This window comes from Alloyangia pacifica, assembly GCF_020524285.1.
GTDB lineage: Bacteria > Pseudomonadota > Alphaproteobacteria > Rhodobacterales > Rhodobacteraceae > Salipiger > Salipiger pacificus_B.
In genome coordinates, this window is sequence record NZ_JAIVKX010000009.1 from 1 (window position 1) to 56937 (window position 56937).

49 protein-coding genes, 1 pseudogene and 1 riboswitch (1 of these 51 only partly in view) are annotated in these 56937 nt (G+C 66.5%); of the genes and pseudogenes, 30 read left to right on the plus strand and 20 right to left on the minus strand.

The window, feature by feature from the left end; translation table 11 throughout:
* Positions 1-325: 325 nt before the first annotated feature.
* From LC039_RS13235 to LC039_RS13250, 4 genes are all read right to left on the minus strand, one after another.
* Positions 326-619: a hypothetical protein gene (locus LC039_RS13235; protein WP_226624926.1), complete on the minus strand. Its 294-nt coding sequence runs from the start codon at positions 617-619 to the stop codon at positions 326-328.
* A gap of 236 nt (positions 620-855) precedes the next feature.
* Positions 856-1437, minus strand: coding sequence for a DUF1190 domain-containing protein (locus LC039_RS13240; protein WP_226624928.1), 582 nt, complete (start codon positions 1435-1437; stop codon positions 856-858).
* A gap of 25 nt (positions 1438-1462) precedes the next feature.
* Entirely contained in the window at positions 1463-2677 is a 1215-nt protein-coding gene (locus LC039_RS13245) for a glutathionylspermidine synthase family protein (protein ID WP_226624930.1), read from the minus strand.
* 196 nt (positions 2678-2873) lie between these two features.
* The gene (locus tag LC039_RS13250) at positions 2874-3653 is read right to left on the minus strand and encodes an META domain-containing protein (protein ID WP_226624936.1); all 780 of its coding nucleotides are present in this window, start codon (positions 3651-3653) and stop codon (positions 2874-2876) included.
* A 319-nt stretch (positions 3654-3972) separates the two neighbouring features.
* Here LC039_RS13250 and LC039_RS13255 point away from each other — a divergent pair, with 319 nt between their 5' ends.
* Entirely contained in the window at positions 3973-4443 is a 471-nt protein-coding gene (locus LC039_RS13255) for a hypothetical protein (RefSeq protein ID WP_226624937.1), read from the plus strand.
* 65 nt (positions 4444-4508) lie between these two features.
* On the opposite strand, the gene LC039_RS13260 is transcribed toward LC039_RS13255, so the two are convergent.
* Positions 4509-5885, minus strand: coding sequence for a YncE family protein (locus LC039_RS13260; protein WP_226624939.1), 1377 nt, complete (start codon positions 5883-5885; stop codon positions 4509-4511).
* 283 nt (positions 5886-6168) lie between these two features.
* On the opposite strand from LC039_RS13260, the gene LC039_RS13265 reads away from it, so the two are divergent.
* The 3 genes from LC039_RS13265 to LC039_RS13275 all read left to right on the plus strand — a co-directional run bounded on the left by LC039_RS13265 (position 6169) and on the right by LC039_RS13275 (position 9023).
* Positions 6169-7188, plus strand: coding sequence for a TRAP transporter substrate-binding protein (locus LC039_RS13265; protein WP_226624940.1), 1020 nt, complete (start codon positions 6169-6171; stop codon positions 7186-7188).
* Between the two features lie 78 nt (positions 7189-7266).
* A complete protein-coding gene (gene denD / locus LC039_RS13270) occupies positions 7267-8244 on the plus strand; it encodes a D-erythronate dehydrogenase (protein WP_226624941.1) in 978 nt (325 codons plus the stop codon).
* Positions 8245-8264: 20 nt separating this feature from the next.
* On the plus strand, positions 8265-9023 hold the full coding sequence (locus tag LC039_RS13275) for a FadR/GntR family transcriptional regulator (protein ID WP_226624942.1): 759 nt from the start codon (positions 8265-8267) through the stop codon (positions 9021-9023).
* A gap of 141 nt (positions 9024-9164) precedes the next feature.
* On the opposite strand, the gene katG is transcribed toward LC039_RS13275, so the two are convergent.
* The gene (gene katG, locus LC039_RS13280) at positions 9165-11339 is read right to left on the minus strand and encodes a catalase/peroxidase HPI (protein ID WP_226624943.1); all 2175 of its coding nucleotides are present in this window, start codon (positions 11337-11339) and stop codon (positions 9165-9167) included.
* A gap of 654 nt (positions 11340-11993) precedes the next feature.
* A riboswitch (cobalamin riboswitch) is annotated at positions 11994-12197 on the plus strand.
* A gap of 94 nt (positions 12198-12291) precedes the next feature.
* Between katG and nrdH the strand changes: the two genes are divergently transcribed.
* The 4 genes from nrdH to nrdF all read left to right on the plus strand — a co-directional run bounded on the left by nrdH (position 12292) and on the right by nrdF (position 16180).
* On the plus strand, positions 12292-12513 hold the full coding sequence (gene nrdH / locus LC039_RS13285) for a glutaredoxin-like protein NrdH (RefSeq protein ID WP_226624944.1): 222 nt from the start codon (positions 12292-12294) through the stop codon (positions 12511-12513).
* 50 nt (positions 12514-12563) lie between these two features.
* A complete protein-coding gene (gene nrdI, locus LC039_RS13290; RefSeq protein WP_226624946.1) occupies positions 12564-12977 on the plus strand; it encodes a class Ib ribonucleoside-diphosphate reductase assembly flavoprotein NrdI in 414 nt (137 codons plus the stop codon).
* Entirely contained in the window at positions 12962-15085 is a 2124-nt protein-coding gene (gene nrdE, locus LC039_RS13295) for a class 1b ribonucleoside-diphosphate reductase subunit alpha (protein ID WP_226624948.1), read from the plus strand. Before nrdI ends, nrdE begins: the two co-directional genes overlap by 16 nt.
* Positions 15086-15205: 120 nt before the next feature.
* Complete coding sequence (nrdF, locus tag LC039_RS13300; RefSeq protein ID WP_226624950.1) at positions 15206-16180, plus strand: class 1b ribonucleoside-diphosphate reductase subunit beta; 975 nt, start codon at positions 15206-15208, stop codon at positions 16178-16180.
* Between the two features lie 173 nt (positions 16181-16353).
* Here the strand turns inward: nrdF and LC039_RS13305 are convergent, their stop codons facing one another.
* Positions 16354-18654, minus strand: a complete 2301-nt coding sequence (locus LC039_RS13305) for a FepA family TonB-dependent siderophore receptor (protein ID WP_226624957.1) — start codon at positions 18652-18654, stop codon at positions 16354-16356.
* Between the two features lie 305 nt (positions 18655-18959).
* Entirely contained in the window at positions 18960-20273 is a 1314-nt protein-coding gene (locus LC039_RS13310; RefSeq protein ID WP_226624958.1) for an amidase, read from the minus strand.
* A 237-nt stretch (positions 20274-20510) separates the two neighbouring features.
* Here LC039_RS13310 and LC039_RS13315 point away from each other — a divergent pair, with 237 nt between their 5' ends.
* From LC039_RS13315 to LC039_RS13330, 4 genes are all read left to right on the plus strand, one after another.
* A complete protein-coding gene (locus LC039_RS13315; RefSeq protein WP_226624960.1) occupies positions 20511-21818 on the plus strand; it encodes an ABC transporter substrate-binding protein in 1308 nt (435 codons plus the stop codon).
* A 79-nt stretch (positions 21819-21897) separates the two neighbouring features.
* A complete protein-coding gene (locus tag LC039_RS13320) occupies positions 21898-22788 on the plus strand; it encodes an ABC transporter permease (RefSeq protein ID WP_226624962.1) in 891 nt (296 codons plus the stop codon).
* A 4-nt stretch (positions 22789-22792) separates the two neighbouring features.
* Complete coding sequence (locus LC039_RS13325) at positions 22793-23626, plus strand: ABC transporter permease (RefSeq protein ID WP_226624966.1); 834 nt, start codon at positions 22793-22795, stop codon at positions 23624-23626.
* Complete coding sequence (locus tag LC039_RS13330) at positions 23623-24675, plus strand: ABC transporter ATP-binding protein (RefSeq protein ID WP_226624967.1); 1053 nt, start codon at positions 23623-23625, stop codon at positions 24673-24675. Before LC039_RS13325 ends, LC039_RS13330 begins: the two co-directional genes overlap by 4 nt.
* A gap of 185 nt (positions 24676-24860) precedes the next feature.
* Here LC039_RS13330 and LC039_RS13335 read toward each other — a convergent pair whose 3' ends face one another.
* From LC039_RS13335 to LC039_RS13345, 3 genes are all read right to left on the minus strand, one after another.
* The gene (locus LC039_RS13335; protein ID WP_226624968.1) at positions 24861-25784 is read right to left on the minus strand and encodes a LysR substrate-binding domain-containing protein; all 924 of its coding nucleotides are present in this window, start codon (positions 25782-25784) and stop codon (positions 24861-24863) included.
* A gap of 377 nt (positions 25785-26161) precedes the next feature.
* On the minus strand, positions 26162-27061 hold the full coding sequence (locus LC039_RS13340) for a nitrilase-related carbon-nitrogen hydrolase (protein ID WP_226624969.1): 900 nt from the start codon (positions 27059-27061) through the stop codon (positions 26162-26164).
* 9 nt (positions 27062-27070) lie between these two features.
* Entirely contained in the window at positions 27071-27760 is a 690-nt protein-coding gene (locus LC039_RS13345) for a cysteine hydrolase family protein (RefSeq protein ID WP_226624970.1), read from the minus strand.
* Between the two features lie 237 nt (positions 27761-27997).
* Between LC039_RS13345 and LC039_RS13350 the strand changes: the two genes are divergently transcribed.
* The 6 genes and pseudogenes from LC039_RS13350 (at position 27998) to LC039_RS13375 (ending at position 34705) form a co-directional block, all read left to right on the plus strand.
* On the plus strand, positions 27998-29530 hold the full coding sequence (locus LC039_RS13350; RefSeq protein WP_226624971.1) for an MFS transporter: 1533 nt from the start codon (positions 27998-28000) through the stop codon (positions 29528-29530).
* A gap of 75 nt (positions 29531-29605) precedes the next feature.
* Entirely contained in the window at positions 29606-30709 is a 1104-nt protein-coding gene (locus LC039_RS13355) for an LLM class flavin-dependent oxidoreductase (RefSeq protein WP_226624972.1), read from the plus strand.
* A 236-nt stretch (positions 30710-30945) separates the two neighbouring features.
* On the plus strand, positions 30946-31914 hold the full coding sequence (locus LC039_RS13360) for a TRAP transporter substrate-binding protein (protein ID WP_226624973.1): 969 nt from the start codon (positions 30946-30948) through the stop codon (positions 31912-31914).
* A 131-nt stretch (positions 31915-32045) separates the two neighbouring features.
* Positions 32046-32507: pseudogene (locus LC039_RS13365) on the plus strand (TRAP transporter small permease); the annotation flags it as partial.
* 138 nt (positions 32508-32645) lie between these two features.
* Positions 32646-33971, plus strand: a complete 1326-nt coding sequence (locus tag LC039_RS13370; RefSeq protein WP_226625546.1) for a TRAP transporter large permease — start codon at positions 32646-32648, stop codon at positions 33969-33971.
* Between the two features lie 50 nt (positions 33972-34021).
* Positions 34022-34705 carry an aspartate/glutamate racemase family protein gene (locus tag LC039_RS13375; protein WP_226624974.1) on the plus strand — a complete coding sequence of 228 codons (684 nt, stop codon included), beginning with the start codon at positions 34022-34024 and terminating at the stop codon, positions 34703-34705.
* A 3-nt stretch (positions 34706-34708) separates the two neighbouring features.
* On the opposite strand, the gene LC039_RS13380 is transcribed toward LC039_RS13375, so the two are convergent.
* Positions 34709-35398 (minus strand): TetR/AcrR family transcriptional regulator, encoded by a 690-nt coding sequence (locus LC039_RS13380; RefSeq protein ID WP_226624976.1) that lies wholly within the window; start codon positions 35396-35398, stop codon positions 34709-34711.
* 133 nt (positions 35399-35531) lie between these two features.
* Here LC039_RS13380 and LC039_RS13385 point away from each other — a divergent pair, with 133 nt between their 5' ends.
* From LC039_RS13385 to LC039_RS13405, 5 genes are all read left to right on the plus strand, one after another.
* Positions 35532-36434, plus strand: coding sequence for a shikimate dehydrogenase (locus LC039_RS13385; RefSeq protein WP_226624977.1), 903 nt, complete (start codon positions 35532-35534; stop codon positions 36432-36434).
* A gap of 11 nt (positions 36435-36445) precedes the next feature.
* The gene (locus LC039_RS13390; protein WP_226624980.1) at positions 36446-37456 is read left to right on the plus strand and encodes a DctP family TRAP transporter solute-binding subunit; all 1011 of its coding nucleotides are present in this window, start codon (positions 36446-36448) and stop codon (positions 37454-37456) included.
* 63 nt (positions 37457-37519) lie between these two features.
* Positions 37520-38050, plus strand: coding sequence for a TRAP transporter small permease (locus tag LC039_RS13395; protein ID WP_226624982.1), 531 nt, complete (start codon positions 37520-37522; stop codon positions 38048-38050).
* Between the two features lie 3 nt (positions 38051-38053).
* Positions 38054-39328 carry a TRAP transporter large permease gene (locus LC039_RS13400; protein WP_226624983.1) on the plus strand — a complete coding sequence of 425 codons (1275 nt, stop codon included), beginning with the start codon at positions 38054-38056 and terminating at the stop codon, positions 39326-39328.
* A 13-nt stretch (positions 39329-39341) separates the two neighbouring features.
* A complete protein-coding gene (locus LC039_RS13405) occupies positions 39342-41231 on the plus strand; it encodes a bifunctional sugar phosphate isomerase/epimerase/4-hydroxyphenylpyruvate dioxygenase family protein (RefSeq protein WP_226624986.1) in 1890 nt (629 codons plus the stop codon).
* An 81-nt stretch (positions 41232-41312) separates the two neighbouring features.
* Here LC039_RS13405 and LC039_RS13410 read toward each other — a convergent pair whose 3' ends face one another.
* Positions 41313-42215, minus strand: a complete 903-nt coding sequence (locus LC039_RS13410) for a nucleoside hydrolase (RefSeq protein WP_226624988.1) — start codon at positions 42213-42215, stop codon at positions 41313-41315.
* 277 nt (positions 42216-42492) lie between these two features.
* Here LC039_RS13410 and LC039_RS13415 point away from each other — a divergent pair, with 277 nt between their 5' ends.
* The 5 genes from LC039_RS13415 (at position 42493) to LC039_RS13435 (ending at position 49382) form a co-directional block, all read left to right on the plus strand.
* The gene (locus LC039_RS13415) at positions 42493-45543 is read left to right on the plus strand and encodes a trypsin-like peptidase domain-containing protein (RefSeq protein WP_226624990.1); all 3051 of its coding nucleotides are present in this window, start codon (positions 42493-42495) and stop codon (positions 45541-45543) included.
* A 767-nt stretch (positions 45544-46310) separates the two neighbouring features.
* Positions 46311-47036 carry a competence/damage-inducible protein A gene (locus tag LC039_RS13420; RefSeq protein WP_226624992.1) on the plus strand — a complete coding sequence of 242 codons (726 nt, stop codon included), beginning with the start codon at positions 46311-46313 and terminating at the stop codon, positions 47034-47036.
* A 124-nt stretch (positions 47037-47160) separates the two neighbouring features.
* Positions 47161-47886 (plus strand): GNAT family N-acetyltransferase, encoded by a 726-nt coding sequence (locus tag LC039_RS13425; protein ID WP_226624994.1) that lies wholly within the window; start codon positions 47161-47163, stop codon positions 47884-47886.
* A gap of 4 nt (positions 47887-47890) precedes the next feature.
* Positions 47891-48460, plus strand: a complete 570-nt coding sequence (locus LC039_RS13430; RefSeq protein ID WP_226624996.1) for a peroxidase-related enzyme — start codon at positions 47891-47893, stop codon at positions 48458-48460.
* Positions 48432-49382: an OmpA family protein gene (locus LC039_RS13435; RefSeq protein WP_226624998.1), complete on the plus strand. Its 951-nt coding sequence runs from the start codon at positions 48432-48434 to the stop codon at positions 49380-49382. The genes LC039_RS13430 and LC039_RS13435 overlap by 29 nt, the downstream gene beginning before the upstream one ends.
* A 44-nt stretch (positions 49383-49426) precedes the next feature.
* On the opposite strand, the gene LC039_RS13440 is transcribed toward LC039_RS13435, so the two are convergent.
* Positions 49427-50332, minus strand: a complete 906-nt coding sequence (locus LC039_RS13440) for a LysR family transcriptional regulator (RefSeq protein ID WP_226624999.1) — start codon at positions 50330-50332, stop codon at positions 49427-49429.
* A gap of 189 nt (positions 50333-50521) precedes the next feature.
* Between LC039_RS13440 and LC039_RS13445 the strand changes: the two genes are divergently transcribed.
* Positions 50522-51088: a TetR/AcrR family transcriptional regulator gene (locus tag LC039_RS13445; RefSeq protein WP_226625001.1), complete on the plus strand. Its 567-nt coding sequence runs from the start codon at positions 50522-50524 to the stop codon at positions 51086-51088.
* 109 nt (positions 51089-51197) lie between these two features.
* On the opposite strand, the gene LC039_RS13450 is transcribed toward LC039_RS13445, so the two are convergent.
* Positions 51198-52103, minus strand: a complete 906-nt coding sequence (locus LC039_RS13450) for a LysR family transcriptional regulator (protein ID WP_226625003.1) — start codon at positions 52101-52103, stop codon at positions 51198-51200.
* A 163-nt stretch (positions 52104-52266) separates the two neighbouring features.
* Here LC039_RS13450 and LC039_RS13455 point away from each other — a divergent pair, with 163 nt between their 5' ends.
* Positions 52267-52884 carry a hypothetical protein gene (locus LC039_RS13455; protein WP_226625005.1) on the plus strand — a complete coding sequence of 206 codons (618 nt, stop codon included), beginning with the start codon at positions 52267-52269 and terminating at the stop codon, positions 52882-52884.
* A gap of 62 nt (positions 52885-52946) precedes the next feature.
* Here LC039_RS13455 and LC039_RS13460 read toward each other — a convergent pair whose 3' ends face one another.
* From LC039_RS13460 to LC039_RS13480, 5 genes are all read right to left on the minus strand, one after another.
* The gene (locus tag LC039_RS13460) at positions 52947-53507 is read right to left on the minus strand and encodes a type 1 glutamine amidotransferase domain-containing protein (RefSeq protein ID WP_226625006.1); all 561 of its coding nucleotides are present in this window, start codon (positions 53505-53507) and stop codon (positions 52947-52949) included.
* A gap of 180 nt (positions 53508-53687) precedes the next feature.
* Positions 53688-54620, minus strand: coding sequence for an SMP-30/gluconolactonase/LRE family protein (locus LC039_RS13465; RefSeq protein ID WP_226625007.1), 933 nt, complete (start codon positions 54618-54620; stop codon positions 53688-53690).
* Positions 54617-55552 carry an ABC transporter permease gene (locus LC039_RS13470; protein ID WP_226625008.1) on the minus strand — a complete coding sequence of 312 codons (936 nt, stop codon included), beginning with the start codon at positions 55550-55552 and terminating at the stop codon, positions 54617-54619. The genes LC039_RS13465 and LC039_RS13470 overlap by 4 nt, the downstream gene beginning before the upstream one ends.
* 13 nt (positions 55553-55565) lie before the next feature.
* Entirely contained in the window at positions 55566-56495 is a 930-nt protein-coding gene (locus LC039_RS13475) for an ABC transporter permease (RefSeq protein ID WP_226625009.1), read from the minus strand.
* A gap of 1 nt (position 56496) precedes the next feature.
* A protein-coding gene (locus tag LC039_RS13480) for a sugar ABC transporter ATP-binding protein (protein WP_226625010.1) crosses the window boundary here: on the minus strand, positions 56497-56937 show its final stretch. Its footprint extends 990 nt past the window's final position; only the last 441 of its 1431 coding nucleotides appear in the window; the start codon falls outside the window, past its right edge; its stop codon occupies positions 56497-56499.

The following is a 56937-nucleotide window of genomic DNA, read 5'->3' on the forward strand; positions in this document are numbered from 1 at the left end:
CAGCATGTCTTCGATACTGCGCCGTTCACGAAGGTCTAACTCTGTATGCGCCATCATCCGTTCTCCTTACTTTCCAGCAAGATAGGGGAATTGTCGCAACGGAGTTTAGAATGTGCCCCAAATGCAATTCGAAATCTTATAAGCATGATTATGTTAATATGTGATTTCACTTGAGCTCTTCAAATCTATCGGAGCGCCGCACGACCCACACTCAAATCCCGCGACGCAGATTTATAGGTGGCGCCGGTGAACGTGCTGCGCCGCCTTCAGAAAGCCGCCGCGATCGAGGCCGCGAAAGCGAACGCGCAGCACCAGCCTCGCGAGTTCACACCTCTCCGCGCTTGCGGGCGGCGGCGACGGACATCCGGTCATTCTCGGCCTTGTGCTTCGACCCGAAGCAGCGGGCCGACACTCCGCGCGACGTCAGGACGTAGAGCAGCGTGAGCATCACCGCCGGCACGGCAATATATGTCAGAAGGATCCAAAGAGGATGAACGCCGGCCCGCCACAGCAGGATACCTGCCAGCACACCGATACCGCTTGTGATGCAAGCGATCGCGAAGCCGCCGCCCGGCGATACAATTCGGCCAGAAGTTTTCCGGTTCTCACCTTGGTTCATGCGCCTCCCTCCCTGCGACCATCAAAACGATAACCATCAGCAGCATGACGACCGCGAGACCCCTCACGGTCCTGAAATCTGCCTGATCGACGCTCCTCCGGTTTCCCGATCGACCAGTCAGGTCTGCTACCCTAGCACGCCATCCGTATGGTTACCTAGCGCAATTCTGGGGCAACTTGTGACGGCAACATGCGCCAGCGTTTCCAGCGGCTTGAAGAGAGACCCTAACGCCGCCGTCAGCCGCCGAAGCTGCCGCGGGCGGCGCCGGTGCGGCCAAAGCCGCCACGCGAGGCGACCGTGGCCCGGGTCATCGGCGGCTTGCCTGCGGTGGTCGGCGGCTTGGAGAACATGCTGGTGCCCAGCTTGGCACGGCCGGAGTTGCTCGAATAGGTACTGGCGCCGGTGGCGTTGGTGAAGCGCCCGTCGGGCGTGCGGTAAAGCGGCTGCGCCGCCGCCATCCCCGAGCGCCCGCCGAGCATGTTGCCGATCAGGTAGCCCGCGAGCAGCGGCATGAAGATACTGCCCGAGCCGCCCTGCGTGGCCTGCGCCTCGCTGCCGCAGGCGCCTTCGCCGTGCTGCTCCTCGCAGACTTGCAGGCTGTCGTAGCGCGGCGCGGATTCCACGCGCAGCGTTTCTGCCTCGGCAAATGCCGTCTCGCAGTCCTGTGCCGAGAACATGCCGCCGGTGAGCGCCGCGCTGCGGCAGCTCTCGAGGTCCGGGAAGGCCTGTGCATCCACCTGCTCCTCGCGGCATCCCGCGAGCGTGAAGGACGTGGCACCGACAATCGCCAGCGCGACGGTTCTGGAACGTTTACGCATCGAGTTCTCCCTCTGGCCGCGCGCGTCAGTCGCGAATGAAATGCGGTTTGAACCGCGACAGGTCCTGCGTGATCCGGGCGCGGTCCTCGCGCATGCCGATCCCGGCGCAGCTTTCGCCGACCATCCAGGCGCCGACCACCGGGTGGAAGCCCTCGAAGACCGGCAGCGGCTGGTAGGCCTGCACCACGCGCGGGTGCTCCTCGTAGCCCGCATCCGGCGCGGATTCCAGCAGCTTTCCCTGTTCGAAGATGCGCACAGAGGCGCCCTCGCGCGAGAAGATCGGCTTGCTGACGTGGCCCTTGGCGAAGGCATCCGCGGCGCGCTGGAACGCTTCGGAACCGCTCTCGCGCCCGGTGAGCGCCTCGGAGACCTCATCCTCGAAGAAGGCCGGCAGCAGGTTCGGGTGGCCTTCGAACATCCGCCAGAGCACCGGCAGCAGGCCCTTGTTGGACAGTACCGCCTTCCAGGCAGGCTCGAGCATCAGGCAACCGGCGGTGCGCAGGAGCTGCGCGTAGTCGTCGCGCAGCAGGTCTTCCCACGGGTAGAGCTTGAAGAGCGTGCCGATCACCCGGTCCTCGGCGTCGAGGAACTGGCCGTCGGTGCTGACGGCGAGCTGTTCGAGATCGCTGTAATGCGCGCCGAGTTCCGCCTCACGCGCGGCCCAGCCCATGGTCTCAACGGTGCCGTAATCCTCGGGGTTGCCCGCGGCGGCGGCGAAATGCAGGTCGGTGCCGGGCTCGAAGAGCGCGCGGAAGCGCTCGACCAGCGCCTCGTGGATGCCGTTGAACTGGTCGTCGCCCTGGCGCAGCACGCCGGCCTCGATCTGATCCTCGAGCCAGAGCCACTGGAACGAGGCGCTCTCGTAGAGCGAGGTGGGCGTGTCGGCGTTGTATTCGAGAAGTTTGGCAGGCCCCTCCCCGTCATAGGCAAAATCGAAGCGCCCGTAGATCTCGGGATCGCCGCGCTGCCAGCTCTCCGCCACCAGATCCCAATGCTCGCGCGGGATGCCGAGCCGGGTCATCAGGTCCTCGCTCTGCACGATCTCCGCCGCCGCCTCGCGGCACATGCCGTGCAGCTCGGTCGATGGATCCTCCAGGTCGTCCTCGATTTCCTTCAGCGTGAAGCGATAGGCGGAGGTCTCATCCCAATAGGGCTCGCCATGCATGTCGGCAAAGGTGAAACCGAGCTCCTCGGCCTTCTCGCGCCAGCTTGGGCGCTCGCTCAGGGTGAGTTTTTCCATGCGGGTTTTTCGCGGCCTCCTCAGGGCGGATCGGCCCGTCCCTGTCACAGCACGTCGGGGAAGGAAAGCGCCGATCGGCGGGTGCTCCTGATATAGGAAGCCGCCACGAAGGTTTGAGGCCCCGCCGCGTTTTTGACGCAACGGAGCCTCGGAATTTCGTGTCTTTCCGGCGTGGGGAGACGGCGGCGCGGGCGCCCTACTCCGGCCGTTCGCTGAGCCGCAGCACGGTGACACCCGACGCATTGGTCAGGCTCAGATTCTTGCCGTTGCGGACGTAGCCGGTGGTCTGTTCGAGCGCCGCGACCATGACCTGATCGAGTTTCATGCGCGGCTCGGGGCAGGCGCGGCGGGTGCCCGCGAGCGGCTGCACGATGCGCAGCGTGCCGTCACCGATCTCGGCCCGGCCGGAGAAGCGGTTGCAGCCGCCGTACATCGAAAAACCGCCGTCATCGGTGAAGGCCATGCTGGGCGGATCCTCTGTCACCAGCATGCGCCCGCCGATCTCGAAGGCGGCCCATTCGACGCCGGTGATGCGCGGCGCGTCGGCCACCGGCATCGGGCTTGTCTGTTCGAGCACGATCTCGGGGCGCGACGGCGCATCGCGCGTGATCGCCGGAAAGGCGGTGGTGGTGCGCAGCAGCACCGTATCGCCTTCGCGAACCTTGCCGGCGACCACATAGCTCATCCGGTCGTCGATCTGCGCGTCGTCATAGGGCAGCTTGACGATCGCCGGCAGAACCTCGATCCGGTAGCGCTGCGCCGAGAGCACCTTGGCGGGCGCATCGGCGCGCGAGACATCGAGCAATTCCACCTCGAGCAGCGCCTCGTGAGGCAGGCTCGCGCCCTCGGCCAGGCGCACCACGACGGGCAGATGGACGGTCTCGGCCATGGCAGGCATCCCTCCGAGGCTGGCAAGCAGGGCGATCACGCCCGCGGGTCTGAACATCTGGCGGACCAGGGATCGAACAATGCGCATCTCGCGTCTCCTTCCGGGCTCTGCCGCCTCGGCGGCGCGGCGCCTGCGCCGGACCTTGCAGGCGCGGCAACCATAGCGCGCATGATGGCGCAAGCCTCGAGGGCGGGCAAGCTGCGCCGGCCCGGCGTCGGCGCAGAATTGCCAAGATCTGCCAATATGATGAGACCGCGCGCCGGGGGCGACGGACGGGTTCGGCTGTGCTAGGCTCGCGGCGGATTCCAGGCCGGATGGTCCGCGCCCAAGGCGGATCCCGGCGCCGACGACTTTAGACCAGATGACGTTTGACCCAGATGACTTTTGACAAGGTGAGGATTTTGCCATGGCTCGACACCAGCGTTCCCCCAAATACGTCTCGACCCTGATGATGGCCCTGATCGGGGTGCTGCTCATCGCGGCCTTCATGGCCGAGGATGTGGTGGCGCAGGGCGATCTCGCCTGGGCGGATCTGCCCAAGGGGCTGATGCTGCGCTACCTGCTGGCGATGGCGGTGGGCGGGGCGCTCTCGGGCTGGCTACTGGCGGGGATGTTCGGGCGCGGCGGACTCGGCGGGTTCCTCCTCGGCTTTCTGGGCGCGGTGCTGGCGACGCTGGTCGCCGGGCTCTTCGGCAGCGCCGCCGGGCTGCTGCCGGACCTGCTGCGCGACGGCTGGTCGGGCGCGGACCTGGTGCCGATCCTCTACGGGCTGGCGGCGCTGCCGCTGGCCTTTGCCGGGCAGCCGCTGCTGCTGCTGGGCTGGCTGGTGCTGATGCTCTTCACCCACCTCTGGGCGCGCCGCGTACGGACCGGCTGAGGCGCCGCCAAAAGAAAACGGCAGCGGAACGCCGCTGCCGTTGAACTCCCGCGAGCGCCCTGCCCTTACGGCTTGAGCGTCACGTGGGTGATGTGATCGCCGCTGGCATCCTCGGCGCCCTTGCTCTTGTTCACCACGTAGACGCCGCCGTCCGCGGCCGCGATCAAATGGTTGGGGAAGCTGCCGATCTGCGTCTTGGCCACGACCTCGCCCTCGGGCGACACGGCCACCAGCGAATCCGAGCCGCGCACCGCGACCCAGGCCAAGCCGTTCACCGCGTCGAAGGCGATGTTCAGCGGCGCTGCGCCGACCGGCACGTCATGCAGCGTCTCGCCGGTGGCGGCGTCGACGACCAGCACGTTGTCGGTGTTCATCCCGGCGGTGAAGATGCGGTTGGTTTCGGCATCATAGCCGACGCCGATGGTGCGCTTGGACAGCGGCAGCGCGTAGACCGAGGTTTCCTCGCCCGTCGTCAGATCGACCGTCGCCACCTCGTCGGTGTCGAGGCTGACCACGTAGAGCGTGTCGCTCTGTGTGTCGATGTGCATGCTGGCGGTGCCGAAGCGTTCGCCGCGCTTGCCCGAGCTGAGCTCGATGGGCGCCAGTTCCTCGAGGGTTGCCGCGTCGAAGACGTGGATGGTCGGCTCGAAGGTGGCGCTCACGTAGACCTTTCCGTCATGGGCCAGCGCATCGCGCGGGTGCGGTACGGCCCCGGCGTCGAACTGCTTGACCAGCGACAGATCCTCCGCCGAATAGACGGCCACCGTGTTCTGGCGAGTGTTGGTCGTCCAGACCTGCCCCTGCGCATCCACGCCCACACCGTAGACCGCGAAGACCCCGCCATCGCGCCCGTCGGGCGCATCCGGCGCCTCTTGCGGAGAGGTTTCGGCAAGGATTTCCAGCGTTTGCGGATCGAGCTTCAACAGCTTGCTCTCGGTCACCGGCGGGCGGCCGACGGCCGAGGTGACGTAGAGCGCATCGCCGCTGGAGGCCACTTGGTAGAGGCCCGGCGCCAGCTTCTGCGACGCGACGTCCAGGGGGCCGCTGTCGGGCAGCACGGGCGAGACCTTGAGATCGACGGTCATCGCGTAGGCCGGATCGGCGATCTCGGCGACCACCGGGTAAAGGCCCGGCTCCGCCCCCTCGGGAATGCTGACCTCGGTGCGGAATTCGCCCTTGTCGTTTGCGGTCAGCGGGGCGCCCTCGTTGAGCACAACGCCGTTCTGTCGCAGAGTGACGCTCTGGCCGGGCAGGAAGCCCTTGCCGCGCACCTCGGCGGTGCTGCCCGCGGTGATCGGAGCCCGCTTCAGCCCCTCGGCGATCATCTGGCCCTCGAAGCCCTTGGCGAGGCCGGTGAAGGGGTCGCAGAGTGCCGCGCCGGCCATTAGGGTGGAAAGCGCGATCCCGCAGACGCCGGAACGAAGTGCCGTGGCAAGGGACATGGAGGTCCTCCTTTGCAAGCGCGGGGCCTGTGCCCGCGCGGAAACTCGATGGAATGGCTCGGACCCTTGGGTTCCGTGGCTCTGCGGCATGGCGCAGTTGGCACCTGCCTAGGATGACTGACTTTTCCAGTCAAGTATTCTTGCTGGCCGTCTGACAGGCCTGTGAACCCCGCCAAAACCGGCAGCACGCCGCCGCGGCAGGTGTGAATTGTCGGATTGTCTGGCAATCTGGCGCAACGCTTGCTACCGATATCGGCGGAGGACGATTCACAGGGAGGAAACCATGTCCAAGAAACTTGCCGCCATTCTGGCCGGCGCGACGCTGCTGGCCGGCGCCGCGAGCGCCCAGACCACGCTGCGCATCCAGACCCACCAGTCGCCGGAATCGGTCTCGGGCCAGCTCGTCCGGGAGTTCGTCGAGCAGGTCGAGACAATGTCCGGCGGTTCGCTCGACATCGAAATGTTCTACAGCTCCGCCGTCGTCGCCTCGGCCGAGACCTTCGGCGCCGCGGCCACGGGCATTCTAGACTGCGACATGACCAATGCGAGCTACCAGACCGGCCTCAACCCGGCGTTCCAGTTCGTCGCCGACACCATGGGTGGCTACGACACGCCGTTGCAGTACCTGAGCTGGATCTCGCAGGGCGGTGGCCGCGAGGCGATCAACGAGCTCTACAACGCCAATGGCATGGAGTTCGTCGGCGCCTATCTTGGCGGGCAGGAGTCGATGAACTCCACCGCGCCGATTGCAGGGATCGATGACCTGAAGGGCTGGAAGTTCCGCTCGCCCCCGGGGATGGAATCCGAGATCTTCGCCGAACTGGGCGCGACGCCGGTGGTGATGGACTTCACGGAGATCTTCACCGCACTGGAGACCGGCATCATCGACGGCGCCGATGCCTCGACGCTGGCCAACAACGTGGGCCTCGGCATCTATGACATCGCCAAGCACACCACCTTCCCCGGCTTCCACTCGATGAGCTCGGACCACCTGGCGTGCAACAAGACCGTCTGGGACGGGCTTGCTCCGGAGGAACAGGCGATCCTGAAATCGGCGATGGACACGCTCGCGATGAACCTGATGATGCGCACCATCGTGCAGAACGGCGAGGCGCTGACCGCGCTGCCCGAGAAGGGCGTGACGATCTACGACTGGTCCGCCGAAGACCGCGCCGCCTTCCGCAAGGCCGCCGTGAGCCGCTGGGACGTCTGGGCCGAGAAGACCCCGGAAGCCAAGGCCATGGTCGAGAGCCACAAGGCCTTCTTGAAGCGCATCGGCCTTGGCCAGGACAGCGATAGCTGATCCGCACCTCATGACCCGAGGCGGGCGGCTCGACCGAGCCGCCCGCTCCCACCCCAGAGATACGGAAAGACACACGGGATGAACGTTCTGATCATCGGCGGCGGCGGCTTCATCGGCCGCAAGGTCGCCCAAAGCCTCGCCGCCCGCGGCAACCTGCGCGACGAGCCCATCGACAAGCTGACGCTGGCCGACATCGCCGCGCCCGAGCACATCGAGGCCCCCTTCCCCGTCGAGACCCGCGCCTGCGACATCACCGACCGCGCCTCGGTCGATGCGCTGATCGACGGGGACACCGACGTGATCTTCCATTTCGCCGCCGTCGTCTCCTCCCATGCCGAGGCCGATTTCGAGGCGGGCATGAAGGTGAACCTCGACGGCACGCTCAACGTGCTGGAGCGTTGCCGCGCGCTCGGCACCTGCCCCGTCGTGGTCTTCACCTCCTCGCTGGCGGTCTTCGGCGGCGAGGTCCCCGACCCGATCACCGATTTCACCATCCCCAACCCGCAGACCTCCTACGGCATGCAGAAGGCGATCGGTGAGCTGCTGCTGAACGACTATTCGCGCAAGGGCTACGTCGACGGCCGCGGTTTCCGCCTGCCGACCATCTCGGTGCGCCCCGGCAAGCCGAACCGCGCCGCCTCGTCCTTCATGTCCTCGATCATCCGCGAGCCGCTCAACGGCGAGCCGGCGATCTGTCCGGTTGACGAGGCGCAGGAGCATTTCTACCTGTCGCCAAGGCGTTGCGTCGAGAACCTCATCAAGGGGGCCGAGCTGGATGCCGATGATCTTGGCATGCAGCGCTGCATGACCATGCCCGGCCAGCGCCTCTCGATCCGCCAGATGATCGACGCGCTCACCGCCGTCGCCGGCCCCGAGCCCGCGAAGCTGATCCAATGGGAAGAGCAGCCCGAGATCGCCGAGATCGTCCGCGGCTGGCGCTTTGACTATCGCTTCGACAAGGCGCTGGCGCTGGGGCTTGAAGCCGACGCGAGCTTCGAGGAGAACGTACGCTACTACATGGAAGACGACCTTCCGAAAGCGAAGACCCCCGCCTGAGGCTTTGACCGACCCATGCCATGCTGACCCCGATCGTCCAGACCCCGCGTTACCGGCTGGTGGCCGAGGAGATCGCCGCGCGCATCCGCGCCGGCGATTTCGCCCCCGGTACCAAGATGCCCGCGGACAAGGACCTGGTTGCCCAGCTCGGGGTCAGCCGCACCACGGTGCGCGAGGCGATGATCGCGCTCGAGCTGATGGGCTACGTGGTCACCCGCTACGGCGCGGGCGCCTTCGTCGCCGACCCGCTGCCCACCTCTCAGGAAGAGGCGCTGGGGCTGCCCGGTTTCTACGAGTTGGTCGAGGCGCGTTTCGTCATCGAGCCCGAGATCGCGGCCATCGCCGCCAGCACCGTCACGCCGGGGCAGATCGCCCAGCTGAAGCGCTGCATCGAAGGCATGTGTGACACCAGCCTGCCCTTCGCCCGGATCGAGGCGCATGACCGCGAGTTCCACCTGATCATCGCGCGGTCCACCGGCAATTCGCTGTTCGTGTCGATGGTCGAGGATTTCTGGCACGCCCGCCAGCGCTACCCGGAGTGGACGCGCCTCAACAACCGCCAGAGCTCGGAGGACATCGCGCGCTTCTACGGCGACGAACACGTCGCCATCGTCGAGGCGCTGTCCGCGGGCGACCCCGAGGCCGCACGTGCGGCCATGGCGCGGCACTGCCGCAACTCGGGCCAGCCGCTGCTGGAGCGTTGGCAACTGCTCGAAGGGGAAGCCGGTGTCGAGGAAGTCCTGCACCGCCTGAAGGCGCGCGTCGGCCGGGACGGGTAAGAGCAAGGGGCTCCGCCCCCTCTGCGGCGTCGCCGCATTCACCCCCGGCGGATTTGGAAAGAGAAGAAGGGCCCGCCGCCCACATGGAAAAAGGCCCGCATGCCAGAAGCATGCGGGCATTTCCTCACCTCGTGCGCGGGATCACGTCAGGTCGAAGCGGTCCGCGTTCATCACCTTGGTCCAGGCCTTGGCGAAATCGGCAACGAACTTCTCGGCGTTGTCGTCCTGGGCGTAGACCTCGGCATAGGCGCGCAGGATCGAGTTGGAGCCGAAGACAAGGTCCATCCGCGTCGCCGTCCATTTGACCTCACCGGTCTTGCGGTCGCGGATCTCGTAGAGACCGCTGCCGGTGGGCACCCAAGTGTAGGCCATGTCCACGAGGTTGACGAAGACGTCGTTGGTCAGCGCGCCCACGGTGTCGGTGAAGACCCCATGCGCGGTGCCGCCGTGGTTGGTGCCCATGGCGCGCATGCCGCCGAAGAGCACCACCATCTCGGGTGCTGTCAGCCCCATGAGCTGCGCCCGGTCGAGCATCAGCTCCTCGGCCGAGACCGCGTAGTCCTGCTTCATCCAGTTGCGGAAGCCGTCGGCCAGCGGTTCGAGCGGCTCGAAGCTCTCGGCGTCTGTCATCTCGTCCGCGGCATCGCCGCGGCCCGGCGCGAAGGGCAACTCGAGCTCGACACCCGCGGCCTTGGCCGCCTGCTCGACCCCGAGGTTGCCCGCCAGCACGATCACATCGGCAAGTGAAGCGCCGGTCTCGGCGGCGATGGGCTCGAGCGCGGCGAGAACCTTGGCCAGACGCGCGGGCTCGTTGCCCTCCCAGTCCTTCTGCGGAGCGAGACGGATGCGCGCGCCATTGGCGCCGCCGCGCATGTCCGAGCCGCGGTAGGTGCGGGCGCTGTCCCAGGCGGTGGAGATCATCTCGGCAAGGCTGAGTCCGCTGTCGGCGATCTTCGCCTTGACCGTGCCCACGTCGTAACCGGTCGGCCCCGCGGGGATGGGATCCTGCCAGATGAGATCCTCGGCGGGCACGTCCGGGCCGAGGTAGCGCGATTTCGGTCCGAGATCGCGGTGGGTCAGCTTGAACCAGGCGCGGGCGAAGGTGTCGGCGAAATACGCCGGATCTGCCATGAATTTCTGGCAGATAGCATTGTAGGCCGGGTCGACCTTCATCGCCATGTCGGCATCGGTCATGATCGGCAGGGTCTTCATCGAGGGGTCCTCGACGTCGGCGGGCATGTCCTCTTCCTTGATGTCGACGGGCATCCACTGCCAGGCGCCGGCGGGGGATTTTTTCAGCTCCCACTCGTGGCCGAAGAGCATGTCGAACCAGCCCATGTCCCATTGCGTGGGGTTGGAGGTCCAGGCGCCCTCGATGCCCGAGACAACCGTGTCACGGCCGATGCTGCGGCCCTTGGTGTTCATCCAGCCGATGCCCTGATACTCGGGGCCTGCGGCCTCGGGATCGGGGCTGAGGTTCTCCGCAAGGCCATTGCCGTGGCACTTGCCGATGGTGTGACCGCCGGCGGTGAGCGCCGCGGTTTCCTCGTCATCCATCGCCATGCGCTTGAAGGTCTCGCGGACCTGTTCGGCGGTCTTCTGCGGGTCGGGCTGGCCGTTCACCCCCTCGGGGTTCACGTAGATCAGGCCCATCTGTACCGCGGCGAGCGGGTTCTCCATGGTCGCCGGATCGGCCACGTCGTCATAGCGGCTGTCGGAGGCGGCGAGCCATTCCTTCTCGGCGCCCCAGTAGACGTCTTTCTCGGGGTGCCAGATGTCCTCGCGGCCGAAGCCGAAGCCGAAGGTCTTCAGGCCGGCGACCTCGTAGGCGATGGTGCCCGAGAGGATCATCAGATCGGCCCAGGAGATCTTGTTGCCGTATTTCTTCTTGATCGGCCAGAGCAGGCGGCGGCCCTTGTCGGTGTTGACGTTGTCGGGCCAGCTGTTCAGCGGTGCGAAACGCTGGTTGCCGGTGCCGCCGCCGCCGCGGCCATCGGCGAGGCGGTAGGAACCCGCGGCGTGCCATGCAACGCGGGCGAACATGCCGACGTAGGAGCCCCAGTCGGCGGGCCACCATTCCTGGCTGTCCTTCATCAGGGCGCGCAGGTCGTCCTTCAGCGCCTCGACGTCCAGCGACTTCAGCTCTTCGCGGTAGTCGAAGTCCGGCCCCATCGGGTTGGTCTTGAGATCATGCTGGCTCAGGATGTCGAGGTTGAGACTCTTGGGCCACCAGCTGGTCACCGAGGTGCCGCTTTCGGTCAGGCCGCCGTGCATCACCGGGCATTTGCCCCCGGTATTGACGTCGTTTCCGTCCATGTCGGTTCTCCCATAGGATGGTCATCCTTGTGCGGGACGAAGGCCGGACGGCGGGTGCGGATGCTGGCTGATCGCCTCGCAAGGGCCGCCGCCGAAATCCCTCCTGCGCGGACAGTCTAGCCAGACCGCGCGGCAGGGTCAGGTGATTCCTCCCGGTGAACGCTGCGTCCGCGGCACTCTGCCGCGCTTCGAAAGATGCACCCGCGATACAGCAAGACTCGCCGTGGCGCCTGACAAGTCCGGGGGAGCGCTGGCCTGCGAATGGGCGAGCGGATCGGTCCCCGCGCGGACGATCCGTCATGGGCTCGACAAGGGAAGTCTGGGAAGGGGGAAGGAAGTGCGCGGCGGCCCCAAGGGAGGAGGAGAAGGGCCGCCGCTGATTTCCGGGGATGAGGGAGGAGAAGAAAAACCCCGAAAAATTCCGTTGGCGCGTTGCCGCACCGACAAGCTCCTATCTAGGCAAGCGCCCCACGCCGGACAATCGACAATCCTGCAGAGCCGTCTTGACGGTTTTGCATGGCGCGATCTGTGGCGTCGCAGAGCCCTGTCCTGTAGGGCGGGCCGCGTTGCGCGCGTGCCTCAGTGCTGAGCAGCCGATTGGATTTGGCGAGGTCAAGAGCAACTGTATGTTGACGTGATCTTGGTGGGGTGGTCTAGATATAGTTGCTTTTCGGTTCATCGAGTCGGGCGACGGCCCGGCGCGGCGCTAAGAGGGAAACCGGTGAAACACCGGTGCTGCCCCCGCAACTGTAAGCGGCGAGTGAAGGCCCATTGAGCCACTGGGAGACCTCCCGGGAAGGCGCGGCCGGACCCACGACCCGCCAAGCCAGGAGACCTGCCGAAGGCCCAACGAATGACCACGAACGGAGGGTTCGGGGCGTGTAAGACCCGCGGCAGGTGCAGGACCTGTCTGGGTGCGCGTTCCTGCCCTGCAAGCTTAGGACGCAAGAGCATGATCACCGTCTACTCGAAACCCGCCTGCGTGCAGTGCACCGCCACCACCCGCGCGCTCGACGCCAAGGGGCTGGACTACAACGTGATCGACCTCACCGAGGACGACGCGGCAATGTCGATGGTCACCGAGCTCGGCTACCGCCAGGCCCCCGTGGTCACCTTCGGCGACGACCACTGGTCGGGCTTCCGCCCGGACCTGATCGCCCGCCTCGCGAACTGAGCGCGGCAACAGCACAGAGATCGCAACCGGGAACGGAACGGGGATCGGACATGTCAGGGCTCGTCTACTTCTCCTCTGCCAGCGGCAACACGGCGCGCTTCGTCGCCAGCCTCGAACGGGCGGCGCTGCGCATTCCGGTCTCGCCCAAGGATCAGGCGCCCGAACTTTGCGATCCCTTCGTGCTGATCTGCCCGACCTATGCCGATGGCGAAGGCCGGGGCGCGGTGCCGAAACAGGTGATCCGCTTTCTCAACGACCCGTCCCGCCGCGCGCTGCTGCGCGGCGTGATCGCCGGCGGCAACCGCAACTTCGGCGAGACCTTCGCCCTCGCGGGCCGCGTCATCGCGCAAAAATGCAATGTCCCCCTGCTCTATTCCTTCGAGCTGGCGGGCACGACCAAGGATTTCGCCCGCGTCAATGACGGGCTCGACGCTTTCTGGGGGACCCCATGCTTGACCGCCTGAACGAGACGCTGGACTACCACGCGCTCAATGCCATGCTGAACCTCTACGATGCGGACGGCAACATCCGCTTCGAGGCCGACCGGATGGCGGCGCGGCAATACTTCCTGCAGCACGTGAACCAGAACACCGTGTTCTTCCACTCGCTGACGGAAAAGCTCGGCTACCTCGTCGAGGAAGGCTACTACGAGGCCGAGGTGCTCGAGCAGTACCAGCCCGCCTTCCTGCAGAAGATCTGGGACGCGGCCTTTGCCAAGAAGTTCCGCTTCCCGACCTTCCTCGGCGCGTTCAAGTATTACACCTCCTACACGCTGAAGACTCGCGACGGGAAACGCTTCCTCGAGCGCTACGAGGACCGCGTGGTCATGGTGGCGCTGGCGTTGGCGCGCGGCGACGAAGGGCTGGCAATGTCCTTCATGGAAGAGATCCTTTCGGGCCGCTTCCAGCCCGCCACGCCGACCTTCCTCAATGCGGGCAAGAAGAGCCGGGGCGAGCTGATCTCCTGCTTCCTGCTGCGCATCGAAGACAACATGGAAAGCATCGGCCGCGCGATCAACTCGTCGCTGCAACTGTCGAAGCGCGGCGGCGGCGTCGCCCTGATGCTGACCAATATCCGTGAGGCCGGTGCCCCGATCAAGGGCATCGAGAACCAGTCCTCGGGCGTCATCCCGGTGATGAAGCTGCTCGAGGACAGCTTCTCTTACGCCAACCAGCTCGGCGCGCGTCAGGGCGCGGGCGCGGTCTACCTGAACGCGCACCACCCCGACATCCTGAAGTTCCTCGACACCAAGCGCGAGAACGCCGACGAGAAGATCCGCATCAAGACTCTCAGCCTTGGCGTGGTGATCCCCGACGTGACCTTCGAGCTCGCCAAGCGCAACGAGCCGATGTACCTCTTCTCGCCGCATGACGTGCAGAAGGTCTACGGCGTGCCCTTCTCGGAAATCTCGGTCACCGAGAAATACGAGGAGATGGTCGAGGACAAGCGCATCCGCAAGACCAAGATCAACGCCCGCGCCTTCTTCCAGACGCTGGCCGAGATCCAGTTCGAGAGCGGCTATCCCTACATCATGTTCGAGGACACGGTGAACGAGATGAACCCGGTGGACGGGCGCATCACCATGTCGAACCTCTGCTCGGAGATCCTGCAGGTGGCCGAGGCGTCGGAGTTCAACGACGACCTGAGCTATTCCAAGCTCGGCACCGACATTTCGTGCAACCTCGGCTCGATGAACATCGCCAAGACCATGGACGGTCCGGACTTCGGCACCTCGATCGAGACCGCGATCCGCGCGCTGACCGCCGTGTCGGAAATGTCGGCGATCGACAGCGTCCCCTCGATCCGCCGCGGCAATGACGAGAGCCGCGCGATTGGCCTCGGCCAGATGAACCTGCATGGCTACCTCGCCCGCGAGCACGTGCACTACGGATCCGACGAGGGGGTCGAGTTCACCTCGGTCTATTTCGCCGCCGTGGCCTATCATGCGCTGCGCGCCTCCTGCGCCATGGCGCGGGAAAAGGGCATGACCTTCAAGGGGTTCGAGAAGTCGAAATACGCCGACGGCAGCTTCTTCGAGAAATACGTCACCCGCGACTGGCTGCCCGAGAGCGAGACCGTCACCAAGCTCTTTGACGGCATCACCCTGCCCACCCGTTCCGACTGGGAGGCGCTGAAGGCCGACGTGATGGAGCACGGGCTTTACAACCGCAACTTGCAGGCGGTGCCGCCGACCGGCTCGATCAGCTACATCAACAACTCGACCTCCTCGATCCACCCGATCGTGTCGAAGATCGAGATCCGCAAGGAAGGCAAGATCGGCCGCGTCTACTACCCGGCCGCCTTCATGAACAACGAGAACCTCGAGTATTACCGCGACGCCTACGAGATCGGTCCGGAGAAGCTCATCGACACCTATGCCGCGGCCACCGAGCACGTCGACCAGGGCCTGTCGCTGACGCTCTTCTTCCCCGCCGAGGCGACGACGCGAGACATCAACCGCGCGCAGATCTACGCGTGGAAGAAGGGGATCAAGACGATCTACTACGTGCGCCTGCGCCAGACTGCGCTGGAAGGCACCGAGGTGCAGGGCTGCGTCTCCTGCACGCTCTGAGCCCGGCGCCGAACCGGGGGCGTTGCCCCCGGACCCCCGGCGTATTTGAGGAACAATGAAGAAGGGGCGCGCGCGCCTCGCAAGGGATGAGGGCCGCTGGCCCGATAAAGGGATGATCCGATGAAGGACACCGTCACCTCCCCCGCCGTGCCGCGGGCGATCAACTGGAACAGGCTGCAGGACGAGAAGGACCTCGAGGTCTGGAACCGGCTGACCGTCAATTTCTGGCTGCCCGAGAAGGTGCCGCTGTCGAACGACGTGCAGAGCTGGGCGACGCTGACCGACGCCGAGAAGCAGCTCACCATCCGTGTCTTCACCGGCCTCACGCTGCTCGACACGATCCAGAACTCGGTCGGCGCGCCGGCGATGATGCCCGATGCGCAGACTCCGCACGAGGAGTCGGTACTGACCAACATCGCCTTCATGGAAGCGGTGCACGCGCGCAGCTACAGCTCGATTTTCTCGACGCTCTGCTCCACCCGCGAGGTCGACGAGGCCTTCCGCTGGTCCGACGAGAACCCGCATCTGCAGGCCAAGGCCCGCGCCGTGCTGGAGACCTATGCCGCCGGCGCCGACCCGCTGAAGCGCAAGATCGCCTCGGTGTTCCTCGAGAGCTTCCTGTTCTACTCGGGCTTCTACTTGCCGATGTACTGGTCGAGCCGCGCCAAGCTGACCAACACCGCCGACCTGATCCGCCTGATCATCCGCGACGAGGCGGTGCACGGCTACTACATCGGCTACAAGTTCCAGCGCGCGCTCGAGCGCGAGAGCGAGGAACGCAAGGCCGAGCTGAAGGATTACGCCTTCTCGCTGTTGTTCGAGCTCTACGACATCGAGGCGCGTTATACCGAAGAGCTGTATGACGGCATCGGCCTGACGGAAGAGGTCAAGGCATTCCTCCACTACAACGCGAACAAAGCGCTGCAAAACCTTGGCTTCGAGGCGCTTTTCCCGCCCGAGGCTGCCGAGGTCAACCCGGCGATCATGGCGGCGCTGAGCCCGGACAGCGAGAACCACGACTTCTTCTCGGGCTCCGGCTCGAGCTATGTCATCGGCAAGGCCGTGGCCACCGAGGACGAAGACTGGGACTTCTGATCCCTCTCGGATGTTGAGACAGCCGCAGGCGGGTCCTCCGTCTGCGGCTTTTTTCATGCCCGTTGGCGGCCGAGTTTTGGGGCGGAAAAATCGCGCAGACGGCCTGCGAGCAACATGAAGCGCCGACCGCAACTTGCGGCCGGCGCTTCGTTTTTCGAAAATCAGCGCAGACCTCAGAAGGTCTTGGTCAGACCGAAGTAGTAGGCCCGGCCCGGTTCGTTGTAGGTTTCCGCACCGTCGCCCGAGCGCAGGATCTCGGTGTCGAAGAGGTTGGTCACCCCGGCCTTGAGGTCAAAGCCGTTGTCGAACTGGTAGGTCATCCCGAGATTGACCAGCGTGTAGGGGTCGCGGTCGTCGGTGTCGTCGTTGGAATAGCCGCTGGCGGCGCTGTAGTCGGTCGCCTCGGTCGGGCCGTAGTGGGTGAGCGAGGGAACAAGGCTGAACTTTTCGTTCACGTTCCAGGTCACCGCGGCGTTGATCGTGTAGTCGGGGACCAGCGACAGCGGCACCTCGACTTCGATGTCGTCATAGCTCTCGCCGTCCGAGGTGGTGCCGCCCTTGATCTTCAGCTTCTGGCTCGACTCGATCATGTAGGTGCCGTTCACCGCCAGCGAGACGCGCTCGCCGAGGGGCATGGCGAAGCTGCCTTCGAGGCCTTCGACCATCGACTCCGGCACGTTCTCCCACTGGTAGAGCCGCGCGGAGTTGCCGCTGACCAGCGTGGTGCCCACCTGCTCGGTGCCCGCCTGGATCTTGTTCCGGTAGTCGTTGTGGAAATAGGTCAGCGTCGCGTTGACGCCGTTCAGACCATTGTAGGCCACACCGATTTCCGAGTTGATCGAGGTCTCGGGATCGAGGTCGTCGTTGCCCAGCACGTAGCAGGGACCATCGCCGACATAGGGATAGGGGCAGCCGTTGCCGCGCGTCGTATAGACGTAGGTGTCCGACAGTTGGTAGAGCGTCGGCGCCTTGAACGCCCGGGCCACGCCGCCCTTGACCGTCCATTCCGAGGTCACCGCGTAGGAAGCGTTCAGACCACCCGACCAGTTGTAGCCGAAGCTGTCGGCCCAGTCGACGCGCACCGAGGGGGTCAGCGTCAGCCGGTCGGTCCACTCGATGTTGTCCTCGAGGTAGAGCCCGAGAGTGAGCTGCTCGGTGATGTCGTCGCCCGTGGTGGAGTCGATGCTGCCATCGTCCGCGGTGATCGACGAGAAGGAGCTGTAGTCGCTGAGATCGAGCTTCTCGTAGCGCACTTCCGCCCCGAGCGTCAGCGCCGAGGGGCGACCGAGGAAATCATTGTTGATATAGGCCTCGGACTTGCCCGCAATCGCCTGCAGGATCGCCGTATCCCAGTCGTCGGTGGCGTTGATCTGGCCTTCGACACCGCCGGCCGGACCTTCGGTGAGGCGGGTGTTGTCGGTGTGCTCGTACTGCAGGTAGCTCATCGTCTCACCCCAGCCGTAGCTGCCGTTGTGGGTGATCGCGAAGGTGCCCCGCTCCATCACATTGGTTTCCTCGCCGTCCTCGGCGAGATCGTCGACGATGGTGCCGCCGCTTTCGGTCAGCCCGCCGCCCAGCAGCTTGTCGCCAGCGTAGAGGTTGCCCTGCCGCGACCAGCCCAGGTCGAAGTCGAAACTGTTGCGGTCGCTCGGCGTCCAGCGCAGCAGCAGCGAGGCATCCTTGTTCACCACGCCTTCGTTGCCGGCGTCATAGCCGCATTCGGTCTCGTCGCCGGATCGGTCGTAGCAGGTCTCGCCCTCGACGGTTTCGGAGTTCAGCTCGGGATCATCGGCGTCGGTCTTGTTGTAGCTGCCGGAGAAGCGCAGCGAGAAGTCCTCGTTCAGCTTCTTCGCCCAGAGCAGATTGTAGCGCTGGGTCGCGCCTTCGAGGCTGCTTTCGGGCACGTCGAAGAAGGTGCCGATCTGCAGCAGGTCCTCGTCGGGGGCCTTGGTGATGATGTTCACCACGCCGCCCGCCGCGCCGGAGCCGTAGCGCGCCGCAGCCGGGCCGCGGATGACCTCGATGCTGTCGACCATCTCGGCGGGCACCCAGTTGGTGTCGCCGCGGGTGTCGCGCTCGCCCGAGCGGCCCATCTTCACCGAGGTGCGCGACAGCACCGGCTTGCCGTCGATCAGGATCAGCACGTTTTCCGGGCCCATGCCGCGGATGTCGACCTGGCGCTGGTTGCCACGCTGGCCCGAGGCCGAGGTGCCGCTGAGGTTGACGCCGGGCATCTTGCGGATGATCTCGGCCACGTCGTTGACGACCGGTTGCTTTTCGAGATCCTCGGCGGTGATCGTCGAGGTGCCGAGCGCCTGCTTGATCTGTTCCTCGGCGGTCAGAACGATGGTGCCGAGCTCGTAGCCGCTATCGTCGTCGAGGGTGAGGTCCTGCGCCAGCGCCGGGGTCAGCGGGGCGGCGGACAGAAGGAAAACGGCAGTGCCAGAGGCAAGCCGTGCACGTGCGGATGCCATGAGCGATCCTCTCTGCGCGTTGAGGGTTTCACGATGGGTGGAGGTTCGCTGGCGGAAGCTGGCGCTAGTCTGCTGAACCATGCCAGAGGGCGTCAGGCAATAATCCAGATAAAATCACTCGGATATATGTCGCAAATGTGCAACAAGCCATCAGCCCCACGATCGCTCACGTTAGGGCGCGCGTCTTTCGGTAATTCTGTGCGCTGGATCGCGCCGCGCCCGGAGTGTCGCCGAGACAAACGAGACACGCGCCGGGGGCACCGGCGCGTGTCATGCGTGGCAGACGCGGGTCTACGGTGCGGCAATCAGGCCAGTTCGACCCCGTCACGGGCCAGCACCGCGCCTGCCAGTTTCGCCACCGCCAGTGCCGTGCGGTCGGCGTAGCGCCGCGCGACGAAGGAGATGCCGAGCGGCATGCCGTTCGGGCCGGTCAGCCCCGGCGCCGAGACGACGGGCACCTGCAGCAGCGTCCACATGGAGTTCATCGCCGCGTCGCCGGTACGCTCCAGCCCCACCGGTGCCTCGCCGCAGGCAGAGGGTGTCATGATCGCATCGAAGCCGCTCATGACCTCGTCGAAGGCGGCGCGGCAGCGGTCGGCGAGCGTGTAGGCGTGGCGGGCGTCCTCCGGGGTGATCCCGCGCGCATTGCCGACGATGCCGGTGTATTCGTCGTGGATGCCCGGCGTGTTGCGCACCTCGTTGAGGAAAGACGCCCGCCCCTCGCGGGCGAGGATCACCGAATGCGCCTCGGCGATGCCCGCGAAGAGCGGCGGCAGTTCGACCTCGATCACCTCGGCCCCGGCGAGGCGCAGCGCGTCGGCGGCCTCCTCCAGCGCCCGGCGCATCGGCGGCTCGGTGCGGTCCCACATGGGCGTGCGGCACAGGCCGATGCGGAGGCCTTCCAGCGTTGTCGGCTGCGGCGCCGGATCGAGGTCGAAAACATCGCAGAGCAGTTCGAGGTCATCGGCGCTGCGTGCGTAGAGCCCGAGCGTGTCGCAGGTCATCGAATATTGCTTCAGCCCCTCGCGGCTGATCACGCCCCATGTGGGCTTCATCCCCCAGATGCCGTTGAACGAGGCCGGGCGGATGGTCGAGCCGCCGGTCTGCGTGCCAAGCCCGATCGCCGCCATGCCGCAGGCCACCGCCGCAGCGGAGCCCGACGACGAGCCGCCCGGCGTGCGCGTCGGGTCGATCGGGTTGCGGGTCTTGCCGCCGCGGTTGGTCGAGGCGAACTCGGTGGTCACCGTCTTGCCCATGATCAGCGCCCCGGCCGCGCGCAGCGTGTCGACGCAGGCCGCGTCGACGCCGGGACGGCTGCCCTGATATCGGGCGGTGTTGTGCTCGGTGGGCATGTCCCTGGTGGCGATCACGTCCTTCACCGCCACGGTGACCCCCGCCAGCGGTCCGCGCAGCGGGGCGGCGTCCAGCGCCTCTGCCTGCGTTTTGAGCAGATCGGGGTCGAAATAGGAAAAAGCGGCTACCTTCGGCTCCCAATGGGCAACCCGCTGCAGCGTGGTCTCGGCGATCTCGGCGGCGCTGCGCCGGCCGGAGGCGAGATCGTCTGCGATCGCGCGGGCCGTCATCGGATCAGTGGTATCGGGCTCGTGGGTGACACTCATGGCGGCTCCTTTCCTGTCCCGTGCCGGGGCGCCTGCCCCTCACCGTCCCACAAGATCAGAAAGCGCGGACAAACGCAGGCGAGCTTTCTTCAGGCCCGCTACCAAATTTTCTCACTAGGTTTTTTCGCCCGCTCGCCTCGATCCTGAGGCCACCGGAACGCGCCCCCATGGGACGATCCCGGTCAAGGAGCCCGTCCGCAGAACCCGGGCCGCAGCCATCGTCCGCAGGAGAGACCCATGACCAAATCCGACCTTCCCGCCACCAAGACCCCGCCGCGCCGGCGCGGCCTGTCGCGCCGCGGCCTGCTGAAGTCCGGCGCCGCCGCAGCCGCCGCCAGCGCCTTCCCGGCGCCGATGCTCTGGGCGCAGAACATCAAGGATGTCACCATCACCCACCTCGGGCAGTCCTACTCGACGATCCCCGAGATCGAGGCCAAGGCGAACGAGGACCTCGGCTTTACCGTCGACATGCAGACGGCGCCCGACCCCACCACCCACGTCAACCGCCTGCTGACCCAGCCGAAGTCGGTGCATGTCACCGACATGCCCAACACCAACCTCAAGTATTTCACCGGGCGCGGCGTGCTGATGCCGGTCAACGTGTCCGAGTACAAATACTGGGACCAGACGCTGTCGCTCTTCACCAAGGGCACCTATCCCGACGGCACCGAGGCCTCGAAACAGGGCATGGCGCCGATCAAGGCGCAGTACTGGGCCGACGAGAACGCGCAGGAGTATTCGCTCACCCCGACCGACTACCTCGTCGGCGTGCCGCTCTACTACAACGCCGACACGCTGGGCATCCGCCCCGACCTCATCGGCCGCCCGATCGAAAGCTGGGCCGAGCTGCTGAACCCCGAGTTCTCGGGTCGCGTGGCGCTGCAGGACGGCGTGTCGATCGGCGTCGCCGACGCCGCCATGGCGCTCGAGGCGATGGGCGAGATCACCTATGGCGACAAGGGCAACATGACCCGCGAGGAGATCGACAAGACCATCGACGTTCTGACTGCGCTGAAGCGCGAGGGCCACTTCCGCAGCTTCTGGACCAACTTCGACCAGTCGGTGCAGTTGATGGCCTCGGGCGAGGTGCTGCTGCAGTCGATGTGGTCTCCCGCCGTGACCGAGGTCCGCACCCGCGGCATCGACTGCACCTACAAGGGCATGAAGGAAGGTTACCGAGGCTGGTACATCATGATGTCGGCGATGAACCACCTCGAGGGGCTCGAGCGCGACTGCGCCATCGAGTACATGAACTGGATGAACTCGGGCTGGGCCGGCGCCTTCATCTCGCGCCAGGGCTTCTACAACTCGGTGCCCGAGAACGTGAAGCCGTTCATGACCGAGAACGAGTGGGGCTACTGGTACGAGGGCCAGCCCGCCACCGAAGACATCCTCAACCCCTATGGCAAGGTCATGGAAAAGGCCGGCGTCAGCCGCGACGGCGGCTCGATCTGGGAGCGCATGGGCAACATCGGCATCTGGAACACGGTGATGGACGAGGACCGCTACCTCGTGCGCCGCTGGCAGGACTTCATCGCCGCCTGATCCGCAAACCTCTGCCCTGGCCGCGCTACCTGGCCGGGGCCCCTCCTCCCACGCCCTCCCCGGACGAAACGAAACGCCCATGCTCTCCAGCCAAACCTCCCCCTCGCGCGCCACGATCCCGCCGAAACTCGCCTCGGTGCTGCAGGTCACGCCGATGGCGCTTGTCTTCCTGGCGCTGGTCATCGTGCCGCTCGGGCTGATCTTCGTGGTCAGCTTCCTCGACTACAATTTCGCGCAGGTCTTTCCCGAGCTCTACCTCGAGACCTGGGTCGACGTGCTGACCTCGGATCTCACGCTGGCGCTCTATCTCAAGACCTTCAAGTTCCTGGTCATCGTCTGGGCGATCACCGCGCCGCTGGGTTTCGCCATCGCCTATTTCCTCGCGTTTCACCTGCGCAGCAATTGGCTGCGCACGCTGCTGGTCACCGCCATCGCGATCCCCTTCTGGACCTCCGGCCCAATCCGCATGGTCAGCTGGGTGCCGCTGCTGGGCCGCGAGGGAGTGGTCAACCAGACGCTGATGGGCGCCGGGCTGATCGACGAGCCGCTCGGCTGGCTGATGTATTCCGAGTTCGCCGTGCTGGTCGCCTACGTGCAGATGCTGACCATGCCGATGATCGCCACGGCGCTGAATTCCATGGCCAAGATCCCGCCCTCGGTGATCCAGGCGGCGCGGGACGCGGGCGCCTCGGAATGGCAGATCGTGCGCGACATCATCTTCCCGCTGGTGCGCCCCGGCCTCGCCATCGGCACGATCATCGTGACCACGGCGATCATGGGCGACGTGGTGATGGTGAAGTTCATGGGGGGCAGCCAGGTCAACACCGTGGGCATGTCGATCATCACCGATCTCAACGCCTTCATGTACCCGCCCGCCGCCGCGAAATCGATCCTGCTGCTGATCGTGGTGCTGAGCATCGTCGTCTCGCTGCTGCGCTTCGCCGACATCCGCAAGGAACTGAGGAGCTGACCTGATGAGCACCCGCAAGCGCCCCCTCTCCTTCTACCTGCTCGCCGGGCTGACCACGGTCTTCCTGGTCTACGTCTACGCGCCGATGGCCTGCCTCTACATCCTAAGCTTCCAGGGCCCCGAAGGCGGCATGTCCTTCCCCATGGTCGGCTGGTCGACGCATTGGTTCCAGACGCTGTTCTCCGGTGAGGGCCAGGGTCTCGGCGACGTGCCCGGCGCCTTCCAGCGCTCGATCCGGCTGGCGGCCTGTACGGCGGTGCTGACGCTGGTGATCTCGGTCACCGCCGGGCTCGCCTACCGCCGCAAGTTCCCCGGCTCGGGCGCGGTGTTCTACGCCGCCATCGCCTCGATGGTGCTGCCCGGCATCTTCGTCGGCTTCGGCATCGCGCTGATGTTCAACCTGCTGGGCTGGCAGGTGAACTGGTTCACCTCGGGCATCGGCGCGCAGCTCACCTGGACGCTGCCTTTCGGCCTGCTGATCATGTTCATCGTGCTCGGCCGCTTCCGCAGCTCCTACGAGGAGGCCGCCGTCGATCTCGGCGCCTCCGCCAGCCAGCGCTTCCGCTGGGTGATCCTGCCGATCATCCTGCCCGGCGTGATCGGTATCGCCATGGCGGGGCTCACCTCCTCCTACGAAGAGACCGCGCGTACCTCGCTCAACGTCGGCATGGGCAACACCATGCCGATGGAGGTGATGGGCCTGCTCAACGCCGCCGCGACACCGGTGCTCTTTGCCATCGGCACGCTGACCACGCTCATCTCCTTCTCCCTGATCATCCTTTCGCTTGTCGTGATGACCCAGCTCGCCAAGCGCCGCAGCATGAGGACCAACGCATGACCCTCGCCCTCAAGACCGAGACGCCGCCGCCCGCCCCCGCCAAGCCGCGGCAGGTCACCCAGAGCCACCGCTTCGACGCCGAACTGGTCGCCGTGACCAAGCGCTACGGGCCGGGTGCGCCCGCGGTGGACAATATCTCGCTGCGCATCCCGCGCGGCTCCTACTGCTGCCTGCTCGGCCCCTCGGGCTGCGGCAAGTCCACCACGCTGCGCATGTTGGCCGGGCACGAGGAGGTCAGCGACGGCGCCATCCTGATCCACGACCAGGAGATCACCCACGCGCCGCCGGTGGCGCGCGGCACCTCGATGATGTTCCAGGACTACGCGCTCTTTCCGCATCTGAGCGCGCTCGACAATGTCGCCTTCTCGCTGAAGGTGCAGGGTGTGGCGCGCGGCGAGCGGCGGGCCAGGGCCAAGGAGTACCTCGAGCTGGTGCAGATGGATCACCTCGCCGAGCGCCTGCCCAGCCAGATGTCGGGCGGCCAGCAGCAGCGCGTGGCGCTGGCGCGCTCGCTGATCACCCGGCCCAAGGTGCTGTTGCTCGACGAGCCGCTCTCGGCGCTCGATCCGTTCCTGCGCATCCGCATGCGCGCCGAGCTGAAACGCATCCAGAAGGAGCTGGGAATTTCCTTCATCCACGTCACCCACAGCCAGGACGAGGCGCTGGCGCTGGCCGACCTGGTGGTGGTGATGAACAACGCGGTGATCATGCAGGCGGGCGCGGCGCGCGAGGTCTACGAGACCCCGAGCAACGCCTTCGTCGCGCGCTTCCTCGGCGGGCACAACGTGGTGCAGCGGGCGGGCGGCGGCGAGGCCTCCGTGCGCGCCGACCAATGCGTGATCGGTGCGCGCCCCGGACTGCGGAGCCTTCCGGGCACGGTGTCGATGATCGAGTACCAGGGCACCGCCGTGCGGGTCAGCGTCACCGGCACCGACGGCGAAGAGCTGACCGCGCTGATGCCGACGGGTGCCTTCTTCAACGATGCGCTGGAGCTCGGGCAATCGGTCAGGCTGTCATGGGATCCGGCGGACGAGCATCCGCTGGGGTAGGCGCGCGCGGCGCCACGGTGGAGCCGCCGGGCGAGCGCCGGCCCGTCCCGACGGGCTGGCGCTCTGTGTCGTTTGCCCGAGGTCTGAACGTCCACCGGAGCGGGCGGACAATCAGCACACACGTCGGACTTGGCAGCGTTTCGCCACCGGCCCGCTGTCGCCCGGCTCTCGCCTCGCTCTCGCGCTCAGATCGCGTGCACCAGCCCGTTCGAACGCACCTTCTCGAGGATCCAGTCCTTGAAACGCTGGATGCTCTCCTTGTTCGCAGACTTCCAAGGCGATTGCAGGAAGTAGGGCGAGCGGATCGGATAGGGCTCGCTGACGCGCACCAGGCGGCCCTTCTCAAGCGCGTCCTCGATCAGCAGCGAGCGCCCGAGGATCACCCCCACCCCCGCACAGGCCGCCTCGATCGAGGTGCCTGCCTGGTTGAAGCGCGCGCCATGGCTGAGATCGCTGCGGCTGATGCCGTACTCGGCGAGGTACCGCGCCCAGTCCGGGTAGGTGCTGTCGAGCCCGTCGTTGGCCCGGTCGACGTGCAGCAGTGGCGCGTTCCTCAGGATCTCGCGCGGGTCGTTGCCGAAGCGCGCGGCCACGGCGGGGGCGCAGACCGGGACCACCTCCTCCTCGACCAGCGGCTCGACCTGGCACTCGATCTGGCTCTGCCAGTTGAGGATGCGGATATCCATCTCCTGCTCCTCGGCCTCCTTGCGCGACAGGAAGGTCCGGATATTGAGGTCGATATCCGGCGCGCGCAGGGTGAAATCGTAGAGCCGGGGCATCAGGAAGAACGAGGCGACCGAGGTGGAGGCCGCCACGTTGAGCCGCCGCCGTTCGTCGTAGTCCGACCCTTCGAGCGCGGCGATCGCCTCGTTGATGAGGTCGAGCGCCCGGCCGATCTGATGCACGTTGTTGCGCGCCTCGGTGGTCAGCTCGATCCGAGAGTTCTTGCGGATGAAGAGCCGCATCTGAAGGAACTCCTCGAGCTGCCGGATCTGGTGGCTCACCGCCGTGGGCGTAACGCACAGCTCGTCCGCCGCCTTGGCCACCGACTGGTTGCGGGCGGTGGCTTCGAAAGCGCGGATGGCATTCAGCGGGACACGTTTTCTCATCGGGTTCACCTCTCTGTCACCTCCCAGTGATGATCGGAGCGCGGAGCCATGCCGGCGATCAAGAAAGAAGTGAGTTCCGGGCGAAAGAGGACGCGTAGAGTGCAGCGGGAGATGAAAATACGGACAAATTCACGCGCACTTGTACGGACTTTTGGCGGGAGATGGTCTCACAGCCTGGAGGCGAAGCGCAGGTGTTGGCGCTGTCTCACCGATTCCGGTTGCGATGTAGGCTCAAAATCTCTGATGAAACGGCGTTGAGCAACACTTCCGCGAGAAGACGGGGACGACGCTCAGGCATCGCTCTTGTCCGAACTTACACAAGATGGAGGAACAGAGCGGCAGCCCGGCATGCTCGCGGCGCCGGAACCGCCTGCCTCTCAGGCCATGCCCTTCAGCGCGGGCGCTCCGACGTAGGCGTGTTCGGCGCGGGTCTCTGCAAAGTTCCAGCGCGCCCGCAGCGCCTGCTGCCGGGCCATGTCGATCTCGGCCAGAACGACTTCGTCGCCCATGGTCTCGGCCCGGGCCACGATCACCCCGTCCGGCCCGCAGATGAAGCTGCCGCCGATGAAGGAGATGCCGTTCTCGACCCCGCCCTTGCCCGCCGCAATGGTCCATGTGGCATTGGAATAGGCGCCGCCGCAGATCGCCAGTTCCGAGGCGTGGCGGGCCTGCGCCAGTGTCGCACCGTTCATCACCGGGGTGTTGTAGCAGACGCAGAACAGATCCGCGCCGTTGAGCATCAGGCTGCGCCAGCTCTCGGGGAAGCGGCGGTCGTAGCAGATCAGCCCGCCCGTGCGCAGCGGCGCTTCGGTGACCCCCTCGACCGCATAAGCGGGAAAACCGAGGTTGCCGGGCGCGAAATAGCGCCGCTCGAGGATGTTCACGTCTTTTGCCGGATCGGGCTCGACATGCCCGGGGATATGCACCTTGCGGAACATGCCGCAGGTGTGCCCGTCCGGCGCGATGAAAGTCATCGAGTTGTAGAGCCGCGCCTCGGTGGGTTCGGCATGCGAGACGGAGAGCGCCAGCCCCAGTCGCTCGCAGGCCGCGGCAATCCGACCGAGCGCGGCCTCGGTCTCTCCGGCGTCGGTCCAGCGCGACAGATCAGCGTGCACCTCCGCCGCGAAGTAGGGCTGCAGCGCCAGTTCGGGCAGCACGGCGATGCGCGCGCCCTGCCCGGCGGCCTGCGCCATCAGCGCGAGAATCCGGTCCGTGGTCTCCGCCATGGTCTCCGAGGCCGGACCCAACTGCAGGGCGGCGGCGGTGAATGTGCTCATGGCCGGGCCTCAGGCGGATTTCTTCAGCGCATCCGGCGCGCCGATGATGTCCAGCGCGCGGGCCTCGTCGATCACGTCGCAGATCTTGAACTGCATGTCGAAGAGCGCGGCGGCATGGCTCATCTCGATGCGGTCGAAGACGCCCTCCTCGATCACCTGCATCTTGTAGCCGAGCGCCTCGCCGTCGACGCAGGTGGCCCGCACGCAGCCCGACGTCGAATTGCCGACGACGAGGAAGCCGTCGATGCCCTTCTCCTTCGCGATGAGATGCAGGTTGGTATAGGCAAAGCACGAAGGGGTCTGCTTCTCGACGAGGATTTCCCCCTCGGCCATGGCGACCTCGGCTGGGATTTCCGAGCGCGGATCGGTCGCGGCGAAGACTCCGCCCTCGGCACGGGCGAGGCCGGTGTAGCCGTGGAAGACGTGCTTTGAGTAGATCACCGGCATTCCGGCGGCGCGGGCGGCAGCCAGCAGGCGCTGCTGCGGCGGGATCGCCCTCCAGGCGTGCGGGCCGCAGGCGCCGGGGAAGCGGTCGACCTGCTCGTGGATCGGACGGTCCTCGCCCACGGCGGTGACCTGCATGTCGATCACCAGCAGCGCGTTCACCTTGCCCGGCCCGTGCGGCTCGCGCAGGTTCTTGCGGGCGGCGATGAGCTTGCGGTCGTTCTCGGTCAGGAAGTCGTCCCAGGCGTGGGCCATGATGCTCTCCGGTTCTGCATGTGCGTCGGCGCGAGCCTAGGGGGCGGCGGGTGTCAGGAGCTACTGCGGAAATCTGCCCGGCGGGCTGAGGCTTTCTCAGCCCTCAGATGCCTTCCCCGGTTCTTTGCATCCGAAGCCACTGTGCCGGGCAAACCTGCCGGGCGCTGAGTTTTCCTGCGCGGGCCCTCTAGGAAAACTCCTTTGACCGGAGCGGGCACGTCGGCGGATGCAGGAGGCATGACTGACGCCCCGACCGACCTTCCCTCAGACGCCTCCGACGACCCGCACGCCGTGCCGACCCGTTCGGAGGCGCATCGCATCGCCATCGCCTTCACCGTGGCGCTGGCCTTCCTGATGCAGGGGGTCGACACGACGCTGCTGACCATCGCCATCCCGCGCATTGCCGAGGACCTGCAGCGCTCGCCGCTGTCGCTGCACCTGCTGGTCACCGCCTACCTGTTGGCGCTGGCGGTCTTCATGCCGGTCTCGGGCTGGTTCGCCGACCGTTTCGGCGCGCGCCGGGTGTTCTGCGGCGCGGTGGGGCTGTTCACGCTGGGCTCGGTGCTGGCGGCCTTCATGCCGGGCCTCGAGGCCATGGTGCCCTGCCGCGTGCTGCAGGGCTTCGGCGGCGCGCTGATGACGCCGGTGGGGCGGATGATCGTGCTGCGCGCCTTCGGGCCGGAGCGCACGCTCGACGGCATGACATGGCTGACCGTGCCGGTGCTGATCGGGCCGCTGATCGGCCCGCTCGTCGGCGCGGCGCTGATCGAGTTCTACCACTGGCGGCTCCTGTTCTTCGTCACCCTGCCGATCTGTCTCGCCGCGGTGCTCGGCATGCTCTGGCTGGTGCCGCCCCTGCCCGCCCTGCCGCGCGACGAGGTCGAGCGCTTCGACCTCTCGGGCTTCGCGCTGGCCGGTCTGGCGCTGGTGCTGTTCCAGCTCGGGCTCGAGGCGATCAGCCTCTGGGGCGCCGCGGGGCTGGCGCTGCTGCCGCTTTCGGCGCTGATCTTCGGGCTCTACCGCAGGCACGCGCAGAGGGTGGCTCACCCGGCGCTGGTGCTCGCGCTCTTCTCCGCGCAGCGCTTCCGGGTCGGGGTGATCGCCGGCGGCATCGGGCGTGTCGGCATGAACTCCACCGTCTTCCTGCTGCCGCTCTTCCTGCAGCTCGCGATGGGATTCCGGCCGCTGCACGCGGGGCTCTTCTCGGCCATCGGCGCGCTCGGCTCGCTGGTCTCGAAGCCGCTTCTGAAGCGGCTGATCACCCGCCATGGCTACAGGCCGGTGCTGATCGCGCTGACCTTGACCGGCAGCGCCACCCTCGCCGCCTTCGCGCCGATCACGCCGGGCTGGCCAGTCTGGGTGATCATTGCCCTTGTCATCGTCTCCGGCGCGATCCGCACGCTCTACTTCAATGCGGTCAACACGCTCACCTATGCCGGGGTACCCGCCCGCCAGCTTTCGCGCGCGACCGCCACGGCGGGCGTGTTCCAGCAGTTGACCATGGGGCTCGGCATTTCTGTGGCGGCGCTGCTTCTGCACCTGCTGCAGGGCGATGCGCCCGCGCTCGAACCCGAGCACTTTCAGGCGGCCTACCTGCTGATGGCACTGATCCCGCTCTTCGCGCTGCCCTGGCTGGCGCGACTGTCCCCCGAGGCACCACCGCTGAGAAAAACTACGGCCCCTGCCGAGAACAAGTCGATTGGCGCGGCGCGCGGCGTTGCCGAGACTGATCCCAAGATCGCCGGGCTGCGCAGCGACACCGCTGCCTGACCCGGCGCCGTACACGGACCCGGAGCGCTGCCGCACGCGCAGCCTCCGCCCCCACAGAGAGAGAAAGGACCTCCCATGACCCAGATCGGCGTTTTCCTTCCCATCGGCCGCCGCGGCTGGCTGATCTCGACCACCGGCCCGAGCACCATGCCAAGCTTCGATCTGAACAAGGCCGTGTGCCAACGCGCCGAGCACTTCGGGCTCGATTTCGCGCTCTCGATGATCAAGCTGCGCGGCTACAATGGCCCGTCGGAATACTGGGTTCAGAACCTCGAGAGCTTCACCATGATGTCGGGGCTCGCCGCGGTGACCAGCCGGATCAAGCTCTTTGCCTCCTGCGCCATGCTGACCCTGCCACCGGCGCTCACCGCGCGCATGGCGGTGACGCTCGATTCCATCGCGCCGGGGCGCGTCGGGGTGAACATGGTGACCGGCTGGCAGCCCAAGGAATACCAGCAGATGGGCATCGAGCTGACCCCCGAGCACTTCGCCCGCCGCTACGACTACGCCGCGGAATACGCGCAGGTCATGCAAGGCCTCTGGCGCGACGGCCGCTCGGACTTCAAGGGCGACTTCTTCCAGATGGACGATTGCATTCTCGAGCCGCGCCCGACCAACGGCCGCATCCCGATCGTCGGCGCCGGCCAGTCCGAGAAGGGGATGGAGTTCGTCGCCAAGTACGGGGACTACAACTTCGTCGGCGCCGGCGGCGATATGAACAACACCAGCGCCTCCAAGGAGATGGTCGCCAAGGTCAACGCCGCCGCCGAGACCCACGGTCGCGACACCGGTGCCTTCCTGCTGCTCATGGTGATTGCCGACCGCACCGAGGAACTCGCCTTCCAGAAATGGGAGCTCTACAAGCAGGGCACCGACATCGAGGCGCTGGAATGGCAGGCGGCGCAGGCCGGTCAGGACAAGGTGGCCAAGGACGGCTCCACCGCCGCCAACCTCGTGCGCGCCATCAAGAACCCGCAGCCCACCGGCATGCTCAAGCTGATCGGCAGCTACGAGCAGGTCGCCGCCATGCTCGACGAGATCGCCGAGACCCCGGGCCTCAAGGGCATCATGCTGACCTTCGACGATTTCATCATCGGCATGGAGCAGTTCGGCCAGTACATCCAGCCGCTGATGAAGACCCGCAACGGCGCCGGCCGCAAGACCTCCTTCGCCGCCTGAGGCGAAGGAAAGACCACCACCACTCACGCACCCTCGCCCCGGACAGCCCGCCTGTCCGGGGCATCTTTTTTGGCACCGGGCCTGCCGATCTCCGCGCCGTAGGCCGCTGCGCGAATTCAAAAGTTCCATTGTCGCGAAACTTCTGCAAACGTGAGCGCACGACAAACCGCCGGGCATGACACACGGCGGATCGGGGCCGACAGAACGGACCCCGGGCAACCACAGAGAGGGACACCATGAAAGTCACTGCAGCCGCATTCCTGACGCTGACCACCGCGCTCGCGGGCGCCGCCTCGGCCGAGACCTGGGACATGCCGATGGCCTACCCGGCCAACAACTACCACACCGAGAACGCGCAGACCTTCGCGGACGCGGTCAAGGAGTGCACCGGCGGCGAGCTCGAAATCGTCATTCACGCCGGCGGCTCGCTGTTCAAGGGCGACGAGATCAAGCGCGCCGTGCAGCTCGGCGAGGCACAGATCGGCGAGCGTCTGCTCTCGGCCCATGCCAACGAGAACGCGGTCTTCGCCTACGACTCGATCCCCTTCCTCGCCACCTCCTTCGAGGCCTCCGAGAAGCTGCGCGCCGCGGCAGAGCCGGTGCTTGCCAAGGTGCTGGGCGAGCAGAACATCGTGCCGCTCTACTCGGTGCCCTGGCCGCCGCAAGGCCTGTATTTCTCCAAGCCCGTCGAGACCCCCGAGGCGATGGAAGGCGTGAAGTTCCGCGCCTACAACTCGATCACCGCGCGCGTGGCAGAGCTCGCCGGCATGGTGCCGACGCAGGTCGAGGCGGCGGATCTGAAGCAGGCGCTGGCGACCGGCGTCGTATCGGCGATGATCTCCTCGGGCGCGACCGGCGTGGATGAGAGCGTCTGGGAGGACATGACCAACTTCTACGACGTCAACGCCTGGCTGCCGCGCAACACCGTCTTCGTCAACAAGGACGCGCTCGACGGGCTTTCCGACGCGGCCCGGACCTGCGTTATGGACGAGGCGGAAGCCGCCCAGACCCGCGGCGCCGAGAAGGCCGCCGAACTGGCCGGCGGCTTCGTCGCCACGCTCGCCGAAAACGGCATGGACGTGAACCCGCCGAGCGAGGCGATCACCGCCAAGCTGCAGGACATCGGCAAGGAAATGACCGCCGAGTGGCTGGAGAACGCGGGCGAGAATGGCACCGCCATCGTCGACGCCTTCGACGCCCAGTAAGGACCGGCAGCGCAGACACGCGGCGCCCCGGAGCCTCCGGGGCGCCATCCCATCACCGCCCCGGTGCGGCGCGTCCGCCAGATGCTGACACGGCAATGACGACACACAACGACACGGAAGGCCCCGCCCCGATGACGGCTGCCTCTCCCTTTCGCCGCCTCTTCGACGGGCTCTACGCGGTCTCCGGCTGCGGCGCAGCGCTGGCGCTGGTCGCGATCCTCTGCCTCGTGGTCGCCCAGATGACCACCCGCTGGCTCGGCGTCCTGTTCCCCGGCGGCGCGAATTACGCCGGCTATGCCATGGCCACCGCGTCCTTTCTCGCGCTGGCCGATACCTTCCGCCGCAACGAACACATTCGCGTCGGCATGCTGGTCGAGCGCGGCGGCGCCTGGCGCCGTGGCATCGAGATCTGGTGCTACACCGCGGGGGCGGTCGTCGCGCTGTTCTTCGCCTGGTACGCGGTTCAGGCGCCGATCCTGAGCCACAAGATCAACGACATCAGCCAGGGCCAGGACGGCACGCCGCTGTGGATCCCGCAGATCGCCATGGCCGTCGGCGCGGTGCTTCTGGCCATCGCGGTGATCGACAGCCTGCTCGGTCTTCTGTTCACCAAGCAGATGGGCGTCGACACCCCGCGCAAGCCGATGCTGCGAGATTCGCTGGGATCGGTGAAGGCCCGGCTGGCGCTCTTCGTGCTTTGCGGGCTGGTGCTCTACGCCGCCGTCCACCTGATGACCGGTTTCGACCGCGACGCGGTGGGGCTGAAGATCGGCGTCTTCCTCTTCGTGCTGTTCTTCCTGCTGGGCTCGGGCCTCTGGGTCGGGCTGGCGCTGATGGGCGTGGCCTACATGGGGATGATCGGCTTCACCCCGCGCAATCCCGGCAGCTCAATGAGCATCACCGTCTGGACCTCTTCCTCGAGCTGGACACTGACCTCGCTGCCGCTGTTCATCTGGATGGGGGAAATCCTATACCGTACAAGACTTTCCGAGGACATGTTCAAGGGTCTCGCACCCTGGCTCTCGCGCTTCCCCGGCGGCTTGCTGCATTCCAACGTCGTCGGCTGCACGGTCTTCGCGGCGGTCTCGGGCTCCTCGGCGGCAACGCTGACCACCGTCGGCAAGATGTCGATCCCCGAGCTGCGCAAGCGCGGCTATCCCGAGTTCATGATCGTCGGCACGCTGGCGGGCGCCGCGACGCTCGGGCTGATGATCCCGCCTTCCCTGACCCTGATCGTCTACGGCGTGACGGTGCAGCAGAGCATCACCGGCCTCTTCATGGCGGGCGTCATCCCCGGCATCGTGCTCGCGACGATGTTCATGGCCTACATCGCGATCTGGTCGGTGGTCCGCAAGGACCAGGCGCCGCAGCCAGAGCCGCACACCACCTTTGCCGAGAAGCTCCGCGCCTCGACCCTGCTGATCCCGGTGATCGCGCTGATCCTCGTGGTGATCGGCTCGATGTACCTTGGCGTCGCCACGGCGACCGAGGCCGCGGCCTTCGGGGTCATCGGCGCGCTGGTGCTGGCGGCGCTGCAAGGCTCGCTGAGTTGGGACGCCTTCCGCCAGAGCCTGATGGGTGCCACCCGCACCTCGGCGATGATCGCGCTGATCCTGATGGGGGCGAGCTTTCTGACGCTGGCGATGGGCTTCACCGGCGTGCCACGCGCGCTGGCCGGGGTGATCGCGGCCTGGGAGCTCTCACCGGTGGCGCTGATCGCGGCGCTGACGGTGTTCTACATCATCATCGGCATGTTCCTCGACGGCATCTCGGCGGTGGTGCTGACCATGGCGATCATCGAGCCGATGATCCGCGCGGCGGGGATCGACCTGATCTGGTTCGGCATCTTCATCGTGGTGGTCGTCGAGATGGCGCAGATCACCCCGCCGGTGGGCTTCAACCTCTTCGTGCTGCAGGGGATGACCCGCCACGACATGAGCTACATCGCCAAGACCGCACTGCCGATGTTCCTGATCATGGTGCTGATGGTGGCCATTCTCGTGGCCTTCCCCGGCCTCGCCACCTGGCTGCCGGACATGATACAGGCCAAGCAATGAGCCCCGTCGGGAGCGCCTGTCGCGCTCCCGGCCCCTTCCCGAGGTGACACATGTCCCCCTTCATCGGCATCCTCAGCCTCGACACGCGATTTCCGCGCATCCCGGGCGATGCCGGCAATCCCCAGAGCTATCACCTGCCCGCCCGTGTCCGTGTGGTGCCCGGCGCGGGCAGCCCCGACATCGTGAAAGACGGCCGCCCTGCGCCCGAGCTGATCGAGGGCTTCCGAAAGGCCGCCGAAGACCTTGTGTCCGAAGGCGCCTGCCTGATCACCTCGACCTGCGGCTTCCTGATCACCGTGCAGCGTGAGATCGCGGCGGACCTGCCTGTGCCCGTGCTGTTGTCGGGCCTGTGCCTCTTGCCGACCGTGCTCCAGATGACCGGCGCGCGCGCGGTGGGCGTGCTGACCGCTTCGGCCGCGGCACTGGGGGATGACGCCATCCGGGCGGCAGGCGTCGAACCAAAGCAGGTGCGCATCGCCGGGCTGCAGGACAGCACGCTCTTCGCAGACACTTTCCTCGCCCACAAGGACAGGCAGAACGCTGCCTTCGATCCGGCGCAAATGCAGGCCGAGGTCTGCCGCGCCGCCGAGACGCTGATCGCCAGCTCCCCCGACATCGCGGCCATCGTGCTCGAATGCGGCAACCTGCCCCCCTATGCCGAGGCACTCCGGCGCGTCACCGGCAGGCCGGTGTTCTCGATCCTCGACGCGGCGCGTCTGGTTCCCGGCCCGTAGGTCTCAGGGCTGCGCGGGATCGGCGGGGCACAGCGCGTCAAGCTGGCTCGGATCCTTCAGAACCGAACCGAGAATGCCGCGCACCGAGGTGCGCCGCAGCAGCGCCTGCCCTGCCTCGTCGAAAAGCTCCGGCCCGAAGTTGGTGGAGAAGGTCGCGCGGTTGGCGACGTTGAAGAAACTGACGGCACTGATCTGCCAGTGCAGGGCGACCGGAGAGATATCCTCGCGGAACAGGCCGGCCTCGCGCCCTGCGTTGCAGATCCGCTCGACCACCCCGATGGCGCGCTCATTCTTCGCCGCCAGCGCGTGCATCTTCTTCATGTGCCGCGCTTCGTGGATGTTCTCGATCATCACGAGGCGGATGAACTCGGGATTGCGGCGGTGGTGGTCGAAGGTAAACTCGAGCAGCGCCTTGAGCGCCACGTCGGGTCGCAGCCCCTCGAGATCAAGCTCGGACTCGCCGCCGCGCACCTCCGCGTAGCATTCCTCGAGCACTGCCTCGTAAAGCGTCTGCTTGTCCTGGAAGTAGTAGAAGATCATCCGCTTCGAGGTCTTGGTCCCCGCGGCGATGTCCTCGATTCGCGTGCCCGACAGCCCGGTCTTGGCAAATTCCGCCCGGGCCACCCGCAGGATATCAGCCTTCACCGCCTCGGGATTCTGTTTCCACTTCCGGGACTTCTCTCGATCTTCCATGGACTTTCCCCACTCCCGCTCCTGATCCCATCCTACATTTTTAACCGCCGGGTTCAATTAACTTGACAATTTAACCCACGAGTTCAATCTTGCGAGACATCGACGGACCAGAGACGACGGGGAGGAGGCCGCTTTGGAAAACGCGCAAACACGGGAAGACTGTCTGCTTGCCGGCCTGATCGGTCAGGGCATCGCGCTGTCCCGCACGCCCCTGATGCAGATGCAGGAGGCCCGCGCGCAGGGGCTCTTCACCACCTACAAAAAGCTCGACATGGACGCGCCCGAGCGCAAGGACATGACCTTGGCGCAGATGGTGCAATCGGCCGAGGCCGCGGGCTTCGACGGGCTGAACATCACCTACCCCTACAAGATCGACGTGATCTCCCTGCTCGACGAGCTGAGCGAGAACGCGCGGGCCGTAGGGGCGGTCAACACCGTGGTGTTCGACAACGGCAAGCGCATCGGCCACAACACCGACATGTGGGGCTTTGCAGAGAGCTTCCGTCGCGGCCTCGAGGGCGCGGAGACGGGCCACGCGGTGCTGCTTGGGGCCGGTGGTGCCGGCGTTGCGGTCGCCCATGCGCTGGCCGATTGCGGCGTGAAGAAGCTGTCGATCTTCGACACCGACCCCGCCCGCGCCGAGGGGCTGGCGCAGCTCGTCGCCTCGAACCGTCCCGATACGCGGACCCAGGCGGTCAGCGATCTTGCCGCGCTCTTTGCCGAAGACAAGCCCAACGGCGTGGTCAACGCGACCCCCATGGGCATGGCCAAGCTGCCCGGCATGGCGATCGACGCAAGCCTGATCGATGCCGACCTCTGGGTCGCCGACATCGTCTACTTCCCGCTCGAGACACAACTTATCGCGACCGCGCGCGCAAAAGGCTGCCGGGTCCTGCCGGGGTCCGGTATGGCCGTATTCCAGGCGGTGCGTGCGTTCGAACTGTTTACCGGGCGGCCCGCCGACCCGGTCCGTATGAAGGCGACCTTCGATGCCTTCGACCAGCCCGCGCAAGACGCGGCCAATACGAAACGCTAAGGGAGGAACTCATGCGTTCGATCACCAAGACCCTTCTCGCCGTCACCGCGCTGTGCGGCAGCCTTGCAGCCACCACCGCCGGGGCGCAGACCCTGCGCGTCGCCCACGTCGACCCGGACGACTGGACCGGCTCGAAGAAGGGCGCGGCTGCGCAGATCTTCAAGAACATCGTCGAGAGCGAGTCGGACATGACCGTCGAGCTCTTCCCGGCCGGCGCGCTCGGCAACGAGGACGAGCTGGTCGCGCAGGTGCAGGACAACCTGACCCAGGTCGCGCTGATCTCGGGCGCCATGTCCAAGGTCTGCCCGGCCGCCTCCGTGCTCGACATCCCCTACACCTTCTCCTCGGCGACCGTCGCCTGGGACGTGCTGGACGGCCCCTTCGGTGACGAACTGGCGCAGCACTGCCTCGAAGAAACCGGCCTGCGCACCCTCGCCTACGGCGAGACCGGCTTCCGCAACTTCACCAACAACACCCGCGAGATCAAATCGCCCGCGGACATGGAAGGCCTGAAGTTCCGCGTGCAGCCGATCCCGCTCTACGTGGAGATGGTCAAGGGTCTCGGCGGCGAGCCGACCCCGATCGCCTGGACCGAACTTCCGAACGCCCTCTCGACCGGCGTGGTCGACGGCCAGGAGAACCCGGTCGGCGTGATCTACAACAACGGTCTGCACAAGCTGCAGAAGTACATGACGCTGGACGGTCACGTCTACGCGGCGGACTTCATCGTGATTTCGGACGAGTTCTATGACATGCTCGAGCCGGCACAGCAGGAAGTCGTCCGCAAGGCGGCGCGTGTTGCCGGCACCATGGGCCGTGCGATCCAGCAGTGGAACACCGCCGAAGGCGTTGGCAAGGCGCAGGCCGAGGGCATGCAGGTCTACGCACCGACCTCGGACGAGATCGCGGCCTTCGCCGAGAAGGCGCAGCCTGCCGTGGTCGAATACCTGCGCGGCGAGCTCGGCGATGACGCCGAGTGGATCGACCGCCTTCAGTCGGCTGTCGCGGACGCCACCGAGTAATACGGCATGACATCCGGCCGGGCCCGTCATGCGTGGCCCGGCCTTTCCTTTGGAGGAGCCAAGATGGATCGTCTCATCCGCGCAGCAAGGTGGGTCTTCGCCTTCGGCGCAGGTCTCAGCATGGCGCTGGTCTTCATCATCATCTTCGTCAACTCGTTGCGGCGCTACGCCGTCGGGCGATCCGTCCCCTGGGGCGAGGAGCTGCCGATCTACCTGACGATCTACGGGGTGATGTTCGGCCTGGCACTGGCCTATCTTGGCGACAACCACATCCGCTTCACCGTGGTCTCCGACATGCTGCCCAAGCGCGTCCGCCACTGGTTCTTCGTTGCCGCCGACGCCGTGGGCGTCGCGACCGGCATCGCGCTCGCCTACGCCGGGCATGTCTTCGCGGTGCGCCGCGGCGACGTGGCCTCCTCCGGTCTCAAGAGCACCGCCGATGCGCTGGCGCAGAGCACCGGCATCGAGGCGCTCACCTGGCTCGGCAAGGTCGGCCCCTATCAATACGCCATCGCCTTCGGCGGCGCGCTCCTCGCGCTCGCGGCGGCCCTGAAACTCGCTCAGCGGCTCTCCGGCCGCACCGAGGAGGTCTGATCCATGGTCTACATCATCCTGATCGGCGGCCTGCTGGCCGGTGCCCCCATCGCGGTGGCGATCCTCGCGGCGCTGCTGTTCTTCATGGGCACGGGCGAGGCGCCCTACACGCTGCGCATCGTGCCGACCGAGATCTTCAAGGGTCTCAACTCCTTCCCGCTGCTGGCCATCCCGCTCTTCGTGCTCGCCGGCGAGCTGATGAACGAAAGCGGCATCACCGGCCGCATCATCGCCTTCGCCAACGTGCTGGTGGGCCGCATGCGTGCCGGCCTCGCGCTGGTCAACATCTGGGCCTCGGTGATCTTCGCGGGCCTCTCGGGCTCGGCCGTGGCCGACACTTCGGCGATCGGCCGTGTATTCATCCCCGAGATGGAAAAGCACGGCTATGACCGCGCCTTCGCCGCGGCGCTGACCGCGGCCTCCTCGGTGATCGGCCCGATCATTCCGCCGTCGATCCCGGTGATCATCTACGCGCTGATCGTCTCCGGCGTGTCGGTGCCGGCGCTCTTCCTCGCGGGCGTGATCCCCGGCATCCTGCTGGCGGTGTTCCTGTCGGCCTACGTGATGATGACGGTGAAGGTCGACAAGGGCCACGAGGCCGATGCGATCGGCGGCCCGTCCAACGGCCAGGCGCTGCTGCAGGGCATCCTGCCGCTGCTGATGCCGGTGCTGGTGGTCGGCTCGATCCTGCTCGGCATCGTGACCCCCACCGAGGCCGCCAGCTTCGCCGTGGGCTACGCGCTGATCCTCGGCCTCTTCGTCTACCGCAACATCCGCCTCTCGGCCCTGCCGCGGATCTTCTCGGGCGCGATGCGCGACAGCGCGGTGATCCTGATCATCATCGCGGCGGTCTCGGCGGCGAACTGGCTGCTGACCTACAACCGCGTGCCCAACATGCTGACCGACTGGGTGCTCGCCAACGTCGACAGCCAGACCACCTTCCTGCTGGCGGTGATCGTGCTGTTCCTCTTTGTCGGCCTGTTCCTCGAAGGCATCGCGGCGATGCTGGTACTGGTGCCGATCCTGCACCCGATCGCCGTGTCGATGGGCGTCGATCCCACGCACTTCGGCATCCTCGTGATCTTCAACCTGATGATCGGCCTGATCACCCCGCCGCTGGGCCTGTGTCTCTTCGTCGCCGAAGGTGTGGCCAACGTCGGCATGGCCAAGCTCATCCGCGCGATCATGCCCTTCTTCTTCGTCGAGGTGCTGGTCCTGTTCATCCTGACCTTCGTGCCGCAGACCGTCATCTGGCTGCCGCGCGTGCTCGGCTACTGAGGAGGCAAACCCCATGAAAACCGCGATCGCCACCGTCTCGATCTCGGGCACCCTGCCCGAGAAGCTCGAGGCCATCGCCGCCGCAGGCTTCGACGGCGTGGAAATCTTCGAGCAGGATTTCATTGCCCATGATGGTGGCGCGCGGGACGTGGGGCGGATGATCCGCGACCACGGGCTGGAGATCCCGCTGTTCCAGCCCTTCCGCGACTTCGAATGCCTGCCCGAGCCGCTGCGCTCCAAGGCCTTCGACCGCGCCAAGCGCAAGTTCGACGTGATGCAGGAGCTGGGCACCGACCTGATCCTGATCTGCTCGTCGGTGCACCCGCGCTCGCTCGGCGGCATCAAGCGGGCCGCGGGCGACCTCGCCGAGCTTGGCGAGATCGCCAAGGAGCGCGGCATCCGCCTCGGCTACGAGGCGCTGGCCTGGGGCAGGCACATCAACGACCACCGCGACGCCTGGGAAATCGTGCGCCAGGCCGACCACCCCAATGTCGGGATCATCCTCGACAGCTTCCACACGCTGGGCCGCAAGGTCGACCCGGAGTCGATCCGCTCGATCCCCGGTGAGAAGATCTTCTTCGTGCAGCTCGCCGACGCCCCGGCGATCGACATGGACCTGCTCTACTGGTCGCGCCACTTCCGCAACATGCCCGGCGAGGGTGACCTCGAGGTGCAGCGCTTCATGCAGGCGGTCATGGCGGCGGGTTACACCGGGCCGATCAGCCTCGAGATCTTCAACGACCAGTTCCGCGGCAGCAACGCCCGCGCCACGGCGCAGGACGGGTACCGCTCGCTCATCGCGCTGATGGACGACGTGCGCCGCGCCGAACCCGAGACCAAGATCGACCTGCCCACGATCCCGCCGCGTGTACGCGCCGAGGACGTGAGCTTCGTCGAGTTCGCCGCCCGCGACGCCGAGGTCGACACTCTGACCGCCATGCTGCGCACGCTCGGCTTCCGCAACGCCGCGAAGCACCGCAACAAGGCGATCACCCTCTGGCAGCAGGGCGACGTGCGCATCGTGGTGAACTCCGAGACCGAGGGCCATGCCGCTCACGTCTGGAACACCCGCGGCCTGTCGGTCTGCGACATCGGCCTGCAGGTCTCCTCGGCACATGACACCGTGGCCCGCGCCAACGCGCTCGGCTCGCCGACCTTCTCGCAGCCGACCGGGCCGGGCGAGCTGGCGATCCCGGCGATCCGCGGCCTCGGCGGTTCGGTGCTGCACTTCATCGACGGCAGCAGCGGCCTCGGCGAGGTCTGGGACGTCGAATTCGAGGCGCTTCCGAACGGCAAGGACGAGGGTGCGGGCATCACCCATGTCGACCACCTCGCGCAGACCATGTCCTACGAAGACATGCTGAGCTGGACGCTGTTCTACAGCTCGCTCTTCGACATGCGCAAATCGCCCATGGTCGACGTGATCGACCCGGACGGGCTGGTGCGCAGCCAGGTGGTCGAGAGTGCCGAGGGCCACCTGAAGATCACCCTCAATGGCGCCGAGACCCACCGCACACTGGCGGGCCGCTTCCTCGCCTCGACCTTCGGCGCCTCGGTGCAGCACATCGCGCTCTCGACCGAGGACATCTTTGCCACCGTCTCGCGGATGCAGGATCTGGGCTTCCAGCCGCTGCCGATCCCGGGCAACTACTATGATGATCTCGCCGCGCGCTTCGACATGCCCGAGGGTCTGCTCGACAAGCTGCGGGCCGGGAACATCCTGTACGACCGCGAGGGCGATGCAGAGTTCTTCCAGGTCTACAGCCGTGCCTTCGCAGGGGGGATGTTCTTCGAAATCATCCAGCGCGGTCCGGGCTACAAGGGCTTCGGCGGGCCGAACGCGCCCTTCCGCATCGCGGCGCAGAAACGTCTCGGGCCGCCCAAGGGCATTCCGCAGGCCTGAGCCTGACGGTCACGCGCAAATGGAAACCGCCGGTCCAGCGATGGGCCGGCGGTTTTGCATTCTCCAAGCCGTCCTGCGGGATCAGCCCCCAAAGCTCTCGATGAAGCGCCGCTTGATGTCGGCACCGTCGCAATTCAGCGCCACGCCGATCTCGGGGCGGCCCGTGGCGCGGCGGGTGCGGCCGATTTCCTGCCCCTCCAGAACCACGTCCACCGGCGTGTGCTCCAACCCCACCAGTTCGGGCATGATGCAGGCCATGACCGCCAGCGGATCGTGCAGCCCGCAGCCCTCGGCCCCGACGGTGCGGTAGAACTCGAGGTAGAAGTGGCTCATCTCGCGCAGGAAGGCTCCATGTTCGGGGTCGCGGCGCTCAAGCTCCTCGAAGTCGGCGGCGGTGAGCAGCACCTCCATCGTCACGTCGAGCCCGATCATCCGGATCCTCGCGCCGCTCTGCAGCACGATGTCCAGCGCGTGCGGGTCGTGGTAGGTGTTGGCCTCGGCATAGGGGGTGATGTTGCCGCGCGCGTCCAGCGCCCCGCCCATGAAGACGATCTCGCGCAGGTTGCCGGCAAATTCAGGATCGAGCGCCATAGCATCGGCGACATTGGTGATTGGGCCGATCGGGCAGAGCACCAGCTCGCCCTTGTGCTCGCGGGCCATCCGCACGAGGAACTCGGCGGCGCTCTCATCGATCTTCGCACCCTTCGGGCTCACTTCCGGCAGGTCGCCGAAGCCCTCGGGCCCGTGGACGTGATGGCTCGGGGTAAAGGGCGGCAGATGCATCGGCTTAGCCGCGCCCTCGGCCACGGGAACGTCGAGCCCGGCCCGTTCGACGAGGTAGAGCGCGTTGCGCGTCGCCTGCTGCACGGTGACATTGCCGAAGACGGTGCTCAGCCCGAGCAGGTCGATCTGCGGGTGCGCCGCGGCGTAGAGAATGGCCAGCGCGTCGTCGATCCCGGGATCCGTGTCGATGATGAGTTTCATGTCCGTCTCCGTCTCGGAAGGCCGGAATGTCCGGCGCAGGTCTGGTTTGCTCTATCCCTATGCGGTGCATTTGGAAACTGGAAGCCCCGGCCTGCCGCATCTCAGGGCCCGGCCGGCCTCCTGCCCACACGCAAGACGGGAATACCGGACTGTAAAGAATTCCCTAGATGTATCATGCCTGTAGCCGAGACCGGCCCGCAGAGGTGACCGGAAAGCAAAGATCCGCTATAATCCTTGGCATTTCACGAGGATTTTCTTCCAGTCGGGAGCCCGGCACATGGAAACGATTACTTACGAAGAATTTCTCGAGCGCTGGAACAATCTCGATCTGCCCGACGCCGCGCTGCGCGCCTATGTGCTGCTGGAACCCGGCGACAGCGCCTTCTCCGTCGAGGTCCGCCCGAACCCGGAAACGGTCACCGGCATCCCGCGGCTGGAGTCGGCGATGGGCTTTCTCAACAACCGCAGCCGCCGCAAGCGGCAACGTGACTTCGAGTCCGCCCTGCGGCGCGGCGATCCGCGCCCGGTGCTGGTCAGCGAGGGCGACAGCTGGTTCCAGTTCCCGTTGCTGGTCGAGGACGTCATCGACCATCTCGGCAAGGAGTACCTGATCTGGAGCCTCGGCGCCGCGGGGGACACCGTCGAGAATATGATCGACAGCGACAGCGCGGAGTACATGGCCGGGCTCGACGCGCAGGCGGGCCGGGTGCAGGCCTTCCTGCTTTCCGCAGCGGGCAACGATGTGATCGGCGCCAAGGACGGCACCCCGGTGCTGCTGTCGCTGCTGCACAACGGCACGCGGTCCTCCCTGCCCGAGAAGCTGATCAACAAGGCCGAGCTGGGCCGGGTCACCGAGAAACTGAAAGCGAGCTACCGCAAGGTGATAGCCACCGTGCGCGCCGACCCGCGTTTTGCCGCGCTGCCGATTGTGATCCACGGCTACGACTACCCGTTCGCCTTCCCCTTCGGCAATGACACGCGCCGCCCGATCTGGGTCTTCAACAACCAGGACAAGTGGCTGGGCAGCGCCTTTGAGGCGAAGGGCATCGCAGATCCCGAGCTGCGCCGTGACATCCTGCATATCCTGATCGACGCTCTTTACGACTGTCTCGGCGAAGTCGCGGCCGAGGACAGCCACGTGCACCTCGTCAATGTGCGCGGCACGCTGGCCAAGCGCACCGACTGGGTCGACGAGATCCACGGCACCGACGAAGGCTTTGCCCGCGTCGCCAAGAAATTCGACACCCTGTTGAAGCACGTCCTGCCACCGCCGTCGCCAGGGGTCGAGGCGGCGGTCATGGCGCAGTCCCCTGCATCGACGGCGACCGAGCTCGCGCCGGCCAAGTTCACGCCCGATCCCGCCCGCACGCGGTTCAAGCAGGTCGCTCCGGTGCCCGAACGGGCGACTGGCATTCCCGATCCCGAGCGCTTCGGTCTCGGCTTCACCGACAGGACGCGCTTCGAGGCCATCGTCGAGGACGACGAGAGCGTGCCCTTCTGCTTTCTCTCGAAGGGCCATGAGGTCGGACAGGCGGTGGCCCGGATCAGCACACACGGCACGACCTGGGACGGCAAGTCCGGCAGCTGGCACGGCACCGGCTTCCTGGTGGCGCCGAACATCCTGCTGACCAATGCCCACGTCCTCAACGACACCGCGACTGCCAGCGCTGCGACGGTCGAATTCGGCTACGAGGAATGCCCCGGCGGCGAGGTGAAGGCGGTCTCGAGCTACAAGCTCGACCCCAATCGGCTCTTCGTCAGCAGCCCGCCGCTCGACCTCGACTACACCTTCGTCTGGATCGAGGGCGATGCCGGGGCCCGCTTCGGCCATATCCAGCTCTGGCGCGGCTCGTTCATCGCGGTCGACCGGCACCCGGCGCATGTGATCCACCATCCCGAGGGCAAGCCCAAGCGCGCCTCGCTGCGCCGCAATGACATCGTCACCTCGCTGGGGATGCCCGAGGTGCTGGTGCACTATACCTCGGACACGATGTACGGCAGTTCCGGCGCCCCGGTGATGCGCGACGACTGGCGGCTCTTTGCGCTGCACCATGCCTTCGAGAAGGTCGACGACGAGATGCGCCGGAAGCTCGACCGCGGCAAGGACAGCCCGCCGATCTCCTTCGTCAACGAGGGCATCAAGATCTCGGCCATCGCCATCGACCTCGACATGCGCGCCCGCAACGGGCCGAACCAGCAATCTGCCGCGGAGGTGCTGCGCCACATGGGCGGTAGCGACTCACGGACCGGCTTCTTCGGCACGCTCGGCCGCGAGGCCAAGGGGGAAAGCGCCTTCGAGCGGGTGGTCGACACCTACCGTGGCGGCGAGCAGGACATCGACGTCGCGTTCTGGAACATCGAGTGGTTCAATCGTGACTTCGCGAACAAGAAAAAAGACGTGGCGCGGGTCATTGCCGACCTCAACCTAGACATCTGGGCGCTGGAGGAGACCTCGCCCGAGGCCACCGAGGCGCTGGTGGCGGAACTCAAGCGCAGCTTCCAGATGGAATTCGAGTTCGCCGCCTCCGAGCCGGGTGCGCCGGGCGGGCGGCAGACCACGGCGGTGATCTGGAACAAGATGACGGTGACCGGCGAACGGCTCGACTGGCCTGCCGAGGCCGACCGTCTGCTCAGACTCGACAGCCGCGATCCTGAAGCGCAGCCCTTCGAGGCGGTGGAGGGGAAGATTTTCAACCGATACCCCGGCCTGTTCCGTTTCACCTCGACCGAGACGCAATCGGGCAAGACATTCGACTTCCTGCTGGTGCCGCTGCACCTCAAGGCGCTCGCAGAGGGGGCCAAACGGCGCCGGATGGCGGCCAATATCCTCGCCGAGGTGATCGGCAAGGCGATGGACGCGCATGGGGAAGCGGATGTGCTGATCGGCGGCGACACCAACGCCGAACTCGGCAGCGGCCAATTTCAGGGGCTGCTCGACGCCCGCTTCACGGCGCTCAGCGCGGCGGACGAGCGGGACGGTGCCTTTACTTACCTCAAGCGCCCGTACCAGTCGCTGATCGACTCGATCTTCGCCTCGCCGGGCATGACCCAGAGCCTCGACAGCCAGGATTTCATCATTATCGCCGCCGACCGCACCTACCCCAACTTCGTGACGCAGGTCTCGGATCACCGCCCGGTCATGGTACGGCTCAGCCTTGGCGAGGCGCCTTCGCTTCCCCGGCCCCGCGAGCCGGACAGGCGGGTGCCGCGCAAGCAGCCCGAGACACCCGATGAGGCTTTGCTGCGCGACTTCGCGGATCGGTTCCGGGCGGATCCGGATGGCACGTTGCGCAAACTGGCGGATATCTGGGACAGCGGCGAGACCTGAAGCACGCACGCAAAGCGCAGATGCTCTGATCGCTGTCATTCGGATTTTTTCGGAGGGGGCGGGAGGTGCGGCAGTCCCAGGGAGGAGGAGAGGGACTGCCGCCAATTTCCGGAACTCAGGGAGGAGGAGAGAGTTCCAGGAAAACCCGATGACGCATCGCTGCGTCGTGAGAAGAAATTAACCCGCGCGAACACGCGGAACAACGGACAGGTTTGCAGACCCGGTCTGACCTCAGCGCATGGCAAGAGCGCGAGGCGCGACATGACCCAACTGCAAGGCACAACGCGATTTTCCGGCCGTCGGCACCCACGCCGAATGCCGCCAGCACGATACGCGGAGGAATTGCTCACGAAATGAGCAATTGCCCCGGCGGCAGCTGCGACAAATGCGACGAAACTGCAATTTTGCGGGGATCCGTGTTGCGTTGCCCGCCTGCATGTCATGTAAGAAAAGGTATCCGGCCGCCCCAAAACCTCCCAAGGGGCGACCGGATCGCTGAAGATGGCTACTCCTCCCAAAGCGCCATCTTCCTGGTCGGCCTGCTGGACTTCGCATCCGGTGGGCCGACCCAAATTCCGCGTGGCCCACCACACATGAAGATTCTGTTACTGTCCAGCGGATTTTTTCGCGGCAGGTCTTGAACCTTGCGCTCCGGCTCCCAATCCGCTGCCACCCCTGATGCGAAAAGCAAAAGGTTCTGAGGGGTTTGAAAGCGCGCGGCCGAGGCCTATACCAAAGGCGAAAGTCGACGCAAGGAGAGCAGGACTATGGCCAATCCCACCGCCGCCATGCTGGTCATCGGGGACGAGATTCTCTCGGGGCGCACCCGTGATTCCAACATGCATTACCTTGCGCAAGCCTTGACCAAGCAGGGCATCGACCTGCGCGAAGCGCGCATGGTCTCGGACGATCAGGAGGCCATCGTCGCCGCGGTCAAGACTCTCAGCGACTCGGTTGACCACCTCTTCACCTCGGGCGGCATCGGCCCGACCCATGACGACATCACCGCCGACGCTGTGGCCGCCGCCTTCGGCGCCTCGATCGGCGTGCGGCAGGATGCCTACGACCTGCTCGCGGCCCACTACCAGCGCCAGGGTTCCGAGTTCAACGAGGCCCGCCAGCGCATGGCCCGCATCCCCGAAGGCGCCACGCTGATCGACAACCCGGTCTCCATTGCGCCCGGCTTCACGCTTGGCAACGTGCACGTCATGGCGGGCGTGCCCTCGGTCTTCGAGGCGATGGTGGCGAGCGTTCTGCCGACGCTGACCGGCGGTGCCCCGCTGCTGTCGCAATCGCTGCGCATCCAGCGCGGCGAGGGCGAGATCGCCGGCCCCCTCTCGGCGCTGGCCGCCGAGTTCTCCGACCTGTCGATCGGCTCCTACCCGTTCCAGAAAGACGGCGTCTACGGCGCGAACATCGTCATCCGCGGCGCCGAGGGTGCGCGGGTTGATGCGGCAATGACACGGCTCGCGGCACTCTTTCCCGAGAGCTGAGCCCGCGCCCGGCGGCAGCGATTGCCCTCGGCCAGCCCTGCCGCCATAGATAGGGACAAAGACCGTAACCCGTTCCGGCCCGCGGGGGCGCCCTGCCCGCTTCCGCCGCCGGCAGAGTGCAAGAATGACGCCAGACCTGCCCCGCCTCTACGCCACGCTCGACGCCACCTGGCCCGCCGCCTCGACGGTCGCGGCAGGCCCCTGGCTGCTGCGCCAGGGCGCCGGCGGCGGCAAGCGGGTGTCCTGCATCACCGCTGAGGATGGCTGGAGCCCGGACGACCTGCAGGCCGCCGAACAGGCGCAGCGCATGCTGCAGCAGCAGCCGCTCTTCATGATCCGCGCCGGCGAGACGGCGCTCGACGTGGCGCTGGAGTCGCGCGGCTATGATCTCATCGACCCGGTCAACCTCTGGGTCTGCAAGATCGGCAAGCTCACCGACCCGCCCCCGCACCGGATGAGCGCCTTTGCGCTCTGGGAGCCGTTGGCGGTCATGCGCGAGATCTGGGAAGAGGGCGGCATCGGCCCTGCGCGGGTCGGGGTCATGGAGCGCGCGCGCGGCCCGAAGACCGGCCTGCTTGGGCGGGTGTCGGACAAGCCCGCCGGCGCAGGCTACTGCGCCATCCACGACGGCATCGCCATGGTCCACGCGCTGGAGGTACGCGCGGCGCACCGCGGCAAGGGCGTCGGCACCGCCATGATGCGCCGCGCCGCGATCTGGGCCGAGGGCAAGGGGGCGCAGTACATGTCGCTGGCCTGCCTGACCGACAATGACGCGGCGAACGGGCTCTATGCTTCCCTCGGGATGGGGCTTGTGGGACAGTACCACTACCGCATCAAGCCCGGACATTGAGCCCATGACCAAGGACCTGCCCACCGCCCTCGATCTGCCGATGGTCGACCCGCTGCCCGAGCGGACGCAAAAGTATTTCGATGTCTGCGAAGAGAAGCTGGGCATGGTGCCGAACGTGCTAAAAGCCCACGCCTTCGACAGCGCCAAGCTCGACGCCTTCACCGGTCTCTACAACGAGCTGATGCTGGCGGACTCGGGCCTCAGCAAGCTCGAACGCGAGATGATCGCCGTGGTGGTCTCGTCGATCAACCGCTGCTTCTACTGCCTGACAGCCCATGGCGCCGCCGTGCGCGCGCTGTCCGGCGATCCGAAACTGGGCGAGATGCTGGTGATGAACTGGCGCGTCGCCGACCTCAACCACCGCCACCGCGCCATGCTGCACTTCGCCGAGAAGATGACCAAGAGCAGCGCCGAGATCGCCGAATACGACCGCGAGGCGCTGCGCGACGCGGGCTTCTCCGAGCGCGATATCTGGGACATCGTCAACGTGGCGGCGTTCTTCAACATGACCAACCGGGTGGCCAGTGCCACCGATATGCGGCCGAATGACGACTACCACGCGCAGGCGCGCTGAGCGCCTTCTTTCCGGGCTGGCCCTGGCAACCCTTGCCGCCCTGCCCGTCCGGGCCTTCGACCTCGCGCTGCCCGGCTCCGCCCGGCTGGCGGAAGAGCGCATCACCGATCCCGGCAGCTACGCCGTGCCGATCGCCCCCTGGACCGAGATGGAGGGGGTGCTCACCGAGACAGCCGAGGGCCGCATCCAGCGGCAGGCCTGGCGGATCGAGGCCTCCGGCCTCACGGTGCTGCAGATCATGGCACCGCTGCGCACCCAGCTCGAGAGCGCCGGCTGGGAAATCCTGCTCGACTGCGCCGCGCGCGACTGCGGCGGTTTCGATTTCCGCTTCGCGACCGAGGTGATGCGCGGCCCGGCGATGTACGTCGACCTGAGCAGCTACCGGTTCCTGTCTGCCCGTGGCCCCGCCGGCGATTACCTGTCGCTGATGGTGAGCCGCAGCCCCGCCGCCGGTTTCGTGCAGGTGATCCGGACCTCTCCCGCCTCTGCCCCGCAGGCGCCCGATGCGGGGGAACGTCCAGCGCCCGTGGTCACCAGCGAAATGCCCGACCTCATCCAGACGCTCGAGGCAGAGGGGCACGCGGTGCTCGATGACCTGACCTTCGCCAGCGGCGCCGACGAGCTGGAGCCGGGCGAGGTGCCCTCGCTCGACGAACTGGCGGAATTTCTTGCCGCCGATCCGGCGCGGCGGGTGCTCTTTGTCGGTCATACCGATGCCACCGGCTCGGCGGCGGCCAACGTCGAGATCTCGCGCCGCCGCGCGCGCGCCGCGCGCGGCTACCTGCTGGACAAGGGTTTGCCGGAAAGCCAGATGGAAGCGGATGGCGCGGGCTATCTCGCGCCGATCGCGAGCAATCTCAGCGACACGGGCCGCGAGGCCAACCGGCGTGTCGAAGTCGTGCTGCTGCCTGCCGTGGAGTGAGCCGGGCCCCGCCCCGGGTCACCATCCCGGCTTTGGGCCAAGGGTCAGGGGGCGACGTCGCCGATCCGCCCGGCCACCGTCGCGCCCTGTTCTCGCAGCGCGCTGTCGAGGTAGGACTCGAACTGCATGGCCAGCTCGCGGGCCGGACCGCCGGTTTCCGTGCGCGACAGGATCACCCGGCGCGCGGAGTCGTATTCGGGCAGCACCCGGGTCAGGCGCCCGACGCTGAGATCCCGCGCCACCACGAAATCGGGCAGGCAGGCGATGCCGAGCCCGGCAAGACAGGCCTCGAGCACCGACCGCGCGTCCGACATCTCGATGCGGCGCTCGGCGGTCACCGGGGTCACCGCGCCGCGCCGGTCGGTCAGCGTCCAGATCACGCCATCCTGCTCGGTCGGCAGGTGCAGCAGCCGGTGGCCCGCCAGGTCGCTGGCGCTCTCGGGTCGGCCCTGCGTCGCGAGATAGAGCGACGAGGCCACCACCACATGGGTACTGACCGCCAGCGGCCGGCCGTCCATCGCCTCGCCGGTCTCGGTGCTGAGCGTCAGGTCGCAGCCTTCGGAGCCCGCCGACTCGAAGACGATCGAGCTGTCGGGGTGCGAGGTGAGAAACCGGCCCAGCCGGGGTAGGATCATATGCTCGACCAGTTCAGACGGTGCAGCCACCCGCAGCGCACAGCTCTGCGGCTCGGCGAGCGCGCGGGCGCAGGTGTCGGCCCAATCCGCCTCGGCGAGCAGCTGGCGGGTCCAGCGGTAGTAGTGGTTGCCCTCGGTCGTGGGACGCACCTGGCGGGTGGTGCGTTCAAAGAGCTTGAGGCCGAGCCGACGCTCCAGCGCCGCCACGTTCTTGGAGACCGCGGCCTTGGACATGCCAAGCGCTTCCGCCGCAGCGGTGAAGCCGCCGTGGTCCATCACGTGGGTGAAGGCGCGCAGTTCGGCAAACTTGTCCATCAAGACTCTCCAGATACCAAGGGCACTCGTGACCCGCCCGCGCTTATGTCTCGTGGGCGACAGTTTTTCAACATTGTTAATAACAATGTCATAGACTTTCCTGCTTCCTGCCGTAATCTGAGGCAGATGGACAGCATAGCAAGCCGCAGCCACCGCGAAGAGAAAAGCGCAGCAACCAGAGCGCGTCTTATGGCCGCTGCCCGCCACCTCTTCGACGAGCAGGGCTATCACAATGTCTCGGTCACGCAAATCGCCCGGATGGCCGGCGTCACCCACGCGATGATCAACGTGTATTTCCACTCGAAGGCCGGGCTTCTCTACGCGCTGATCCAGGAAAACAATGCGTCTCAAATAGATAGGCTGGCGGGATCCGTTCCGCTGCACGGCAGCTTCGACGAGAAGCTGCACCACATCGTGACGGTCTACGCCGAGGGGGATCTCGAAGATCCGCGACTTCTCGCCGTGATGCAGGCCTATTTCTGGCAATGGCCTGCCGAAACGGAGACCCACAACCGCCTGCAATTGAGGCAGGCCCTCGCGCCGCTCCGCCAGGCCATGCGGGACTCGCGCCGGTTCAGCCACCGCACCGAGGAGGAGCTCGACGATGCGCTCGAGGCCTTCTATGCGATCTACACCCACGGGCTGCGGCCCGCGGTCTATCACGATGCCAGCGTTTCAGAATGCATCGAAGCGATTCTGCGCCGCAGCGTGATGATGTTCGACGGGCTCGCACAGACCGCGCGCTCGGTCACCTAGCCCAAGAGCCACCCGCCGAGATAGGCCTGCCCCGTCGCGGCAAAAAAACGCCCCGGCTTGAAACCGGGGCGCAGTTAGGGCCTACGAGTTCAGCCCGAGGAAAACAAGGTTACCAGTCGTGCGGGCCTTTCTCTGCGAAGGCATGCACGAGGAAATCGATGAAGGCGCGGACCTTCGGCTGGGTAAAGCGGCCCGGCGGGTAGACGGCGTAGATCCCCTGCGTCTCCATCGGCAGGTCAGGGATCGCATCCTCGACGAGCCCCTGCTTCATCGCGTCCGCATAGAGATAGGACGGCAGGTAGGCGATGCCGAGACCGGCGATACAGGCGTTGAGCAGCGATTGCCCGTCGTTCACCGACAGCCAGCCGGCCGTACGCACCTGGCGCTTCTCGCCCGAGGGCGCGGTCACTTTCCAGACGTTGCCCGAGGACTGGTTGGAATAATGCAGCAGCTTGTGCTCGTTGAGGTCGTCGATCCGCTGCGGGCGCCCAAACCGCTGGAAGTAGTTCGGCGAGGCGATCATCCGCTTGGTGGTGTCGGTCAGCTTGCGGGCCCGCAAGGTGCTGTCCTCGAGCTCGCCGATGCGCACGGCCATGTCGAAGCCTTCCGAGATCAACTCGACGTAGCGATTGTTGAGCACCATGTTGACGGTGATATCGGGAAACTCGGCCAGGAACTCTCCCAGCACTGGGCTCAGGTGGTTCACCCCGAAGTCCGTGGCGACCGAAATACGCAGCAGCCCCGAGGGCGCCGATTGCATCGAGGTGACCAACGCGTCGGCCTCCCCAGCGTCGTTCAGCACCCGGCGGGCACGGTCGTAATAGGCCAAGCCGATCTCGGTGGGCGAGACTCGGCGCGTGGTACGGTTCAGCAGCCGGGCGCCGAGGCGGGCCTCCAGCGAGGATACATGCTTCGAGACGGCCGATTTGGAAATTCCCATCTTCTTCGCAGCGTCGGTGAAACCGCCCTGGTCCACCACCGTTGCAAAGGCCTCCATTTCGGTCAGCCGATCCATACCCGTCACCTCGTAAACGTTCTTCCCAAACGACTATTGCCCCGGATTGGGGCAGGACTTGGACGGAGCGAGGACAATATCGCGGTTTTACCGCGCACTGTACTTGACCCCGAAACCGGGAGGTAAAATCTGCGGCAGAAGTGTTTCCGCGTTCAGAACAACCATGTCCGACCTCCTCTCCCCTCCGATCTCGCCACCGCCCGCGGGACACAATCGCGGCCCGGCGCTGCAGCCCGTGTCCTTGCTGGCGGTCGAGCGCTGGCGCCGCGCCAAGGCTGCGCGCAAGGCGCCCTCGGGCGTGGCGCTGCGGATGCAGATCCGCCGCGCGCGCGAGCTGGGCATGGCGCCGGGAGACTACCTCTCGCTGCGCGCCTTCTGCGGCACCGACATAAGCGCCGTCGCCTTCATGCCCGATGCGCTGGGGTTGCGGATGGGCCGGGTGCTGTCGATGCCCGAGCAAATCCGCCTCCGGCTGCGCGCCATGCAGGACGTGCACCTGCTGTGTTTTGCCCCGCCCGAGGAGCCTCCTGAGGGCTTCCGCGAGGATCTCGGTGCCCTGACCGGCTGCGCGTTCTCCGGATGCGCCCCCTGCCCCGCGCGCCCGTTGCCCTGGCCCGAAGCCCGCGCGGCGGCCCGCGCGCTGCTCGACCCGCTGCACCTCACCGGCGCGGCGGTGCTGCTGGTCGGCGCGGGCGAGATCGCCACCCAGCTCTACGGCGCGGCGCGTCTTGGCGGGCAGATGTCGCCGGACGAGTTCTTCGGCTCCGGCACCTCTGCCTGACACAGCAAAAGACCGCGCCGGTTGCCCGGCGCGGCCAGTGGTCACAAAACGGCACGGAAGGGTCAGGCCGCCTTGCGATCGTGTTGGCCCTCTTCGATCTCCTCGACGATCTTCGAGACGAAGGCCTTGAGGTCATCGGGCTTGCGGCTGGTGATGATGCCCTTGTCGCAGGCGACCGGCACGTCGACCCAGTTGCCGCCCGCGTTCACCACGTCGGTCTTGATCGAATGGTAGGAGGTCACCTCGCGGCCCTTCAGGATGCCCGCCTCGACCAGCACCCAGGGTGCGTGGCACACGGCGGCGATCACCTTGCCCTCGTTGTGGAAGTCCTTGACGAGGTTGATCACCGCGGGCTCGACCCGCAGCAGGTCGGGGTTGATCTGGCCGCCGGGGATCACCAGCGCATCGTAGTCATGCGAATTGACGTCGGCGATCTTGGCCTCGGCTTCGGCCTCGCGGCCCCAGTCCGTGCCTTCCCAGCCCTTGATGGCCTTGCCTTCGAGCGTGGCCACATGGACCTCTGCGCCCTTCACGCGCAGCTGGTCACGGGGGAATTCCAGTTCCGACTGTTCGAAACCGTTGGTGGAGATAATGAGGATCTTGGCGTTACTGATGGCAGTCATGTCGTGCCTCCTTCCATCTGTCTTGCAGTCCGGCGCCATTTTCGGCGCGTCTGGATATGCAACGGGAAGGTCCCGGGCCGTGTTCCGACGAACACGGACACGGGTTTTTGAAAGCTCAGCGGGAACCCGCGGCACGGATGCATCCCGGGCGGGCGCACTCGGGAACAGAGGGAAAACCGCTCAGGCGCGGGCGCTGCGGGTCCAGGGCTCGGCGCCTTTCACATCGACGAAGACGCGGTAGACCGAGCTCGTCGCGGTAATGTACATGCGCTGCCCGTCCGGGCCGCCGAAACAGAGGTTGGCCACCACCTCGGGCACAAGGATCTTGCCCAGAAGCGTGCCGTCGGGCGCGAAGCAATGCACCCCGTCGCCGGCCGAGGACCAGAGGTTGCCCTCCAAGTCGCAGCGCATCCCGTCCGGCAGCCCGCAGTCGAGCGTGGCGAAATCGCCGAGCGGCGTCAGAGTGCCGCCGTCCACCGCGTACTTGCGGATCACCGAGGGGACGCTGTCGTCGTGGCTCGAACCGCTCTCGGCCACGTAGAGGACGGACTCGTCCGGCGAGAAGCACAGGCCGTTCGGTTGCGCGAAATCCGAGATCACCGGCTCAGGCGCGCCGCCCTCCGGCGGGATGCGGAAGACATTGCGCGCGGATAGCTCGGGCTCGGCGCGGTTGCCCTCGAAATTCGAGATGATGCCGTAGGTCGGGTCGGTGAACCACACGGCGCCGTCGGAGCTGACCACAACGTCATTCGGCGAGTTGAGCCGCTTGCCCCCGTGCTCGGAGGCGAGCACGGTCAGCGCGCCGTCATACTCGGTCCGCACCACGTCCCGCGTGCCGTGCCGGCACCCCACCAGCCGTCCCCAGGGGTCGCGGGTGTTGCCGTTGTTGAACTGGCTCTGTTCGCGGTAGACGCTGAGCCCCTGCCCCTCGGTCCATTGGTAGAGGGTCTGCGAGGGGATCTCGGAGAAGATCAGCGCGTTTCGGTCGCCGAACCAGACCGGCCCCTCGGTCCAGGTAAACCCGGTGCAGAGCTGTTCCAGCTTGCCCATCGGGTGCACGAGGCGGCGGAACCTCTCGTCATGGATCTCCAGGTGCTCGGGCGTGCGGATCATCGCTGGACCCTCCTCGTGCTGGCGGCAATGACGATGCCGATGATGATGAGACCGGTCAGAACCATGCGCACCCCGGCGCCCGCGCCGTAGGAGTTGAGCATGGAGACGACGAGGAACATGAAGAGCGAGGCGCCCCAGACGCCGGGCACGTTGGAAAAGCCCCCGGCGATGGAGGTGCCGCCGATGACCACCACGGCGATGGACATCAGCAGGTATTCCGCCCCCATGTTCAGCGCCGCGCCGCCCGAGAAGCTGGCCAGCAGGTAGCCCGCTATGGCCGCAAAGACGGTGACGGCGACATAGGTCGCGGCCCGCACCGCCTCGACCGGCACACCGGCCAGCCGCGCGGCGCGCAGGTTCTGCCCCGAGGCCAGCAGCCAGCGCCCCCAGACCGAGCGTTCCAGAAGTACCCAGATCAGCAGCGACAGGCCCAGCCCCACGAGCGCGACGTTCGGGATCCCCAGCGTACGCCCGGTGGCGAACTCGGCGAGCCCGGCAGGCGGCTTGATGCGCAGTCCCCGGTTCGACCAGATCGCCAGCGACTGGTAGAGCAGCGAGGCGGCGAGCGTGGCGATAATGGGCGGCAGCCGCAGCAGGTAGATCAGCGCGAAATTGGCAAGGCCGGTGCCGAGGCCGACGAGCACCGCCACGCCCAGCCCCATCCAGGCCGTGCCGGGGTCCGAGCCCATGGCCTTCAGGGCCAGAGTGCCCGAGAGTGTCATGGTGGCCGGGATCGACAGGTCGACGTTGCCCGGCCCCAGCGTGATCACCAGCATCTGCCCGAGTCCGACAATCGCGGCGAAGGCGCCGAAGCTGAGCGCGGCATAGGCCAGCTCTCCGGCACCGCGCCCCTCGGTCAGTGCAACGGTGAGCGCAAAGGCGGCGGCAGCGGCGACCCAGGACCAGAGCCAGGGTTTTTGGATGAGTTTCATGCGCGCCTCCTCCTCACGCCTGCGCGTCGCGGCGGGTGAACAGAAGCCGCGCCGTCAGGACAAGGATCAGGATCGCCCCCTGCGCGCCGATCTGCCAATCGGGCGAGAGCCGCAGGAAGCTCAGGAAGGAGGCCGCGAGCGTCAGCGTCAGGGCACCGATCACCGCGCCGACGGGGCTCACCTTGCCGCCGGTGAACTCGCCGCCGCCGAGGATCACCCCGGCGATGGACAGCAGCGTGTAGCGCAGCGCGATATTGGCATCGGCCGAGGTGGTGAGCCCGACCAGCGCCATGCCCGCGAAGACCCCGAAGAGCCCCGCCAGCCCGTAGGCCAGCGCCTTCAGCCGCACCACCGGCCAGCCGGCGCGCTGCACCGAGCGGTCGTTGCCGCCGACCCCGCGCAGCACCGTGCCGATGCCGGAGCGGATGATCAGCAGATGGGTGACCACCGCGATGATCACCGACGCGCAGACCGCCATGGGGATGTAGGGCGGCTTGACGGTCATCAGCGCGCGCAGCCAGCCGGGGCTGGCGCCGCCGGGTGACGGCAGGATGAACAGAGCCAGCCCGCCCCAGACGAAGGACATGCCCAGGGTCACCACGATGGCGGGCAGATCGAGCGCGTGGATCACCGCCCCGAGCGCGGCATAGCACAACACCAGCGCCAGCAGGATCAGCACGCCCAGCATCGGGCTGTCGTTGAGGAAGGTCGCCGTCACGCAGGCCACCAGCGACACGAAGGCGCCGAGCGACAGGTCGATGTCGTTGACCATGATGATCATCATCTGCGCGATGGTCGCCAGCGCGATGGGCACGGCGAGGTTGAACAGCAGGTTGAGCCCGAAGTAGCTCATCGCCCGCGGCTGCATGTAGAAGGTCGCCGCCAGCAGCACCGCCAGAGAGACCACGGGCAAGAGGATCCGGTATTTCGCAAACAGCTTCACCTCACGCCCCTTCCATCTCGAAAGAAGCCTCGAGGATGCGCTCCTCGGTGATCTCGTCGCCGGTCAGCTCGGCGGAGATCTCGCCGTTGCGGAAGACGAAGACGCGGTCGCACTGGCAGACCTCCTCTGTCTCGGTCGAATACCAAAGGAAGGTGCGGCCCTTGGCGGCCTCGGCGCGGATCATTGCATAGACGTCCTGTTTGGTGCCCACGTCGACGCCGCGCATCGGATCGTCCATCACCACCACCGGGGCGGCGGAGGCGAGCGCGCGGGCGAAGAGCACCTTCTGCTGGTTGCCGCCCGAGAGCGACAGGATGGGGTTGGTCACGTCGTCGGTGCGGATGCCGATGCGTTTCTTCCACTCGGCGATGATCTCGGTTTCTCGGGTCCGGTCGACCATCCCGCGCCTGGCGATCTGCGGCAGGATCGAGATCGAGGCATT

Bases quoted from the DNA above. Each gene is read 5' to 3' on its own strand.
- LC039_RS13235 (WP_226624926.1), bottom strand. From the start codon at position 619: ATGAACCAAGGTGAGAACCGGAAAACTTCTGGCCGAATTGTATCGCCG.
- LC039_RS13240 (WP_226624928.1), bottom strand. From the start codon at position 1,437: ATGCGTAAACGTTCCAGAACCGTCGCGCTGGCGATTGTCGGTGCCACG.
- LC039_RS13245 (WP_226624930.1), bottom strand. From the start codon at position 2,677: ATGGAAAAACTCACCCTGAGCGAGCGCCCAAGCTGGCGCGAGAAGGCC.
- LC039_RS13250 (WP_226624936.1), bottom strand. From the start codon at position 3,653: ATGCGCATTGTTCGATCCCTGGTCCGCCAGATGTTCAGACCCGCGGGC.
- LC039_RS13255 (WP_226624937.1), top strand. From the start codon at position 3,973: ATGGCTCGACACCAGCGTTCCCCCAAATACGTCTCGACCCTGATGATG.
- LC039_RS13260 (WP_226624939.1), bottom strand. From the start codon at position 5,885: ATGTCCCTTGCCACGGCACTTCGTTCCGGCGTCTGCGGGATCGCGCTT.
- LC039_RS13265 (WP_226624940.1), top strand. From the start codon at position 6,169: ATGTCCAAGAAACTTGCCGCCATTCTGGCCGGCGCGACGCTGCTGGCC.
- denD (WP_226624941.1), top strand. From the start codon at position 7,267: ATGAACGTTCTGATCATCGGCGGCGGCGGCTTCATCGGCCGCAAGGTC.
- LC039_RS13275 (WP_226624942.1), top strand. From the start codon at position 8,265: ATGCTGACCCCGATCGTCCAGACCCCGCGTTACCGGCTGGTGGCCGAG.
- katG (WP_226624943.1), bottom strand. From the start codon at position 11,339: ATGGACGGAAACGACGTCAATACCGGGGGCAAATGCCCGGTGATGCAC.
- nrdH (WP_226624944.1), top strand. From the start codon at position 12,292: ATGATCACCGTCTACTCGAAACCCGCCTGCGTGCAGTGCACCGCCACC.
- nrdI (WP_226624946.1), top strand. From the start codon at position 12,564: ATGTCAGGGCTCGTCTACTTCTCCTCTGCCAGCGGCAACACGGCGCGC.
- nrdE (WP_226624948.1), top strand. From the start codon at position 12,962: ATGCTTGACCGCCTGAACGAGACGCTGGACTACCACGCGCTCAATGCC.
- nrdF (WP_226624950.1), top strand. From the start codon at position 15,206: ATGAAGGACACCGTCACCTCCCCCGCCGTGCCGCGGGCGATCAACTGG.
- LC039_RS13305 (WP_226624957.1), bottom strand. From the start codon at position 18,654: ATGGCATCCGCACGTGCACGGCTTGCCTCTGGCACTGCCGTTTTCCTT.
- LC039_RS13310 (WP_226624958.1), bottom strand. From the start codon at position 20,273: ATGAGTGTCACCCACGAGCCCGATACCACTGATCCGATGACGGCCCGC.
- LC039_RS13315 (WP_226624960.1), top strand. From the start codon at position 20,511: ATGACCAAATCCGACCTTCCCGCCACCAAGACCCCGCCGCGCCGGCGC.
- LC039_RS13320 (WP_226624962.1), top strand. From the start codon at position 21,898: ATGCTCTCCAGCCAAACCTCCCCCTCGCGCGCCACGATCCCGCCGAAA.
- LC039_RS13325 (WP_226624966.1), top strand. From the start codon at position 22,793: ATGAGCACCCGCAAGCGCCCCCTCTCCTTCTACCTGCTCGCCGGGCTG.
- LC039_RS13330 (WP_226624967.1), top strand. From the start codon at position 23,623: ATGACCCTCGCCCTCAAGACCGAGACGCCGCCGCCCGCCCCCGCCAAG.
- LC039_RS13335 (WP_226624968.1), bottom strand. From the start codon at position 25,784: ATGAGAAAACGTGTCCCGCTGAATGCCATCCGCGCTTTCGAAGCCACC.
- LC039_RS13340 (WP_226624969.1), bottom strand. From the start codon at position 27,061: ATGAGCACATTCACCGCCGCCGCCCTGCAGTTGGGTCCGGCCTCGGAG.
- LC039_RS13345 (WP_226624970.1), bottom strand. From the start codon at position 27,760: ATGGCCCACGCCTGGGACGACTTCCTGACCGAGAACGACCGCAAGCTC.
- LC039_RS13350 (WP_226624971.1), top strand. From the start codon at position 27,998: ATGACTGACGCCCCGACCGACCTTCCCTCAGACGCCTCCGACGACCCG.
- LC039_RS13355 (WP_226624972.1), top strand. From the start codon at position 29,606: ATGACCCAGATCGGCGTTTTCCTTCCCATCGGCCGCCGCGGCTGGCTG.
- LC039_RS13360 (WP_226624973.1), top strand. From the start codon at position 30,946: ATGAAAGTCACTGCAGCCGCATTCCTGACGCTGACCACCGCGCTCGCG.
- LC039_RS13370 (WP_226625546.1), top strand. From the start codon at position 32,646: ATGACCGGTTTCGACCGCGACGCGGTGGGGCTGAAGATCGGCGTCTTC.
- LC039_RS13375 (WP_226624974.1), top strand. From the start codon at position 34,022: ATGTCCCCCTTCATCGGCATCCTCAGCCTCGACACGCGATTTCCGCGC.
- LC039_RS13380 (WP_226624976.1), bottom strand. From the start codon at position 35,398: ATGGAAGATCGAGAGAAGTCCCGGAAGTGGAAACAGAATCCCGAGGCG.
- LC039_RS13390 (WP_226624980.1), top strand. From the start codon at position 36,446: ATGCGTTCGATCACCAAGACCCTTCTCGCCGTCACCGCGCTGTGCGGC.
- LC039_RS13395 (WP_226624982.1), top strand. From the start codon at position 37,520: ATGGATCGTCTCATCCGCGCAGCAAGGTGGGTCTTCGCCTTCGGCGCA.
- LC039_RS13400 (WP_226624983.1), top strand. From the start codon at position 38,054: ATGGTCTACATCATCCTGATCGGCGGCCTGCTGGCCGGTGCCCCCATC.
- LC039_RS13405 (WP_226624986.1), top strand. From the start codon at position 39,342: ATGAAAACCGCGATCGCCACCGTCTCGATCTCGGGCACCCTGCCCGAG.
- LC039_RS13410 (WP_226624988.1), bottom strand. From the start codon at position 42,215: ATGAAACTCATCATCGACACGGATCCCGGGATCGACGACGCGCTGGCC.
- LC039_RS13415 (WP_226624990.1), top strand. From the start codon at position 42,493: ATGGAAACGATTACTTACGAAGAATTTCTCGAGCGCTGGAACAATCTC.
- LC039_RS13420 (WP_226624992.1), top strand. From the start codon at position 46,311: ATGGCCAATCCCACCGCCGCCATGCTGGTCATCGGGGACGAGATTCTC.
- LC039_RS13425 (WP_226624994.1), top strand. From the start codon at position 47,161: ATGACGCCAGACCTGCCCCGCCTCTACGCCACGCTCGACGCCACCTGG.
- LC039_RS13430 (WP_226624996.1), top strand. From the start codon at position 47,891: ATGACCAAGGACCTGCCCACCGCCCTCGATCTGCCGATGGTCGACCCG.
- LC039_RS13435 (WP_226624998.1), top strand. From the start codon at position 48,432: ATGACGACTACCACGCGCAGGCGCGCTGAGCGCCTTCTTTCCGGGCTG.
- LC039_RS13440 (WP_226624999.1), bottom strand. From the start codon at position 50,332: ATGGACAAGTTTGCCGAACTGCGCGCCTTCACCCACGTGATGGACCAC.
- LC039_RS13445 (WP_226625001.1), top strand. From the start codon at position 50,522: ATGGCCGCTGCCCGCCACCTCTTCGACGAGCAGGGCTATCACAATGTC.
- LC039_RS13450 (WP_226625003.1), bottom strand. From the start codon at position 52,103: ATGGATCGGCTGACCGAAATGGAGGCCTTTGCAACGGTGGTGGACCAG.
- LC039_RS13455 (WP_226625005.1), top strand. From the start codon at position 52,267: ATGTCCGACCTCCTCTCCCCTCCGATCTCGCCACCGCCCGCGGGACAC.
- LC039_RS13460 (WP_226625006.1), bottom strand. From the start codon at position 53,507: ATGACTGCCATCAGTAACGCCAAGATCCTCATTATCTCCACCAACGGT.
- LC039_RS13465 (WP_226625007.1), bottom strand. From the start codon at position 54,620: ATGATCCGCACGCCCGAGCACCTGGAGATCCATGACGAGAGGTTCCGC.
- LC039_RS13470 (WP_226625008.1), bottom strand. From the start codon at position 55,552: ATGAAACTCATCCAAAAACCCTGGCTCTGGTCCTGGGTCGCCGCTGCC.